Origin of the sequence: Qipengyuania algicida, assembly GCF_009828025.1 — a bacterium.
Lineage (GTDB): Bacteria > Pseudomonadota > Alphaproteobacteria > Sphingomonadales > Sphingomonadaceae > Qipengyuania > Qipengyuania algicida.
Map to the genome: position 1 here is coordinate 115344 of NZ_WTYA01000007.1, position 57671 is coordinate 173014.

Below are 57671 nucleotides of genomic sequence, written 5' to 3' on the forward strand. Positions count from 1 at the left end.
TTTCCTTTAACCAATAGTTACGCTTGATTTTTTCGAATCAAGGTAAACGCGCTCGCAATATTTTCGATCTGTAAGCAGAATAATGATCGCAAGCCGATTCGCCTTCGCGGTCGGCCGGAGAACGATCATGGCACGCAAAGGTATCGGATTTTTCGACAGCAAGGGCCATTTCTTCAAATCGCCCGAAGAAGCGACCGTCAGCGATCTGGCAGCGATCCTGGGCAAGATCGGCGAAGGTGAAAGCCTGGCGCCGGGCATCGCCTACACGCTGTTGCGGCAGCGCGAGGAAATCGAAAAGCTGTTCGCCGAACACGACACGATGATGAAGGACTATTCCGCCATGATCGACACTTCGGTCGCGGCCTCGTCCAACATCGCCAAGCTGGCGTCGAAGCGTCCAGCCGTCGCTTGACGGCAGGCAGTGCCGCGGATCGACCTACAGGTCGAGGTGCAGGCACTGATTGAATTCGGTGACGCGGTAATCGGCGAAAGCCGGACCAATTGCGAACCCGCGTTGGCGATAGAGCGCCAGCGCGGGTTCGAATTTTTCGCCTGAGCCGGTTTCGAGACTGAGGCGGGTGATGCCTTGGTCGCGCGCCAGGTCGATCAACGCGTCCAGCATAAGGCGCGCGATTCCGCGGCGCAGGAATGCCGCGTCGGTGCGCATGGACTTGAGCTCGCCATGGGCAGGCGCGAGACGTTTAAGCGCCCCGATCGCAGCCAGCGCCTTGCCATCCCAAGCGGCCAGCACGCTCACCGCGGGATCCTGCAAGCCTGACAGGTCGAGCGCAAATGAGGTGCCCGGCGGAGAAGCTTCCAGCATATCGCGCTGATGCGAGGCGATCAGGGCGATAACCTGCGCATCGCCAAGATCAGCCGCGCGGATGGCGATCGTCATGCAGCGGCGTTTTTGTCGCCCATCAAGCGGTCTGCCAGCAACAGCTTGAACAGGACGAAGGCCACCAGCCCGAATGCCGCGCTGCCGACATGGACCAGCCAGAATTCAGGCGTCGGCATGGTCGAATACCAGCCACCGATTGTGCCGACGACGTAGTTCGCTCCGACAAAGGCGAGATAGTAGATGCCGATCACCGTGGCGTTGAGCGCCTTGGGTGCAAGCTTGGAAAACAGCGCCAGGCTGATCGGCAGGATATGCGCAAAGCCGATCGAATTGAGCAGGTGGAACATCAGCGGCCAGAACATGCCCACCTTGCCGGTGCCAGCGGTAACTGCGCCGATATAAAGACACATGCCGCCAGCGATGGTGAACACGCTGCCGATAATCATCTTGCCCAGTTCGTCCGGTTCCTTGCCGGTCCGCTTGCCGAACCAGTTCCAGAAAGCGGCCACAACGACCAGCATCGAAAAGGATACGAAGCTGTCGATGGTGATCATCCATGTGCTGTACATCTGGATGCCGAACAGATTCAGCGTGAACTTCTTGTCCGCCCAGACGAGATAGGCGTTGAAGATTTCCTGATTGGTGAGCAGCGCGATGGCGAGAACCGGGACGAGGATCAGCAATCCGATAAGCTGTGGCAAATCGCTGCGCTTCAGCTTTTCGCGCGGTGCGCCGCCGCGGGTGGGGCGATTATCGGCGGGCAGCCAGGGACCGGCCTTGAGATAGATCAGCAGGCCGATGACCATCACGATCCCGGCCAGCCCGAACCCGTAATGCCAGCCGAAGTTCGGATCCTGGCCCAGGCTTCCGGCGGTGAGCGGGGCAAGGATCACGCTGACGTTGATGAAGATGTAGAAGATTTGGAACGCCATCGCGCGGCGGTTGTCGTTCTCTCCGTACAACTCGCCCACCTGGCTTGCGATATTGCCCTTGAACAGGCCGACGCCAACGATCAGCGACAGCAGGGCGAAGAAGAACGCGCCTTCAATTGCCATCAGGAAATGGCCGATCGACATGATAATTCCGCCCGCGATCAGCGTAGCGCGACGGCCCAGCCAGCGGTCGGCGATGATCCCGCCGAGGATTGGGGTGAGATAGACAAGCGATGTGTAGTCGCCGAAGATTCGCGACGCGAGCGGCTGGCCGGAAAGACCGTAAAAGTTCTCTATGGCGCTGAGCCCGACGACGCCGCCTGAATGCGATGGCAGCAGCAGGTAATTGGTCATGTAGAGGACCAGCAGCGTCTGCATCGAGTAATAGGAGAACCGCTCACACGCTTCGGTAAAACCGAGAAACGCCAAACCCTTGGGATGACCAAGGAAAGCGCGGTCATCCTTGACTGCAACCTCGTCGAGATGGTCCGGTGTGGCTTCGGCTACAGACACGCTTTACTCTCCGCTATTCTGGTATCGTTTGCGACCATCTAGCTAGGGATGAACGGTTTGTCGCGCCCAAGATTCGCGGTCAACGAAGCTGCAATTGTTCGTCCAGAAATGCGGATACATCTGCAAGCTCGACGTCGCGCGCCACGAAGGCCTCGCCAATCCCGCGAAGGAGGATGAAGGGCAGAGTGCCGGCGTCCATCTTCTTGTCGTGACGCATGTGGTCGACCAGCCTCGCGCCATCGCATTCCAGCCCGAGCGCAGACAGTTCCGCCGGCATTCCGGCGGCGCTGACGGCATGGGTTACTCTGGCCGCATCCTCGACCCCGATCAGCCCGGTGCGAGCGGAGAAACGCGCGGCCAGCACCATTCCCAACGCCACGCTCTCGCCGTGAAGCAGGCGGTCCGAAAAGCCCGTTTCGGCTTCCAAGGCATGGCCGAAAGTATGGCCAAGATTGAGCAATGCCCGCAGATCATCGGTCTCGCGCTCGTCCTCCGCGACGATCCGCGCCTTGGCCGCGACGCTGGTCGCGACTGCGTGTTGCAGCGGGTCGCTGTTGAGGGCCAAGACCGCAGCTGCGTTGGTTTGCAGCCAGTCGAAAAATGCCCGGTCTCCCAGCACGCCGTATTTCAGCACTTCGGCATAGCCCGCGCGCAACTCGCGCTGGGGCAGGGTGCCCAGCGTATCGAGATCGGCGAGAACGAGGGAGGGCTGGTGAAACGCACCGACGAGGTTTTTCCCTGCGCTGGTGTTGATCGCGGTCTTGCCCCCGACCGAACTGTCGACCTGCGCGAGAAGGGTGGTCGGAAGCTGGATGAAGCCGCAGCCGCGCTTCAGGATCGCACAGGCGAATCCGGTCAGGTCGCCAACGACACCGCCGCCGAGCGCCAGAACGTGATCGCCGCGTTCGACTCCTTCCCCCAGCAGCCAGTCGCACATTTGCGCCAGCCCGTTCCAGCTTTTCGAACCTTCGCCGGGCGCCACATCGAACCACGACACGTCATGCCTGGCTTCGCTCAACGACCGTTCCAGCCTGTCGCCGTGCAATCGCCTTGCATTCGTATCGGCAACCACGGGCACGCGCTGCTTGCGCAACAGAGGCCGCGCCAGCGTTGCGGCCTGTTCGAGCAGGCCGTGCTCGACATGGACATCATAGCTGCGCCCCCCAAGCGCAACGGGGATTACAGCCATCTGTCGATCGCCTCCAGAATGCTGAGTGCGGTGCGATGATGCGGCGCGATGCCGGTTTCGACGCGCACCTGCGCCTCACCGTAGATCGGATTACGTATTTTGCTCAAATTCGTAAGGATTTCGCGTGGATTTCCTTGTGCGAGCAATGGGCGGTCGTTGCGTTTGCCCGTCCGCTGCACGAGAATGTCGATATCGCAGTCGAGCCATACCGCGATCGCGTTCGACAGGATCAGCGCACGCGTTTCGGGATCGATGAAAGCGCCGCCACCGGTTGCGATCACGCCGTGCCCTTCTTCGATAAGTCGCGCGATTACACGGCGCTCACCATCGCGAAAATACTCCTCCCCGAAATCGTTGAATATCTCGGACACGCTCATCTGCGCGGCGTGTTCGATCTCCTCGTCGCTATCGACGAAATCGGTTTCGAGCATGGTTGCAACCCGGCGTCCGACGGTTGACTTGCCGGACCCCATTAAACCGACCAGTACCACCGGCCTGTCGATCCGGCGCGCGAGTGCGGCCATCTCTGCGGGGGTGATTTCGCTTGCCTGGGTCATTGCCGCTCGGCCTATAGATGGGCTATCGCGCGCGCAAGCGAATGAAATTGACGGGACGCGAAGGCCTGATTGGGCATATGATCGGACGAAGGATGACGTTGGCGTTGATAGCCCTTTTCTGCCTGCTGGTTTTCGCCGCCTGGTTTAGTGGCGGAGAACGGCCGATGCGCATGATCGAACAATCGGTGGCTGTGCCGGGGGGCGCACGATGAAGCGGCGCGCATGGCTGGCGACTGCTGCCGGGATTGCAATGGGCGCGGCGGTGGTGGGGGCGCAGACGAGTGTGCTGGCGCAGAATGGCCCCGAAGACCTGTTGCCGCCCGGTTTCGACAAACCTTCGCCCACGCCCACCCGTGCCCGGCCGGTCGCACCTGCACCTGCGCCTGCTCCTTCGGCGAACGCGTCACCGCGCGCACCGGCGGCAACGCCGACGCAATCGGGCGAAATTGTCCAGCCGCTTCCATCGGGTGCAACCGGCGGTACCGCGGCGCTGGGGAATCTTCCGACGTTGCAGCAGCTTCAGTCGATGTCGACCGACCAACTGGACGATCTGTTCGGTCTCAAGCCCAAGGTCGATATCCCGCCCGCTGCGCAGCGCTCCATGGCGCGCGTGGGGGTGATTGCGCCGGACGAAGGCGGTTTGCCGGTGAACTCGCTTGCCCATCAACCTGCCGCGCTGGTGAAAGCGGTGCTGGATGGAACGAAAGGTCCGCTGGTATCGCGCTGGGGCCATATCCTGTTGAGGCGCGCGCTCGCCAGCCGGCTTGCCGCACCCGAAGGCATGAACCCGGCCGATTTTGCCGGAATGCGCGCCGCGCTGCTTGATCGCATGGGTGAATTTTCCGCGGCGCGCGCGCTGGTGCAGGATGTCGATACGGCAAATTATACGCCCGCGCTCAGTTCGGCCGCTTTGCAAGCGTATATCGGCACGGCGGATATCCTGGGGACGTGTCCGGCGGTGCGCCTGTCGCGCGGTGGTGACGGTGCGCAGTGGCAGATGCTGGCGGCAATTTGCAACGCCTATGCTGGTGAACAGGATCGATCCGAGACCGACCTGCGTCGGATGATGAATTCGGGCAAGATTGATCGCATCGATGTCTTGCTCGCACGTCGCTTCGCTGGAGCGGCAGGCGGGCAGAATCAGTCTGTCACCATCGAATGGGACGGTGTCGACCAGTTGACACCGTGGCGATTCGCGCTCGCGAACGCTGTGGGCGAGACTATTCCCAAGAACCTCCTCGATGGGGCTGGCCGCTATTATCGACTGGCAGACGCCACCGCACCGATGCTGACACCCGAGGAGCGGGCCGACGACGCGGAGTATGCCGCCAAGGCAGGGGTATTGTCTTCAGCGGCGCTGGTGGACCTCTATTCGCAGATCTACAACAATCAGGTTCAACAGGGCACCACGGATACGACGGCGCAGAACCTGCGCGATGCTTATGTTGGCGGCGATCCCTCCGATCGGCTGAACGCGATCAAATCGATCTGGAGCGGTGGCGACGGCGATCGGTATGGTCGCTACGTGCTGACCGCCTACGCTGCCGCGCGAATGCCGATCGACAAGAGCTTTGATGGCGATGCTGGCAATCTGGTAGCCTCGATGCTGACTGCCGGACTTGACCGCGATGCGGTGCGTTGGGCACCGGCGGTCGCAGGTGGAAGTCAGGCATGGGCGCTGATCGCGCTCTCCGACCCATCGCGGCAGAGCGCGAGTGACAGCGACCTGTCCGATTATCTCAGCGCGGACGCCAGCAAACGCCAGCAACGCAGCCGGTTGCTGGTCGCGGGTCTTGCCGGGCTCGGCCGGGTGGATGGCAGCCTTGCCAATGAATACGCCAGCAAGCTCAAATTCAACCTCGCGCGACAGGATCGCTGGACCAATGCGATCGATGCTGCGGCGAACGATGGAAATCAGGCGATGGTCGCGTTGCTGGCCGGGCTTGGGATGCAAGGCGATTCCTGGTCGCAGATGACGCCGCTGTTCCTGTTCCACATCGTGCGCTCGCTCGACAAGGTGGGGTTATCCGCCGAGGCGCGGATGATCGCCGCCGAGGCGGTCGCGCGCGCGTGATGTGAGCCAGACAGAGGACTTCCTCTCCATGCTCGCGGTCGAACGCGGTGCGGCGAGGAACACGCTCGCGGCCTACCGTCGCGATCTCGAGCAGGCGGAATTGGCGGTGGGCGAGCTGGGTAGCGCAAGCGCCGCAGACCTCGCCAAATTGCAAAGTCTGTGGGCGGACCTCGCGCCATCCAGCGTCGCGCGCAAGGCTTCGGCACTGCGACAGTTCTACGGTTTTCTGGTCGAGGAAGGGTTGCGCGCCGACGATCCCAGCCACGCCTTGCCGCGCCCAGCGACGCGCCGCCCCTTGCCTAAAATTCTCTCGCACGATGCCGTCGAAAGCCTGTTCGCTCGCGCCGAATTGGAGGCAGGCAGCGGCGAATCGGCAAGCATTCGGATGCTGGCGCTGATCGAATTGCTGTATGGATCGGGCCTTCGGGCGAGCGAACTGGTCGGTCTTCCGCTGTCCGCGGTTCCCCGTGACGCCCCGTTCCTGACCGTTACCGGCAAGGGCGGGCTCGCGCGCATGGTCCCGGTCAGCACGCGCGCACGGCAGGCTCTGGCAAGATGGACGGCAGTACGGCCAGCGACCTCGGCCTATCTGTTCCCTTCGGGCAAGGGCCATCTTACGCGGATCCGGCTCTACCAATTGCTCAAGGGTCTCGCCGCGCGAGCCGGGATCGATCCCGCTGGCGTTAGCCCGCACGTCCTGCGCCACGCCTTCGCCACACATTTGCTGGAGGGCGGGGCCGATCTGCGGGTGCTGCAAACGCTGCTTGGCCATGCAGATATCGCGACCACGCAAATCTATACCCATGTGGACGCTGCGAGGCTGGTGGAGCTGGTAAACGAGCGCCACCCGCTTGCACACGCGCGCGAGTGCGACTAGCGCCCTGCCGATGCAAAGTTTCCTCGAATTCGAACGTCCCGTCGCCGAACTCGAACAGCGTATCGCCGAGCTGCGCCAATCCGCAGCGGGCGATTCCGTCGATATCGACAGCGAAGTCGCGCGTCTCGAAGCCAAAAGCGACGAATTGCTACAGCGCACTTATGCGACGCTGACGCCGTGGCAGAAGACGCAGGTCGCGCGCCACCCCGCGCGGCCCCATTTTCGCAACTACGTCGAACATGCTTTCGACGAGTTCCTGCCGCTCGGTGGCGATCGCGCCTATGGCGATGATCAGGCGATACTGGGCGGTCTCGCGCGGCTTGGCGACAGGCGCGTTGTGCTGATCGGACATGAGAAGGGGCATGACACTGCCAGCCGGATCAAACACAATTTCGGCATGGGCAAGCCGGAGGGGTACCGCAAGGCGATCCGCCTGATGGAACTCGCCGGACGGTTTGGCCTTCCGGTCGTGACGCTCGTGGATACCTCGGGTGCATTTCCCGGAATCGAGGCCGAGGAGCGCGGTCAGGCCGAAGCGATCGCGCGGGCGACCGAAGCGTGTCTGGCGCTGCCGGTGCCAATGGTTGCGGTGATCGTGGGCGAGGGCGGCTCGGGCGGCGCGGTCGCGCTGGCGAGCGCCGAACGGGTGCTGATGATGGAGCACGCGGTCTATTCGGTCATCAGCCCGGAAGGTTGCGCGTCGATCCTGTGGCGGACCGCCGACAAGGCGGCCGATGCGGCAGAGGCGATGCAGGTGAGCGCGCAGCAGCTCGCGCAGCTCGGCGTGATCGACCGGATCGTGCCGGAGCCGCTCGGCGGTGCGCATCGCGATCCAGGCAAGACCGCCGAGACGCTGGCTCTGGCGATTGGCGAGGAGCTGGACGGCTTGGCCAAACTTGCCAGCAAGGATTTGCTGCGGATGCGCGAAGAGCGTTTCTTGACGCTTGCTGGCTAGGCACAGTCGCAGGCTTTGCCCATCCATTTTGGCTTTGTAGCGGGCACAAAAAAGAAGCGGCGGGAATTTCCCGCCGCTTCCGTATCATGTGACCTGTTCGCCGGTATATTAGGCGGTGGTCGTCATGCTGGTCGCAACCTTGTTGAAGGTCGACGAAAGCTTGGTGCCGAGGGTGCTCATGGCGGTGATCGCGGCAACCGCGATCAGGGCGGCGATGAGGCCGTATTCGATGGCGGTGGCGCCCTGCTCGTCACGAGCAAGCTTGTTGATGAATTTCATGGTCGTCTCCTGGTTCAGTCTTCGGTACCCGGCCCACTCGAAATCGAGTAGGTTTTTTACTTGTGTCAGAGAAGAGTTGAGAATTTCCTAACTCCGCAATGCCACAATGCTTCAAGCGCTTGCGTTCGAGACGGTAGTGGACACATTGTTCCACATACTGATCGTGTTCTTTCCGAATGCCTGGACCGCTCCGAGCATGACCAGAAAGACAAGCGCAACAATCAGCCCGTATTCGACCGCCGTCGCGCCGCTTTCGTCACGAAGAATACGTGAAATCAAATTAGGCATCGACAGTCCCCCGGCCATCCATTGCTGACTGATGGACTTTCAATACGTGGCAAGGTGTAAACAAAGTCTTTAAGGAGCCGTCCGAATTGCCAAATAATCCGACATCGATCCTCGTCGTAGCTGCGGCACTGGCGCGAGCAGATGGCCAATGGCTGATGCATCGACGGCCTTTGGAAAAAATGCACGGCGGTCTGTGGGAATTTCCCGGCGGCAAGGTGGAAGCTTCTGAAAATACAAGACAAGCACTGGTCCGCGAGCTGGCGGAGGAGCTGGACATCGCCGTCGATCCGCGAGCGTTGGAGCCTGTGTGCTTTGCCGACAATTGCGCAACCGACGCCGATCCCTCGCTTGTCATACTACTTTACATCTGCCGCGAGTGGCGTGGTGATCCCGTGGAGCAGGAAGGCGGGACGATCGGCTGGTTCTGGCCTGAGCAAGCGCTTTGTCTCGATCGGCCACCTCTCGATATTGCGCTGTGCGAGAGACTTTTCGGAAAGAATCGGGCTGGCGACAAAGAAGGCCCGGAATAGGGATTGCCAAGCGCGAAAGGCCTGCCTATGTGCCCCCCTCCAGTGCGCGCCCGTAGCTCAGCTGGATAGAGTACCTGACTACGAATCAGGTGGTCGGAGGTTCGAATCCTTCCGGGCGCGCCAACTTTCCCAGATCAATGGACATGACCGATATGGTCGGACCTCGCTGTTAGGCGGGGCTAGTTGTCCGCGCGATCTTCCAGCGTGTGCATATCTGCATCGCTGAAGCCGAAATGATGACCGGCTTCATGGATAACGACGTGCCTGACGATATCCTCAAGCGAAAGCTGCCGGGCATGCATTTCCGCCAGAAGCGGTCGGCGGAACAGCCAGATTCGGGGCGGCATCCGGCCGGTTTCCCACACGCTTTCGAGCGGGACGGGTGTACCTTGGTAAAGCCCACTGAGCCGCCAGGGGTCGGACAGCCCAACCGATTGGAGCTGTTCGGCTGTGGCAAAATCTTCCACCCGGAGAACGACATCCTCGAGCTGGTGGCGGAAATCGGGTGGAAGATCGCCCAGCACGGCGCGGGCGATGTGTTCCATGGTCTCTGCGGTGGGCAATTGTTCCATACGCTGACCGATATGGTGCGCCGCATTGCCGGCGACAAGAAACCCTTGCACCAAAGCGGTGTTGGACTTGCGCTGCCTCCCGGTCTGGAACATGCAGGCTCAATTGCGGTTCAATGCCCGTGCCGGGAAGCATGATGAAAACAACACGAGGTGAAGCGGTGGGACAATGCATGTGGCGCTTGGCCGCAGGCAGGATTGACGGCGAATGACGAGCACGCCCGATAAAGCCACCGACAAGAATGTTTCGCGGCTTGGACCCGGTGTCGAAGAAGGTGTCTGGCGTTATGCCCGCGCGGAAAAGGCGAGCGTCGTCGTCGATGCCGCCGATTACTTCGCCCACATGCAAGAAGCCATGCTGCGCGCCCGGCGGCGCATTTTCCTCGTCGGTTGGGATTTCGACACCCGCATCCACCTGATCCGTGGCCGCAGATGGTGGCAGCGACCATTCACGCGCGATTTTCCCAGTCGTCTCGGAAATTTCATCGGCTGGCTGGCGCGCCATCGCAAGCAGCTCGATATCCGCATCCTCAAGTGGAGCGTCGGGGTCGTCCAGCTCATCTTCCGCAGTTCGATGTGGTTCGACGTGATTCGATGGATGTGGCACCCGAGAATCACGTTCAAATTCGACAAGGCGCATCCCATCGCCTGTTCGCATCACCAGAAGCTGGCAATTCTCGACAACCGTCTCGCGGTATGCGGCGGGATCGACATGACCGACGGACGCTGGGACACGCGTGCCCATGCCGAAGATGAGCCGGGTCGGCGTAACGCTCGCGGCAAACCTTATGAGCCCTGGCATGATGCCACCATGATGATGGAAGGCGAAATCGCTGCGGCGCTCACCGAAATCGCCGAAGATCGCTGGATCAGGGCAGGCGGCAAGCCGATCCCGAAGATCGAACCCACGACCGAATCGCTCTGGCCGGAAGCGCTGGAGCCCCAGTTCGAGAATGTCGAAATCGGCATCGCGCGGACGCGCGCGGCCTATCGCGATTGGGACGAGGTCAGGGAAATCGAGGCCCTGTTCGTGCGCCACATCCGTCGGGCCAAGCGCTTTATCTATGCAGAGTCCCAATATTTCGCGTCGCGAGCGATTGCCGAAGCGATCATCGAACGTCTGCAGGAGGATGATCCGCCTGAAATCGTGATCGTGCATCCCGAACACGCCGATGGCTGGCTGGAACAGCAGGCGATGGATCACGCACGCGCTTCTCTGGCGGCATGCATCAGCGATATCGATACCGAGAACAAATTTTCGATCTGGGTGCCGATGACGGGCGAGAAAACGATATACGTCCATGCCAAGCTGATGATCGTCGACGATGAAGTGCTGCACATTGGCTCGGCCAATTTCAACAATCGGTCGATGGGGCTCGACAGCGAGTGCGATGTATTCATCGATTGCGCTCGCGCGGGGAACGGACATTGCTGTGAAGGGATCGCTCGCTTGCGGTATTCGCTGCTCGCGGAGCATCTCGATCTGGAGGAAGAGGAAATTTCAGGCTTGCTGGAGCAACACGGTTCCATGCGCGCCTTGATCGAAAAGCGAGTCCGCAAATCGGGGCGCTACCTCAATCGTTACACGCCGCCGGAACTTACCGATGCCGAGCGAACCTTGGCCGAATCGGAGTTTCTCGACCCCGAAAGCCCGGAAGACATGTTCGAACCCTTTGCCAAGGGTGGCCTCTTCCGTAAGGGTAGCCGCCTGGCGCGCATCCGCGCGCGTATGTCGAAAATAAAAGAGAAAGTTCGCATATGAGCAGCCTTGTCGGCCCGGACGAAGACGATCCACGTGGGAAGCCCGCGGTTCCGGAGGATGTTCAGGATGCGATCAAGACGCTCATCCGCTGGTCTGGCGACGACCCGACGCGAGAAGGGCTGCTGGACACGCCGGCGCGAGTGGCGCGGGCGTGGAAGGAATATTGCGTCGGATATGAAGAAGATCCCGCCACTCATCTCTCGCGCGTGTTCGAGGAAGTCGGTGGATACGACGAGATCGTGCTGCTGAAGGATATTCCGTTCCAGTCGCACTGCGAACATCACATGGCCCCCATTATCGGGCGTGCGCATATCGCTTACCTGCCGACCGATTTCGTCGTCGGCATATCCAAGCTGGCGCGCGTGCTGCACGGCTTTGCCCGCAGGTTGCAGGTCCAGGAACGGCTGACCGCGCAGGTCGCGCAGTGTATCTGGGACAATCTCCATCCGCACGGGGTGGCGGTTGTGATCGAGGCTGAACACGCCTGCATGACCGCTCGGGGAGTGAGGACTCCTGGCGTGGGTATGGTCACCAGCCGGATGATGGGTGTGTTCCGCGAAGACCAACGCAGCCGCAAGGAAGTGCTCAGCCTGATGGGATTTGGCTGAGCGTCATTGGCATGGAATCAAAACGGGCGGCAGGCCGAAACCTGCCGCCCGCTTTTTTGCAGGGTTTGCTGTCAGCTCAGAGCTGGCCGAGCATGTGCTCTGCGCTCGAGACCGAGAAATCTCCCGGCGCCTCGACATTGAGTTCCTTCACCACGCCATCGTCGACCACCATCGAAAAGCGCTGGCCGCGCTTGCCCATGCCGAAACCGGAACCGTCCATGGTCAGGCCCAGCGCCTCGGCAAAATCGCCATTGCCGTCGGCCAGCATGGTCACATCGTCGGCGTTGCTGGAGGATTTCCAGGCACCTAGGACGAAAGCGTCATTCACGGCAGTGCAGGCGATCTCGTCGATCCCCTTGGCCTTCAATTGCTCTGCCTTGTCGACATATCCGGGAAGATGGCGTGCCGAGCAGGTCGGCGTGAACGCGCCGGGCACGGAAAACAGCGCAACCTTGCGACCCTTGAAATAATCGCTGGACTGAATTTTTTCAGGTCCATCCTCGGTCGCCTTGACCAGAGCTACGTCGGGAAGCTGGTCGCCTACGGAAATCGTCATCTTGGAAACTCCTTGTCGCAAGTCTTGCCACCCCGACTTAGTGACCAGCGGCGTTCAGACAAGGCCACACGCTGATGGTTAAGGGCGTTTTACGCTGCTGGTTTAACCTCCGGTAAAATCTCTTGAGCAATGTTGCACCCATAGCGGGGGCATAGGGAGTCTTCCGCTTTCGGGGAGACCAAGGGTCATGGGTTATTTGAAAACTGCCGTCGTCGGTGTGCTTTCCGGCGCACTCGCGCTCACATCGCTTCCGGCGAATGCCGGCGTCATCACGTCCAATGCCGAAGCCGTCCGCAAACTGGACATCATGCTGATGGTGACGTCACTGCGTTGCCGTACCACTTCGGACAATTTCCAAGCCGATTATCGGCGTTTTTCGGCTGCCCACCTTTCCGATCTGAATCTTGCCAGCCGCACGCTGCAGGCACGGCTGGTTCATTCACACGGTCAGAAAGGGGCCAAGCGGGCGCTCGACAAGATCAGCGTAGGCATGGCCAATGAATACGGGCAAGGCCATCCTTGGCTTAATTGTGGCCAGTTGAAGCAGGCGGCCAAGGCGCTGGCGCGCGACAATGATTCCAACCATCTCGCATCGGCTGCAAACGAACTGCTTGCACGCGCGCCGCGCGGTCAATGGGCGATGGCCAACTAAACACGCATCCTCTCGCTCTGGGGGATCGGGCGAGTGCGGTTGCTCTTGCCCGCGGGAGGAGCTAGGGGCGGCGCCAATCGAGGCGTCGCCCCTTTTGCATTTCCGGGCGGCCATCAATCCATTCTGCCCGAAGGACTTCTGCTTGTGACCAAAGCTTCCGATTACGTTGTCAAGGACATCGCGCTGGCCGATTACGGCAAGGCCGAAATCAAGATCGCCGAAACCGAAATGCCTGGCCTGATGGCCATTCGCGAGGAATTCGGGAATGCGAAGCCGTTGAAAGGCGCGCGCATCACCGGCTCGCTGCACATGACGATCCAGACCGCTGTGCTGATTGAAACGCTCGTGGCGCTGGGGGCCGATGTGCGCTGGGCGACCTGCAATATTTTCTCGACGCAGGACCACGCCGCCGCAGCGATCGCCGCGCAGGGCATTCCTGTGTTCGCGATCAAGGGCGAAAGCCTTGCGGACTATTGGGACTATGTCGGCAAGATCTTCGACTGGTCGAGCGAAGCGGACGAAGACCTGACCGCCAATCTCATCCTCGACGATGGCGGCGATGCCACCATGTTCGCATTGTGGGGCGCCCGCATCGAAGCGGGTGAGGAAATGCCCGAGCCGCAGAACGCCGAGGAAATCGAAATGCAGCGCGCGCTCAAGGCCTTCCTCAAGGCCAAGCCCGGCTATCTCACCAAGAGCGTCAAGGCGATCAAGGGTGTCTCTGAAGAGACCACCACCGGCGTCCACCGCCTGTATCACCTTGCCAAGGCTGGCAAGCTGCCGTTCCCGGCGATCAATGTGAACGACAGCGTGACCAAGTCGAAGTTCGACAACCTTTATGGCTGCCGCGAATCGCTGGTTGACGCGATCCGCCGAGCGACCGACGTCATGCTGAGCGGCAAGGTCGCCTGCGTCGCGGGCTATGGCGATGTCGGCAAGGGTTCGGCGCAGTCGCTGCGCAACGGCGGTGCGCGTGTTCTCGTGACCGAAATCGATCCGATCTGCGCCTTGCAGGCAGCGATGGAGGGCTATGAGGTCGTGACGATGGAGGATGCGGTGACCCGCGCTGACATTTTCGTCACCACCACTGGCAACGAGGACGTCATCACCGCCGAACACATGAAGGCGATGAAGCCGATGGCGATCGTTGCCAACATCGGCCACTTCGACAGCGAGATCCAGATTTCGGCGCTCGACAATTACGAGTGGACCGAGCTGAAGCCCGGCACCGACCTCGTCAAGTTCCCGGATGGCAAGGAAATCATCGTCTTGGCCAAGGGGCGTCTGGTGAATCTCGCCTGCGCGACCGGGCATCCCAGCTTCGTGATGAGCTGTTCGTTCACCAACCAGGTGCTGGCGCAGATCGAGCTGTGGACCAAGTCGGACGATTACAAGAACGACGTTTACGTCCTGCCCAAGCATCTCGACGAAAAGGTTGCCGCGCTGCACCTCGACAAGCTCGGCGTGAAGCTTACCAAGCTGTCTCAGGGGCAGGCGGACTACATCGGCGTTCCGGTCGAAGGTCCGTTCAAACCCGAGCACTACCGTTATTGATGCACGGATGGCGAGGCGGCAGGGGACTTAAGCGTCTGCCGCCATTGCATCGCGCGCTGCTCCGGCATAGCTGACGGACGATGACCGCTCTATCGTCCACGCTGACCATCGTGATCGGTCTGCTTCTGGCAGGCTGGACGATTGCGGCGGGCTGGATGATGATCCGCGCGAGCAGTCGTGCGGCAGGCAGCGAAGCGACTCGCAAGTCCGCCCGACGGCTGGGCCGGATGATCGAGGAATCTCCGGCGATTCCCCTGCTGGTGCGCACCGATGGACGGATCGAGGCGCCCGACCGTCTCGCACGATGGCTCGGCCTCGATCGGGTACCCGATTTTCTCAGCGAGCTTTCGGGCGATAGCGACACGGGATTGAGCGCGGAGCAGCTCTCCACGCTCACAGCGCATATCCGTCGCACGCAGAAGACGGCGGCCCCGTTCAAGATGACGGTCACCGCGCTGGGCTCCAATCGCTCGCTCGCATTGCGCGGGGGGCTCGCCGATCCATCGGTATCACCAATTGGTGCAGCATTGGTTTGGGTGTTCGACTTCACTGAAGCCGAACAGGAGTTGGGGCGCTTGCGGCACGAAGCTGTCCGTGCGCGCGAGGATTTCGGGGCGCTCGTCGGATTGATCGAAGCGGCGCCGATGCCGATGTGGTTCCGTGGGCCGGACTACAAGCTGCGCTTGGTCAATTCGGCCTATGTCGAGGCGGTGGGCGCGGCGACTCCCGATGCGGTGGTCGAAGCCCAGATCGAGCTGGTCGAAGCGATCGGTGGTATGACTGCGGCGGAGTTCGCTCGTCAGGCGGCGCAACGCCGTGCTGCGATCGAGCGCGTCGTCACCGCTACGATTAATGGTGCGCGCCGGTCGCTGCGCGTCACCGATCTCCCACTCGCTGGCGAGGGTATTGCGGGATACGCCGTCGATATCGAGGAGATGGAAGAGCAGGCGCGCGAATTCCGGGCATTCCGCGAAGCGCAGCGCTCCATGCTGGACCAGCTTTCTATCGGCGTCGCGCAGTTCGACGGCAAACGCCAACTCACCTTTGCCAACCAGCCATTCCATCGGGTGTTCTCGCTCCCACCGGGCGTGGTCAACGAGCGGACCAGTTTCGAACGCATTCTTATGGTCGCGCGAGAAAATGGCCGGATTCCCGAGGTCCGGGACTTCCCGGCGTGGCGCAGCGAAAAGGCCGAATGGTTCACCGCGGATGAACCGCTGGAGGAAGCCTGGCCGTTGCCGGATTCCAAACATTTGCGGATCGTCGCGCAGCCGCTGCCCGACGGTGGATTGGTGATGATCGCGGAGGATCGCACCGAACAGCTGGCCATATCCGCCATGCGCGACACTCTGCTGAGAACGCGTACCGCGACTTTCGACAATCTGTTCGAGGCGCTGGCGGTGGTCGCACCCGATGGCAATCTCGAGCTTTGGAACCGCAGCTTCCCGACCATCTGGGGGCTTGAGCCGGAAGAGATCGACGCTCATCCACAGGCTGAATCCCTGCTCAAGGCCATCGCAGAAAAGCTGTCCGACCGTGCGCAGATCGAACCGATCGGCCAGGTTATTCGCTCGGCGGCGCTCGACCGGCGCAAGCGTGAAGGCACTGCCGAACTCGCCGATGGCCGTACGCTCGATTATGCCGGCGTGCCACTGCCCGATGGCAATGGGCTGCTGATCGTGCTCGACGTGACCGCATCGCGTCAGGCTGAAGAAGCGCTCCGCGAACGCAACCGTGCGCTGGAAGAAGCCGATGCGGTGATGACCCGCTTCCTTGCCAATATGTCCTATGAATTCCGCACTCCGCTGACGTCGATCGGCGGCTTTGCCGAATTGTTGATGTCCGGGGTAGCAGGTGATCTTCAGCCACAGGCGCGCGATTATGTCGAGGCGATCGCGCAATCTGTGACCAAGCTGACCGAGCAGGTCGAAAACGTGCTCGACCTGTCGCAGAGCGAAGCCGGGTTGATGCCGCTGACCAAGCAGACGGTCGATCTTATGCCTTTCGTCACCGACATCGTGCGCAAGCGTGAGGAGCGCATCCTCGAGGCGGGAATCACCCTTGATCTCAGGGGCGATGCCGGCAGCAAGGCAGAGGCCGATCCCCAGCAATTGCGCCGTGCGATCGCGCAACTGCTGGACAATGCCATTGTCTTCACCCCTGCAGGTGGGCGCATCCGCGTCGAAATTCGCGCAAGACGCGAAGCGACACGGATCACCATCAGCGACAATGGACAGGGGATGACACATTCCGAGCTGGCGCGCGCGCTTGAAGGGATTCGGCCAAGCATCGACGGTACTCGCGTCGAACGGCGGCAGGGGCTCGGTATTCCACTCGCTCGCCAACTGATCGAAGCCCATGGCGGCGCGCTCGAGATCACCAGCCGCAAGGGACAGGGCACCAGCGCGGTTATCATTCTGCCGTGATCGTCGATTTGCCTGATCTCGCCGCTGTCGAGGCTTTCGGTGAGCGGATCGCCGAGCGGCTTGCAGCAGACGATGTCGTTTCGTTGAGTGGAAATCTGGGAGCGGGCAAAACCACACTCGCGCGGGCGATTATCGCCGCCATGGGGCATGTGGGCGAAGTGCCTTCGCCGACATTCACCATCGTCGAGCGATATGAAGATTTGCGCCTGCCTGTGGTCCATGCGGACTTCTACCGGCTGGACGATCCACAGGAAGCGGTGGAGATTGGGCTCGACGATTATCGCGAAGGGGCGGCGATGATTGCGGAGTGGCCAGAGAAAGCCGGTGGTTTCACCCATGAGGCAAGCTGCCTCGCGATTACGCTGGAAGCGGTGGGCGACATGCGCAGGGCCATTGTCGAACCCGGCGCAGCTTGGCAAAGCCGTTGGCCATGAACGCATTACCAGAGGGGATTCACCGCTTTCTCGAGCAGGTGGGCTGGGCCGGGTCGCATATCGAGCCGCTGCCGGGCGATGCCTCGTTCCGACGTTATTTCCGCCTGCGCGGCGAACCGGGCGAAGCGATGCTGATGTACGCACCGCCGCCTGAAGAAGACCCGGAGCCTTTTCTCGACGTTGCCCGCTGGTTGACCGACAAGGGGTTGCGCGCGCCTGCGATACTTGCCGAAGACCGCGCGCAGGGCTGGGTCCTGAGCGAGGATTTTGGCGACTGGCGAGTGCGCGAATGGCTCGATGAACATCCCGCCGAAGAGACGGCCATTTACGAAAGGGCGATCGATACTCTGGTTGCGCTCCACCACGAGCAGCCCGGACCTTTCCCGCCCTATGATATGGCGGTTTACCTGCGCGAAGCTGTCTTGCTGCCAGAATGGTATTGTCCGGCGATGGGCCTGACTGTCGATCAGCCGGGTTACCTCAAGAGCTGGGAGCTGGCACTGTCGCCGTTGCTGGCGCGCCAGCATCCCGGCGTTACCGTGCTGCGCGATTACCATGCGGAGAATATCATGCTGCCGCCAGATGGCAGCCAGGGCCTGATCGATTTCCAGGACGCGCTGATTGGCCACCCGGCCTATGATCTGGTCAGCCTGTTGCAGGATGCTCGGCGCGAGGTTGCGCCTGACCTGGAACGGCGGATGCTCGATCGCTATTTCGCTGCCCTCGACGCCGATCCGCAGTTCGAGGCCGACTATGCGGTGCTCGGTGCGCAGCGCAACGCCAAGATCGTGGGCATCTTCACCCGTCTGGCCAAGCGCGATGGCAAGCCGCGCTATCTGTCGCTGATCCCGCGTGTGTGGGAAGCGATGGAGCGTGACCTCAAGCACCCCGCGCTGGCGCCGGTAGCGGACTGGTTCGACGCCAATATCCCGCAAGCGATCCGCGACGCGCATGGAGGGGAGATCGCGTGACTGGGCTGGTGACCGACACCGCAATGGTCATGGCCGCAGGCATCGGCAAGCGGATGCGTCCGCTCACCGCGAGCCAGCCAAAGCCGCTGGTGCGGGTGGCGGGCAAGGCGCTAATCGATCATGCACTCGACCGTCTCGGCGACGCGGGAGTGACGCGTGCGGTGGTCAATGTGCACTATCTCGCCGATGCACTGGTAGCGCATGTCGAGCCGCGCAAGTGCCCTTCGATTACGATTTCCGACGAGCGCGAACTCTTGCTCGAAACCGGCGGGGGAATGGTCAAGGCGATGGCCGCGGGGCAGCTTCCCGACCCGTTCTTTTGTGTCAATGGCGACAGCATCTGGCTCGATGGCCCGCGAAACGCATTTGCCGATTTGTCGGCGCATTGGCGGCCGGACGACATGGACGCGCTGCTGCTTGTGGTTTCCCATGCTCGTGCGGGGAATTTCGATGGTCCGGGCGATTTCTATATGGATGCGCGCGGGAAATTGCGGCGCAAGCTTCCGGGTCGGATCGCGCCTTTCATCTATACCGGCATTCAGCTCGTATCGCACCGGCTGCTGCGTGACTCACCACAGGGCGCGTTCTCGACCAATATCTTGTGGAATCGCGCGATCGAGGAAGGGCGGCTCTATGGCCTCGCTTTCACCGGTCAGTGGTATGAGGTCGGGCGGCCCGAGCACGTGATCGCCACAAGGGAAGCGCTGACCGGTGGTTGACCGGCGTGGCTGACCGACCGGGACCGGAAATCTATTCCATCGCGGCGCACCGCGGCTTCGCCGATGCGTTGGTGGCAGGTCTGGTGCCGCGGTATCGCGAGGACGGCTTCGGCCTCGCGCGGCTGACGCTTTTGCTGCCGAGCGCCCGTGCGCAGCGGATCGTGACAGAGGCGTTCATCCGTCATTCCGGGGCAAACGGCGAGGCAGGGCTGCTGATGCCGCGGATGGCGGTGGTTGGCGATCTCGATCTCGACGAGCGGCTTGCCAACCTGTTCGATCCTCTGGACGGCATCGATATTCCGCCCGCCGTGGATCCGATGCGCCGCCTGTTCGCGCTGACCGGCTTGATCGCCGAGGACGAGGAAACGCAGGGCAGGGTGCCGCCAAAAGGCGCGGCACTGATCCGGCTTGCGCGCGAGATGGCGGCAACGATGGATCGGTTGCTGATCGAGGAAATCAGTCCAGCCGATCTTATGGACCCCGCTGTCGTCAGTCTGGACAAGGATCTCGCCGCCCACTGGCAGGAATCATTGCGCAGCTTTGCGCGGGTGCAGGCGCGCTGGAATGCAAGGCTGGCCGAATGGGCAGCCATCGATACTGCGACCCGACGCAATCTGTTGTTCGATGCCGCCGCAAGGCGCTGGCGCAGCAATCCGCCGAACACGCCGCTGATCGCGGCCGGGGTGACCAGTGCTGCACCGGCGCTCGCGCGGCTGCTGCGCGTGGTCAGCGAATTGCCGCAAGGCGCGGTGATCCTGCCGGACCTGGACTTGTCGATGAGCGGTGATGTCTGGGAGGAACTGGGACGTGCCGGTGCCACACCGGAACCGGGCGCGGAACCCTTCGCGCGCGGCGATGCGGTGACCCATCCGCAATATCACCTCAAATTGCTGCTCAACCGCATGGGCGTTGCGCGCGAGGAAGTGCGGCCATGGCATCGCCGTGGCGAAGCTGCCGCGCCGCCAGAGCGCAGCCATGCGATTTCGGCCCTGTTCCTGCCTCCGAAAGCCAGCCGGAGCTGGGCCGACCTGCCCGCCGACAAGCGTCGCTTGGCAGGCCTGAGGATCATGCGCAGCGCCAACCCGGAGGACGAGGCGCAGGCTGTGGCGCTGCTGGTGCGCGAAGCGCTGGAAACACCGGCAAAGCGCGTCGCGGTGGTCACGCCTGATCGCACTCTCGCGCGACGGATCGTCGCCCATTGCGCCCGCTGGGGCATCGAGGCGGACGATTCCGCCGGGCGCCCACTCTGCGATACCGCGGCGGGTCGGCTGTTGCTGCTGCTGGCGGAGATCATGGCGTCTGGGCCAGCTCCAGTCACGCTGACTGCGCTGCTGATGCATCCGCTGGTGGGTGAAGAGGACAAGCGCGGTGAATGGCTCGCCAACACCCGCGCTCTCGAGCGGAGTTTGCGCGGCCCGCGACCGCGCGAAGGGCTGGCGCCGCTGCGCGCAATCATTGCGCGACTGGAGCAATCGCAACCCGGCCTTGGCGTGTGGTGGGAGCGGGTCGAGGCCGATCTCGCTCCCCTGCTGGAAACCGACGAGAGTTTTGCCTTCGACGAGGCGTTGACCGTGCTCGCCAATGCCGCCGAAGCTTTCGCAGGCGACCGCGCATGGGCGCGCGAGGATGGTCGCGCGCTTGCCCGATTGATCGAGGATTTGCGCCTTCATGCCGGTGAGGCCGGGACGCGGCTCGCGCGGGAGGAAATCGACGTGGTGCTCCGCGATGTGATGGAGCAGGTCGCGGTGCGTCCGCCATGGGGCGGCCATTCGCGCGTCGCGGTCTACGGACTGCTCGAATCGCGCATGAGCCGGGCCGATCTGGTGATTTGCGCGGGGCTGAACGAAGGCGTCTGGCCGCCGCGCGGCTCGGTCGATGCACTGCTCGCGCCGCCTGTGCTGCGCCAGCTGGGTGTACCGGGCGGGGATTTCCGTATTGGTCTTGCCGCGCATGATCTGGCCGGTGCGCTCGGCGCGCCGGAGATCGTACTGAGCAGGGCGGAGCGCGACGCAGGCGGCCCCACCATCCCTTCGCGTTTCCTGCTGCGGGTCGAGGCTCTGCTGGGTGATATGGCCGAGCGCCATCGCGAAACGCGCGCGGTCGAGCTGGCCCGCTCGCTGACCATCGCCGAGCCCAGTCCGCCTTATCCGCAGCCCATGCCCAAGCCGAGTGCCGAGCAGCGCGATGTCGACATTTCGGCCACTGCGCTCGATCGCTTGCTTGGCGATCCTTACCAATTCTACGCCGGCAAGATCCTCGCCCTGCCGCAGCTCGACCCGGTCGATGCCGAGCCCAGCGCGGCGTGGCAGGGAACGCTGGTTCACGACATCCTCCAGCGCTGGCACGAGGCCTGCCGCTCTGATCCCGATTCCGCAATTGAGCCAATCATGGCCGCCGTGATGGAGGAGCAAAACATCAATCCGCTGCTCGCTGCGCTGTGGCAACCGCGCCTTGCCGCCGCGCTCGAATGGATCGTGGGCGAAGTGCGCCAGAGCGACCGCGCGGTGCTGGCGGTCGAGGCAAAGGGTGAAATGGATTTCGATGGGGTGCATATTCATGGCCGCGCCGATAGGATCGACCGCCTGCGGGACGGCGGTCTGGCGATCGTCGATTACAAGACCGGCGGACCGCCTTCGCCGACGCAGGTCAAGAAAGGCTATGCCCTGCAACTTGGCGTGCTCGGCCTGATTGCCGAGGCGAGCGGGTTCAAAGCGCTGGATGGGGCGGCTGAAGCATTCGAATACTGGTCTCTTGGCAGCAGCGACAAGAGCGCAACCGGCTTCGGTTATCGCGAAACCCCGCTCGACCGACGGACTGGACCGACCAGCGAGGAATTCCTGCCCGAAACGCGCATTTTCCTGAAAAAGGCGATTGAGCGATACATCAAGGGCGATGACCCGTTCACGGCGCGCGAAAACCCCGACTATCCGGCCTATGATACCTATGATCAGTTGATGCGGCTCGCCGAATGGTTGCCGCGTCTGGCCGAGGACGACACGCCATGAGCGGCGCAGTCTATCCGCTGCATGACAAGCAACGCGACGCGGTCGATCCGCGCGATAGCGTGTGGCTGTCCGCATCCGCCGGGACAGGCAAGACACAGGTCTTGTCCGCGCGCGTGCTGCGCTTGCTGCTCGAACCTTCAACACAGCCCTCGGACATCCTGTGCCTGACCTTCACCAAGGCCGGCGCGGCGGAAATGGCGGTGCGGGTCAATCAGGTGCTCGCCCGCTGGGTGCGGATGGACGACGCACAGCTTGGCCGTGAGCTGGGCTATCTCGGCGGGTCCGCCGATCCCGAAACCCGTGCAAGGGCACGCTCGCTGTTCGCCAGCGTGCTCGATTGTCCTGGCGGTGGCCTCAGGATCGATACGATCCACGCCTTCGCGCAATATCTCATCTCCGCCTTTCCCGGCGAGGCGGGTGTGCTGCCGGGCGTGCGCGCACTGGAAGACCGCGAGCGCGCGCTGCTGAGCGATGAGGTGCTAACGCAATTGGTGGTGGATGCGCGTCGGTCCGGCGACACCGCCACGCTGGACGCACTCGGCGATATGAGCCGCCGAAAAGGCCCGGACGGGGTCAAGCGTTGGCTGATGCGCTGCGCCGGAGCGGCTGACCTGTGGAACGGTCCAGGGGGCTGGCAACCGCCGATGCGTGCGCGGGTGTGCCAGCTTCTGGGGATTGCAAACGATGCGGACGAGCAAACGCTGGTCGCGCTGTGCGGGGACGACAGCTTCGATTTGGCGTCGCTCCGGCAGTGTCTTGCGCATTATGGCGAGTGGAAAGCAGCGTCGGGTGCGAAGGCGGTCGAGGCGATCGGGGCTTGGCTGGATTGCGATGCACCAGCGCGTCTGGCGACCCTCGGACAGCTCGCGGACGCGCTGTTCTTCAAGAACGGCAATCCCAAACTCCCAAAGAACGCAGATCCGGCATTCGCAGCTGCGAGCGCCAGGGTGGGCGATCACATCGCCGCGATTCGCGAACTGGCGTTGCTGATCGAGCTGGCCGATTTTCTCACCGCGCAATTGGAAGTCGGGCGTCGCTTCTCGCTGATGTGGGAGGAGGCCAAGCAGCGCGACGGGTTGGTCGATTTCGACGATCTCATCCGCCGCGCCGCGCGCCTGCTCTCGGATGCCAATCTCGGCCCATGGATACGCTTCAAGCTCGACCGGCAGTTCGACCATATACTGATCGACGAGGCGCAGGACACCAACGCCGCGCAATGGGCGATCATCGATGCACTGACCGATGATTTCTTCTCGGGTGAGGGTGTCCATGGTGATCGGCTGCGCACCATCTTCACCGTCGGGGACGTCAAGCAGGCGATCTTCGGCTTCCAGGGCACCAGTCCGAGGAATTTCACGCAGGCGCGGGAGAGGGTCGCCAACCGCATGGCGCGCAGCGCCGAAGCGGCACAGGAATTGCGCGGCGGGCCGAACCTGCGCCCCTTGCAGGATCTTGATCTCGAACGCTCCTTCCGCACGGCGGAAGCGATCCTGGCGTTTGTCGATAAAGCCATCGCCATGATCGGCCCGCCCAGCTTCGGGCTCGAGAAAGCGCCGCCGGACCATATCGGTGAGAGCCGTCCGGGTCTTGTCGCCCAGTGGAATCTGATCATCGACGGCAGCAGCGAGGCGGAGGAAGAGGCGCAGCACGATTGGCTGGCGCGCCATGACCGCACCTTGGCCGACAAGATTGCACGGCAGGTGGCACAGTGGCTCGATCCTGACGGGGCCGGCCTCCCGCTGGTCAAGGGCGAGAAGCCCGGCACTGCAAGGCGTGCCGGCCCGGGCGACATCATGGTGCTGGTGCGCAAACGCCGCGAACTGGCTTCGCTGATCGTTGCGCGGCTCTATGCGCATGGTGTGCCGGTGGCGGGTGTCGACCGCCTGCGATTGGGGGCACCGCTTGCGGTGCAGGATTTGATGGCCGCGCTGCGTTTTGCGGTGCAGCCGCTCGATGATTTGAATCTCGCCAATTTGCTGGTCTCTCCGCTGATCGGCTGGACTCAGGAAGAGCTGCTCGAAGAGGCCTATCGTCCGAACCGGAAGCGCCTCTGGCACCATTTGCGTGAGGCTGATGGCGGGGTGGCAGGCGCTGCGGTCGACAAGCTGAGGACGATCCTCGCGCGCGCCGACTTCGACAGTCCGCAGGCGCTGCTGCACTGGCTGCTGACCGGACCATTCGACGCGCGCAGGCGGTTGGTCGCGCGCCTCGGCGTCGAAGCAAACGATCCGATTGACGAATTGCTCAACGCCGCATCCGCCTACGCCAGCGCGCATACCGCCAGCCTTCAGGGTTTCATCCGCTGGTTCGACGCGGGCGAGGGAGAGTTGAAGCGCGAGGCGGGCGAAGCGGGCGATCTCGTAAGGGTGATGACGGTGCATGGCTCCAAGGGGCTTCAGGCGCCGATCGTGATCCTTGCGGACGCGGCGATCGCGCCGGACTCGCCCGGCGAGCTTGAGCTTTTCGAGACGTCCCTGGGGGAAGAGACGGGCAGGGCGGTGCCGCTGCCCGCATTGTCCAAAGAGCAGCGTGTCGGCCCGATCGCTGCAGCCCATGAACAGGCGGCGGCACGCGAGCTGGAGGAGCACTGGCGACTGCTCTATGTCGCGATGACCCGCGCGGAAGAGGCACTGTTCATTGCCGGTTCGCTCGGCCCGCGCGACGCCAGGCGCGGCGAGGCGCATGAGGATAGTTGGTACGCGCGGCTGTCGCTCCTGTTCGAGGATGAACCGCTCGAAGATCCGATCTGGGGCGCGCGGCGCGAATGGGGCGCGCTGACCACTCTCGTGCCGCAATCCGCGGCTCAGGGTGCCGATGCCGCTATCGATCAGCCGACGTGGCTGGAGCGCCCCGCACCCGAGGAACCGCGCCCGCCACGCCCACTAGCACCCTCCGGCCTTGGTGAGATCGAGGCGAGCGACCCGCCGCTGCCTCCCGAAGGTGCGCGGATCGCGGCACGGCGTGGCGTATTGATCCACGGCCTGCTCGAGCGTTTGCCCAATGTCGCTCCCGCCGATCGCGAGGAGCGCGGCACCGTCTGGCTTGCCCGGCAGGCGGCGGATGTCGATGCGTCCGAGCGCAAGGCCATGCTCGACAGCGCGCTCGCTGTGTTGGACGATCCAAGTTTTGCCGATATCTTTGCGCCGGATAGCCTCGCAGAAATTCCGCTGGCAGCGATCGTCGGCGGACGCGTGGTGGCGGGCACCGCCGACCGTCTGCTGGTCAGCCAAACCGAAGTGAAAGTAGTCGATTTCAAGACGTCTAGGCGTCCGCCGCTCCGGGTGGAGGATGTGCCGGAGGCGACATTGCGCCAGATGGCTGCTTACGTGGCCGCGCTCGAAGCGATCTATCCCGGGCGGACTGTTACCGCGGGACTGCTTTATACCCAAACCCCGCAGCTCATCGCCTTGCCGCGCACTTTGATCGAGGAATACAAGGGCCGCTTGATGGCGGGCGAGGAAAGCTTTGCCCGCTCGCGTATTGAGTAATGATGCTCGCACACTAGATCATGGGCATACGATAGAGGAGAAATTCCATGGCGACCGTTGCCGTCACCGATTCCAGTTTCCAGTCCGACGTCCTCGACGCCGGCAAGCCCGTTCTGGTCGATTTCTGGGCCGATTGGTGCGGGCCGTGCAAGATGATCGCCCCCGCGCTGGAAGAGCTGAGCGACGAGCTGGGCGAGAAGGTCACCATCGCCAAGATGGACATCATGGAGAACCCCGAAGTGCCGGGGCAGATGGGCGTGCAGGGCATTCCCTATCTGGTGCTGTTCAAGGACGGCAAACCGGCAGCGCAGATGCGTGGCGCCGCTCCCAAGAGCCAGCTCAAGAGCTGGCTGGAAGGCGAACTCTAGGACAATTGCTCATAACGCGCGGCGAGATCGTCCCACAGGGCGGGGCTCGCTGCGCCGAGCAATCCGGTGCGTTCGATCTCGTCGACGCGATAGGGTGAGCCATCGAGACGCGCGGCCTTGCCGCCTGCTTCGTTAAGCCACAACACCCCCGCCGCATGATCCCAGGCCAGCGTGCGGTTGAATATCGACACGTCGTTTTGGCCCAGCGCGAGACGCGGATATTGTTCGGCCGCACAGCGCGGCGTGTCGACCAGCCGATAATGTGGTGCGACATGGTTGCGGACCATTTCGCGTTCGGCTGGGTCCATGAAAATCGTCGAGATGGCGGCGACGGGTGGTTGCTCGCCGCTCGCTGTCGCTGAAATCCTCTCGCCATCGATGAATGCGCCCTTGCCGCGATGGGCGATGCACAGCCTGTCTGTCAGCACATCGTAGATCCACCCGGTATGCGCTTCGCCCGCCGATGCCATGGCAATCAATATGCCGAATGGCGGCTTTCCTTGCGCGAAATTATGTGTGCCGTCGATCGGGTCGACGATCCAGCAATCGTCCCTGAGCCGTTGCAGAACGGAAGGATCGGCGTGCGCGGCTTCCTCGCCGACGATGGGGAGGCCCGGGATGATGCGTTGAAGGCCTTCTGCCAGCATTTCCTCGGCGAGCCGGTCGGCCACGGTGACGAAATCGTCCTCAGCCTTCTCCATGATCTGGTCCGACGACAGCGACTGGTAATGCGGCAGGATCGCCTCGCGCGAGACTGCACGCAGCAGCTCCTGCATCGATGTGTGCAACGCGTCGGGGCTCACGAGCGATAGTCTGCGTTGATCGCGATATATCCGTGGGTCAGGTCGCAGGTCCACACCTCGGCATGGCCTTCGCCAAGCCCGATATCGACCGCGATATTGATATCCTGCCCCTTGAGGTGAGCGGCCACCGGTGTTTCGTCATAATCAGCCAATGGCTGGCCATCGCGCGCGGTCCATACACCGCCGAACCCGATAGACAGCTTATCGCGATCGGCCGGCTCGCCAGCCTTGCCCACGGCCATCACCACACGTCCCCAATTGGCGTCCTCGCCCGCAATGGCCGTCTTCACCAGCGGAGAATTGGCGATGGCGAGGCCGATGCGGCGGGCGCTGGCGTCACTCTCGGCACCTGTTACCAAAATCGAGATGAACTTGGCCGCACCTTCGCCGTCGCGCACCACAAGCTGTGCAAGATCGAGGCAGACCTGCCTCAGCGCAGCATAGAAGGCGTCTGCACCGGGACTCTCCCAGCTTTCAAGCCGCGCATTGCCCGCCTTGCCGGTGGCGAACAGCAGGACGGTGTCGCTGGTCGAGGTGTCGCTGTCGACAGTGATACAGGAAAAGCTCGTCGCATTGGCCTTTGACAGCATCTCCTGCAGGAAGTCCGGCGCGATCGCGGCATCGGTGAAGATGTAGCCGAGCATGGTCGCCATGTCGGGCGCGATCATGCCGCTGCCCTTGATAATCGCGGCAAGTTCCACGCGCGTCTCGCCGATCATCGCCGAAGCGCCCGCGCCCTTGGCGAAAGTGTCGGTGGTGCCGATGGTTTCGGCAGCTTCCTGCCAGCCGCATGGCTCGGCATTGAATGCTGCGGCAAGCCCTTCGCGCGCCTTGTCCTGCGGCAAGGGCACGCCGATCACCCCGGTGCTGGAGACGAACACATCGCTTGGATTGCAATCGAGATGGGCGGCTGCCTGCGCCATGATCGCTTCGACCGCCTCGCGTCCGCGATAGCCGGTGAAAGCGTTGGAATTGCCCGCATTGACCACAAGCGCGCGCGCTGAGCCGAGCCGAGCCTGCTCGCGCCCCAGCTCGACCTCGCTCGAACAGCAGACATTGCGGGTAAACACCCCGGCAACTGCCGTCCCCTCGGCCAGTTCGGCATAGGTCAGATCGCAGCGATCCCAGGTCTTATAGCGCGCACGGGCAATGCGCAGCGTGACCCCGGCGATCGGCGGGAGATCGGGAAACGGGCGGGCGAGGGGGGAGGGATTAAGGTCCATACGAACCCCTTATCGCCGGACAATAGGGGCAACAATGATTTACAACCGATCCGCTTCGGCTAGTCTGCTTCGATGCGATATTTTCTGTTTGCTAGCATTATGTTCGCGCTGGCTTCACCGGCAGTGGCGAAGGATGAATCGAGTGGACCGACAGCAATCGATCCGGGAAGCTGGGTGCCGTCGGACGATTATCCGCCAGCTGCATTGCATATGAACGCCGAAGGTGCGGTCGGTGTACGCATCAAGGTGGGAGAGGATGGGGTGCCAACCTATTGTGCGGTGCATCGAAGCAGCGGAAATGCAGATCTCGATAAAGCCGCCTGCGATGCGGTGATGCTAAGGGCCAAGTTTAGGCCCGCGACCGATGAGTCAGGCAATCCCGTCCAAAGTGTTTACTCCACCCGCATTGTCTGGAAGCTGGAGGGAGCGCAGACCCCACCGCCGGAAACCGCCGTAAGAGTAACTGCGATTATCGAAATGGACGGAACAGTTACCCATTGCGAAGTCGATGCAACCGGCACTTTGGAAGGCGAAAATGATGATATATGTGCAAAGAAGCCGCATTACCGACCTTTCGTCGGTAAAGATGGCGAGCCGGTGCGCAAACGGATTACCCTCACCACTTCCGTGCATTACGAGGATGTACCCGACGCAGCCGAATGACGATTGTCTCTGTTTGACTGGTTTCGTCGAAAGGTTGATTTCCCGTGCTGGACTAGTCCGACCGCTGTGACTATCTAGGGCGGCAATGTTCCGGCGTATCGTCACCCTGCTTGCCCTGCTCAGCGGCCTCACCGTTTTCGGTGCGCCTGCGCAGGCGGCGTTGACTCAGATGCTGGGCAGCCATGCCGAAGCTAGCCAGAGTTGCGAGCAGGCTCGGGCGGACGATTCGATCGTCCAGCCCAGCCTCCCGCTCGAACACAAGGCCCTGCAGGCTCCATCCGGCATCGCCGGTGCGAGCCTTTCCGACGCGGTCGCCGTTCCGACCGTGCGTTTCGGCATCGACCGCGCTTTCGAATAGCGCGCCGGATTTCATTCCAAGTTACGCACCGGCCCGGCGCGCATTGGCGCGGCAGGGTTGTTTTACCAAGACATTTTCCGCGAAAGCCCCAGTTCCATGTTCAACAATGTCATGAAGTCGTTTTTCGGCTCGTCGAACGATCGTTACGTCAAGTCGATGGGCAAGATCGTCAACCAGATCAATGCTCTCGAACCGCAGATCCAGGCGCTCAGCGACGAGGAGCTGACCGCGCAGACCGCCAAGTTCCGCGCCCAGCTGGACGAGGGCAAGACGCTCGACGACATCATGCCCGAAGCTTTCGCCACCGTGCGCGAGGCATCGATCCGCGTGCTCGGGATGCGCCACTTCGACGTGCAGATGATCGGCGGCATCGTTCTCCATCGCGGCGAAATCGCCGAAATGCGCACGGGTGAGGGCAAGACGCTGGTGGCAACGCTTGCCACCTATCTCAACGCGCTCGAAGGCAAGGGCGTGCACGTGGTGACGGTGAACGACTATCTCGCCAGCCGCGACGCGGAGTGGATGGGACGTCTGCACCAGTTCCTCGGCCTGACCATCGGCGTGGTCGTGCCGAACATGAACGAGTTCGAGAAACGCGACGCCTATAACGCCGACATTACCTACGGCACCAACAACGAGTTCGGCTTCGATTACCTGCGCGACAACATGAAGCACGATCGCGGTGAAATGGTCCAGCGCCCGTTCAATTTCGCGATCGTCGACGAAGTCGATTCGATCCTGATCGATGAAGCGCGTACTCCGCTGATCATCTCCGGCCCGACCGAAGACAAGCAGGATCTGTACATCTCCATCGATGCCATCGTGAAGGACATCGACGAGGAATGGTACGAGGCCGATGAGAAGACCAAGAACATCAGCTGGACCGAAGAGGGCACCGACGCGATCGAGGAGCGGCTGAAGGAGGCCGGGCTGCTCGAGACCGAGAACCTCTACGATGTCGAGAACACGCAGGTCGTGCATCACCTCGACCAGGCCTTGCGCGCGAACATCATGTTCAAGCGCGACACCGATTACATCGTCAAGGACGACAAGGTCATCATCATCGACGAGTTCACCGGGCGCATGATGGACGGTCGCCGCTGGTCGAACGGGTTGCACCAGGCGGTGGAGGCCAAGGAAGGCGTCAAGATCGAGCCGGAAAACCAGACCATGGCATCGATCACCTTCCAGAACTATTTCCGCATGTATCCCAAGCTGTCCGGCATGACCGGCACCGCCGCCACCGAGGCGGGCGAGTTCTGGGAAATCTACAAGCTCAACGTCGCCGAAATCCCGACCAACAAGCCGGTGTCGCGGATCGACGAGGACGATCAGTTCTACAAGAACACGCTCGACAAGTTCGAAGCGATTGCCAAGGCGATCAAGGAAAAGCACGAGATCGGCCAGCCGGTGCTGGTGGGTACGGTGTCGATCGAAAAGAGCGAATTGCTCAGTCAGTTTCTCGATCAGGAAGGCGTCAAGCACGAGGTGCTCAACGCCCGGTTCCACGAACGCGAGGCGCATATCGTGGCGCAGGCGGGCCGTCTTGGCGCGGTGACCATCGCCACCAACATGGCCGGGCGCGGGACCGACATCCAGCTGGGCGGCAATCTCGAATTCCGCATCGACGACGAGCTTGGCGCTATGGCCGAGGACGATCCTCGGCGCCCCGCCGAGTTGGAGCGGATCAAGGCCGAGCTCGCGGCTGAAAAGGCCAAGGTGATCGAGGCGGGCGGATTGTTCGTGCTCGGCACCGAAAGGCACGAATCGCGCCGCATCGACAACCAGTTGCGCGGCCGCTCGGGCCGTCAGGGCGACCCCGGCCTCTCGCGCTTCTACCTGTGCCTCGAAGACGACCTCCTGCGCATCTTCGGGCCGGATACGCTGTTCTCCAAGATGATGAACTCCAACCTCGCCGATGGCGAGGCGATCGGCTCCAAGTGGCTCTCCAAGGCGATCGAGCAGGCGCAGAAGAAGGTCGAATCGCGCAACTTCGAAATGCGCAAGCAGGTGGTCGAATACGACGACGTGATGAACGACCAGCGCAAGGTTGTGTACGACCAGCGCGCCGAGATCATGGATTCCGAAGCGGTCGACGACGTGGTCATCGATATGCGCCATGACACGATCAATGCGATGGTCGGCGAAGCTTGCCCTCCGGGATCGTACCCTGAGCAGTGGAATGTCGAAGGACTGAAGGAACGGCTTGAGGAAGCGCTCGGCCTGACCCCGCCAATCGACGAGTGGATGGAAGAGGACCGGATCGAACCCGAACTGATCGAGGAACGGCTGGTCGCGATGGCCGATGAGCTGATGGACGGCAAGATGTCGCAGGCCGATCCGCAGCAATGGCGGATGTTCGAGAAAAGCCTGCTGTTGCGCTCGCTCGACTTCCACTGGAAAGAACATCTCGCAACGCTCGACGCGCTGCGCCAGGTGGTGTGGCTGCGCGCCCATGCGCAGATGACGCCGATCAACGAATACAAGCAGGAAGCGTTCAGCCTCTTCGAACGGATGCTCGATCAACTGCGCGAGGATGTGACCGGGCAATTGCTCAAGCTGGAGATCATGCAGGCAGCACCCGAGCCGGTGCCGCAGGCGGTTCTGGCCGGCCTGCCCGATTTCCTGACTGGCCATATCGATCCGCTTACGGGGCTGGAAGATTCGGGCGACGGAGACGGCTCGGCACTTCGGCCCGAACTGTTCGGCTCGCTCGCCGGTAGCCCGCGCGCTGCCGTTGGGCCGGGCGGATCGGATACCAATAACCCCTATGCGGCGATGAACATCAGCCGCAATGCGCCATGCCCTTGCGGTTCGGGCAATAAGTACAAGCACTGCCACGGCGCAATGACCGCGGAAGCCTGAGCGCAGACAAAAGCTTCAAAGGGCGCGCGGCTGCCGGAGCATGGCTTCGAGCGGCGGCGCGCCCGCTTCCGCTTCGATCATGCCTATACGCTCGAACCCGCACGAACCGTAAAAGCCGCGATTGGCCGGGTTAGAGTTTTCGAGATAGGCGGGCAGGCCTTCGCGGTCGCAGGCGGTCAGTACCGGGGCGATCAATTTTCGCCCCAGACCCTTGCCCCTCTGCGCCCTACGCACGCCGATGGTGAACAGATAGACATGCGGCATGGTCGGATGCGCCTTCTCCATCGCCGACATGGCGCGATTGGCGCGGGCATAGGCGCCGCGGCTGCTCTTGCCCATGATCGCCCATAACAGGGCGGGTTTTGCGGCAAGCGGCGGCTCGAGGTCGCCGCCGGGCATCATCCACATCGCTGCGCCTGCATCGTAGAGAGTATAGGCAAGCCCACGCGGGCAATAGACATGCCGTGCGAGCGCCCGGAACGCGTTCGCCATCCCGTCGGCCCGTCCGAACAGCCAGCGATTGAACGGATCTTCGCGGAAGGCATCGGCAGTGATGTCGCCGACGTCGTTCGCCCGTTCCTTCGTGGCGCGGACGAGACCTGTTCCGAGGTCAATCGTTTCCGGGCTCATAGCGTGATCCTCCGTCGGGCTGGCGCTCGCAGTGATTGGCCGATAGGAGCGCGTCCATGCTCATCACCGCAGGTATTTTCTTCATCACCGCCGTCCTCTACGCAAGCGTCGGATACGGCGGCGGGTCGACCTATAACGCGGTCCTCGCGATGTCTGGCATAGATTATCGCCTGATGCCGGTGCTGGCGCTCGCCTGCAACATCATCGTGGTGACCGGCGGCTGTATCCGCTTTGCGCGCCTCAACATAATGCCGTGGCGCGGGGCCTTGCTGCTGACCGCGATTGCTGCACCTGCAGCCTTCCTCGGCGGGCTGACCCCGATCGACAAGCACCCCTTCCTGCTGATCCTCGGCGCGAGCCTCGTGGTAACCGGCGTCACCCTGCTGATCCCAGTGCGCAAGGCTTCGACGGAAGGCGCACTGCCGGAGGACGTCGAGCCGACCCGCTATGCGCGTTTCATGCCGCTGTTGGTCGCACCGATCGGTTATCTCGCCGGGCTGGTCGGGATCGGGGGCGGTATCTTCCTTGCGCCCTTCCTGCACCTCGTGCGCTGGAACAACGCGCGCGCGATTGCTGCCACGGCCAGCCTGTTCATCCTCGTGAACTCGCTGTTCGGGCTCGCCGGGCAATTGCTGAAGGGCGGGGCGGACAATCTTTCGACCGCGGTCACGCTGGGCCTGCCTCTGTTGATCGCGGTCGCCATCGGGGGCCAGATCGGCAGCCTGCTGGCCTCGCGCATCTTGCCTGCGACATGGATCCGCTGGCTGACCGCCGCGCTGACCCTGTGGGTCGGCGGGCGCTTGCTGCTGGGCATGTGAAGAAGAATGGCTCCCCGAGTTGGATTCGAACCAACGACCAAGTGATTAACAGTCACCTACTCTACCGCTGAGCTATCGGGGAGCAGCCAAATCGGCAGGGGTGCGCCTATATGGGCGGCGCGCGGCTTTGGCAAGCGGGTGGATGAGCATTTTTTACAAACTGTCGCGATCAGACCAGAAACTGCTCCGCCACAATGCGTTCGTCGAGCGAGTGGCCGGGGTCGAACAGCAAGGTCAGATGGTTGTCCTGCGTCACCCGGATCGTGACATGTTCGATATCGCGCACCTCCTTCTGATCGGCGACGACCGATACGGGCCGCTTCTCCGGTTCCTTGACCGTTAAAGCGACGGAATAGCGGTCCGGCAGTATGGCTCCGCGCCAGCGGCGAGGGCGGAACGGGCTGATCGGGGTCAGCGCCAGCAGGTTCGAATCGAGCGGCAGAATCGGTCCGTTGGCGGAAAGGTTATAAGCGGTCGAACCGGCGGGTGTAGAAACCAGCACCCCGTCGCAGACCAGTTCGTCGATCCGCACCTTGTCGTTGACCGTGATCCTGAGCTTGGCGGTCTGACGCGTTTCGCGCAGCAAAGAGACTTCGTTGATGGCGCAATATTCGTAGCGCGTCCCGTCGCGGGTGGTCGCCTCCATCGTCAAGGGCGCAATTGTGTGGGGGTTAGATTTGGCAACCCGCGTCAGCAGCTTATCGATGATACGGGGGCGGTTCATCAGGAAGCCGACCGTCCCGAGGTTGATGCCATAAACGGGCAGAATGCGGCCCGAATCGAGCATGGCATGGAGCGTCTGGAGCATGAAGCCATCGCCGCCGACTACCACCACGGCTTCCGCATCTTCCATCGGCACCCAGCAATTCAGGGCGCGATATTCGTCGGCGACGGCCTGTGCCTTTTCGCTGTCGGATATCGCCAGTGCGAGGCGTGAAAATTCAGGCATGTATTCCTCGAAACTGTCCCAATTGCGAACTGGCTACCCTTCGCTGGTGGAAAAGGCTATGGCCACCAGGTGATATTGGCAATGCGCAGTGACTCGCCCTGCCAAAAGTGCTGTGAGATCGCTCAATAAAAATCAGGTCGCACAGACAAGGCAATTAATGGCTTCGAAAACCCCCCTTCCGGGCGATCCCTTGACTGGGCTCGCCGATCTCGAACAGGGCAAATCCACCATCGCTGCGTGGCAGCATGAGTGGCCCAGTTCGGCTGGCGTTTGTCCGCTTCATGCTATGCTGATTGCCGTGGGGCGGATCGAGACGGTCAACATCGCCTATGGCGAGCACACCGGCGATGCCGCACTGATCGAAATTGCCCGTCGTATCGACCACTTCGCCGCCGACGAGCTGGAAAGCGCGGCATGGGTCGTGGCGCGCGTAGGCGGCGGAACCTTCCTGGTGGTCGCGCGCGACCGGTGCAGCCGTGAACGCTGGCAATGGTTTGCCGAGGCGCTGGCTGACGCAATTGCAATGCCGATCGCCACACCGATTGATGACAATTCCGTGCGGCTATGGCCGCGTATCGCACTGATGCGCGCGGTTTCTGGCGATACGCCGGACATGATCCTGGATCAGCTCGCGGACGCCTTGCACCGTGCGCGTGAAGAGCGCGGACGCCGGGTGGTGTGGGTGTCGGGCGAACTTGCCCATGTTGCGGTGTCCAACCAGCAGCTTGAGGCGGACATGTTGGCGGCGATCGATCGCGGCGAGATCGAAATCGTGTTCCAGCCGCAATATGCGTTGCCGGATGACGCGCTGATCGGGGCCGAGGCACTGGCGCGCTGGCAGCATCCCGAGATCGGCCGGTTGGGAGCGAATACGCTGTTCACGCTGGCGGAGCGCACTGACCATGTTGCCCAGCTTTCCCGCCACATTGCCGAACGGGCGCTGGCCGAGGCGAGCCGTTGGTCGGCCGACTTGCGCCTATCGATCAACGTGACGCCATCGGACCTCGCGGCGGGCAGCTTCGCTACGGAATTTCTGCAAATGGTCGAGCGCAGCGGCTTTCCCGCCGACCGTTTGACGATCGAGATTACCGAACAGGTCCTGCTGGCCGAACTGGAGCAGGTGACGCGCGCCCTGCGACCACTGAAAGAGGGCGGAATTTCGGTCGCGCTGGATGATTTTGGCGCCGGCTACAGCAATTTCCGCTATCTCAAGATCCTCCCGATCGACATGCTCAAGCTCGACCGTTCGATGGTCGAGGGTATTGCCGATGACGAACGCGATCTGGCGGTGCTGCGCGGGATCACCGCCATGGCGCGGGCACTCGGTCTTGGCATCGTGGCCGAAGGGGTCGAGCAGGACATGCAGAGGACCATCCTCCAGCGCGAAGGGGCGGCCTATTACCAGGGCTTTCTGCGGTCGCTGCCAGTATCCACGGAAGAGTTTCGCAAGCTTGCCGACGCAGCCTAAGCGGCTTCTTTCTTCGACGATTTGCGCAGGATGCCCGACAGTCCTCGGGTGAGCTGGTAGAGCCCGTTGAGGCGGCTTTGCGGATCGCCCCAAGCGCGGTTGATGACCAGCTTCATGTCCGGGCGCAGCTTGGCCGTGCCCTTCAGCCTGTCGACATAGGCGATCAGACCAGCCGGATCGGGGAAATCGTCGCGATGGAACGTGACCAGCGTACCCGCCGCGCCGACATCGATCTTGGCGATATTGGCGGCGATGGCCTGATGCTTGATCTCGATCAGCTTGACGAGGTTGGCCGTGGGCGAGGGCAAGGGGCCGAAGCGGTCGATCATTTCTGCGGCCAGCGCCTCGATCTCGGATTTGCCATCGGCATCGTTGAGGCGGCGATAGAGCGCCATGCGGACGGCCAGATCGGGAATGTAATCCTCTGGGATCATGATCGGCGCATCGACGGTGATTTGCGGGCTGACCGTATCGCGCTTGGGTTCGAGCCCCAGCTCGCCCGCCTTTGCCGCCAGGATCGCGTCTTCCAGCATCGCCTGATAGAGTTCGAAGCCGACTTCCCGGATATGGCCCGATTGCTCGTCGCCGAGCAGATTGCCTGCGCCGCGAATATCGAGATCGTGACTGGCGAGCTGGAATCCTGCGCCGAGGCTGTCGAGATCGCCCAGCACCTTGAGGCGCTTTTCCGCGACCTCGTTGATCTGCGTATCGGCGGGATAGGTGAGATAGGCATAGGCGCGCAGTTTCGAGCGGCCCACACGCCCGCGCAGCTGGTAAAGCTGGGCAAGGCCGAAACGGTCGGCGCGGTGGATGATAATGGTGTTGGCGGCAGGCAGGTCGAGCCCGCTTTCGACGATGGTGGTCGACAGCAGCACATCGTATTTGCCCTCGTAGAAGGCGCTCATCCGCTCCTCGATCTCACCCGGAGCCATCTGACCGTGCGCGGCGACGACCTTCACTTCGGGCACGGCTTCGCGCAGCCATGCCTCCAGCTCGGGCATATCGGAGATGCGCGGGACAACGATGAAGCTCTGGCCACCGCGATGATGCTCGCGCAGCAGCGCTTCGCGCACGACGATCTCGTCCCACTCCATGACGTAGGTCCGCACAGCCAGCCGGTCGACGGGCGGCGTCTGGATAGTGGAGAGTTCGCGCAGCCCCGTCATCGCCATTTGCAGCGTGCGCGGGATCGGCGTGGCGGTCAGCGTCAGCATATGCACGTCGGCGCGCAGCTGTTTGAGTTTTTCCTTGTGGGTGACGCCGAAACGCTGTTCCTCATCGACGATCACGAGACCGAGATCCTTGAACTTGGTCTGTTTCGACAGGATCGCGTGGGTGCCGACCACGATATCGACCTGCCCATTGGCGAGGCCATCGCGGGTTTCCTTTGCCTCTCGCGCAGAGACGAGACGGCTGAGGCGTCCGACCTTGAGCGGGAAGCCCGAAAAGCGGCTCAAGAAATTCTCGAAATGCTGGCGTGCGAGCAGGGTGGTGGGGGCCACCACGGCCACCTGCTGGCCGTTCATCGCCGCAACGAAAGCGGCGCGCAGCGCGACCTCGGTCTTTCCGAAACCAACGTCGCCGCAGACCAGCCGGTCCATCGGCTTGCCGCTTTCTAGGTCCGCCAGCACATCGGCGATGGCGCGGTCCTGATCCTCGGTCTCCTCCCAGGGGAAACGGTCGGCGAACTGGTTGTACGAGCTGTCATCGACGGGGAAGACGGGCGCCTTGCGCAAGGCGCGCGCGGCGGCGGTGCGCAGCAGTTCGCCCGCGATTTCGCGAATGCGTTCCCGCATCTTCGCGCGGCGTCGCTGCCACCCTTCGCCGCCGAGCCGGTCAAGCTGGACGGCGTGCTCGGACGAGCCATAGCGCGAGAGGACATCGATATTCTCGACCGGGATGAACAGCTTGTCCCCGCCTGCATATTCGAGGCGAACGCAGTCATGCGCGCTCTTGCCGACGGTGATCGGTTCGAGGCCGAGATATTTACCGATGCCATGCTCGGTATGCACGACCAGATCGCCGCGATTGAGCGCCGACAGCTCCGCCATGAAGGCATCGGAATCCTTGCGCTTGCGACGCCTGCGGACAAGCCGGTCCCCCAGCACGTCCTGCTCGGTGAGCAATTCCAGCTCGTCGTTGGCGAAGCTGGCGTCGAGCGGCAGGACGATGGCCACCGCCTTGCCCTTGGCCGATTTACCCAGCGCTTCCTGCCAGCTTTCGGCCAGTTGGACCGGCGTGCCCGCTTCCTCGACGATCGAGGCGATGCGCGCACGGCTGCCGACCGAATAGGCGGCGAGCAGTGGTCGCTTGCCGCTTTTCGAGACGGATCTGAGGTGCTCAGCAAGGATCGGATAGACGTTTTCGCCCCGCGCGCGCTCGGGGGCCAAGTCGCGACCCGAGCGGAAACCGAAATCGATCACCGTAGCGCTTTCGGGTTCGGCGAACGCGGTGGCCCGGTGAACGGGCTGCTGGTCCAGTCCCTGCGCAAGTTCCTCGGACGACAGATAAAGTGCCGATGGGGTGAGCGGGCGATAGCTACCCTTGGCTTGCCCGGTCGCGCTCTGGCGTTGTTCGAAATAGTCCGCGATATCGCCCAGCCGTTCCTCGCCCGCCTGCATGGCCGCGATGTCGATGACGCACACGTCTTCCCCGGCGAAATAGTCGAACAGGCTGACCATCTTGTCTTCGAACAGCGGCAGCCAGTGTTCCATCCCGGCAAGGCGACGCCCCTCGCTGACTGCCTCGTACAGCGGATCTTGTGTGGCGGCAGCGCCGAATTGTTCGCGATAACGCCCGCGGAAGCGCTTGATGCTCGCGTCATCCAGCAGGGCTTCGGACGCGGGCAGCAGCAGATGCGACTTGAGCGTACCGGTGCTCATCTGCGTATTGGGATCGAAGGTACGCAGGCTTTCCAGTTCATCGCCGAAGAAATCGAGCCGCAATCCCTGATCGAGCCCACTCGGGAAGATATCGACGATCGAACCGCGGATGGCGAATTCGCCTGCGTCGATCACCGTGTCGGTGCGCGAATAGCCTTGCCGCTTGAGCAGTGCGGCGAGGCTTTCCATGCCGATGTCCATGCCCGGTTTGAACTCGCGCACGGTCTCGCGGATGCGGAAGGGCGTCAGGACGCGCTGGGTGAGCGCGTTGATCGTGGTGACGACCAGTTGGTGTTCGGGCTTGCCCGCCTGCAGTCGGTGCAAAGCGGCAAGCCTTCGCGCGCTGACCGTCAACGCCGGACTCGCACGGTCATAGGGCAGGCAATCCCACGCCGGAAACTCGATTACGTCCAGCTCTGGTGCGAAGTATCGCGCCGCTTCGCTGATCGCGTGCATCGCCGCATCGTCGGGTGCGATGAACACCGCGCGCGAGCGCGCCGCGCGTGCCATATCGGCCATCACCAGCGCCTGCGCTCCGCGCGCAACGGAGGACAGGGTGAGGGGCTTCGTGGCTTCGAGAATGCGAGTGAAATCGGGCATCGTCATCCAAATCGATCAGGCGTGATCGCGTTTCCGCGCAAACACGAAAACCCGCCCGAGTGGTTCGGGCGGGGGCTGGAGTATCCCATTTAGTCGCGCAGGCCCGTCAGGCAAGCCGCGCGGCCAATTAGGATCAAATTGTCACGTAATCGAGCTTCTGCATCGCCTCGATCTGCGGGCCGGCGAAGCGTTCGGGCACGGCCTGCGTTTTCAGCGCCCACGCCATCACATCGACATCGTCCTCGTCCAGCAGCGCCTCGAACCAGACTAGCTCTGCCTCCCGCCAATCGGCGTGATAGCGATCGAAGAACCCGCCGATCATGTAATCCGCCTCGCGCGTGCCGCGATGCCATGCGCGAAAGCGGCTGCGGGCGATACGAGTTTCGAAGGAAAGTATGTTGGTCATGGGGTCAAGGGGCACCGGGTTCGACAATCCAGTGCCCCTCTAGCCGCATTACACCCTCGCATTCAAGCGAAGGGCGCGCGCGTCAGGGATGGGTATGGCTGTATACGACCATGGAATCGGCGGTCATCGCTTCATCCTCTGCCATGATCTTCTTGGCCGCTTCTTCCGATCCCGCGACCTTGACCAGCGCCTTGCGGAATGCCGTGCGTTCGGGCGGGTTATGGCTGTCCAGCATCGCCATCCCGCGCGGCATCTTGAACACCATCATGATGTCGTACCGACCGGACGACAGCCAATGGATCGCGGGTTGTTCCATTCCCGCTTCCTTGGTTGCCGGGCCGAAATACTTCTCCCCCATTTCGTTCCAGCGTTCGCCCATGCCGGGTTTGAGCTTGAGAAATTCGATCCGGTATGTGGTCCGTGCTTCCTCTTCCTCGGCGGCCTGTGCCTGCGCAGGTGCCCCGATATGCGTCACAGCGGGATAGCTGAAGACGGCTGTTCCAAGGACTGCTGCTATTGCTAGTTTGCGGATCATCGTATTCCCTCCTTGATGGATTGGACATACGACCCTGTCGGTTCTGGCTGTTATCGCCGCGGAGGATTGGCGTTCGCTGTCCCCCCGTCGAGCGTCGCCTGAGCGGGAGTAGACGCTCAATTTCGCATTATGACAAGCCTGTTACGGCTGGCTTCGCAGAATCGGATCGATCGGTTAGGACAGGGCCATGCGATCCGATGCGCTCAATCCGCTGTTTGCCGAAGTCGATACGCTCGATGGCGTCGGAACGAAACTGAAGAAGCCGCTGGACCGGCTGGGCCTGACGCGGGTCAAGGATGTTGCCTATCACCTGCCCGAACGCTTCGTTTCACGGCGAGCGGTGCAGAACCTTGACGAAGCTGGCGAGGGCGAACAGATCGTCATCGCGCTGACGCCGACCGAGCATCGGGCGAGCCGCAACCAGCGCGGCCCCTATCGCGTTCTGGCACAGGATGCGGTGGGCAATGTGCTGGCGCTGACATATTTCGGGCGTGCGTCCTACAACGCGAAGAAACAGTTGCCCGTGGGCGAGAAACGCTGGGTGGCGGGCAAGCTGGAACGCTATGGCGATATGCTTCAGATCGTTCACCCCGATCATGTGCTGGAAGAGGGTGGCGAGAGCCTCGGCCATCTGTGCGAACCCGTTTACCGTTTGTCCGAAGGACTGACCCAGCCGCTGATCGGCAAGCTGGTGGCTCAGGCGCTCGAGCGTTTGCCAGATCTGTCCGAATGGATCGAACCCAGCCAGCTCGATGCGCAGCAATGGCCGAACTGGCGCGATGCGCTGCATTTGGCGCATCGCGGGGAGCATGAGGCTGCGCGCGACAGGTTGGCCTATGACGAGATGCTTGCCAACGCGCTTGCGCTGATGCTGGTGCGGGCGGACAATCGCAAGCGGCAGGGCCAGCCGCTCCATGGCGATGGCCGGTTGCGTGACAAGCTCGCGCTGCCGTTCCCGCTGACGGGTGCGCAAACACGCTCGATTGCCGAGATCGAAGGCGATCTGGCGCAGCAATCGCCGATGCTGCGCCTGCTTCAGGGCGATGTCGGCGCGGGAAAGACCGTGGTGGCACTGGAAGCCATGTTGATCGCGGTCGAGGCCGGGGCGCAGGCGGCCTTGCTGGCGCCGACCGAACTGCTGGCGCGCCAGCACTACGAAACCTTGCGTCGCATGGCGGCACCCACCGGCGCAAATATCGCCATCCTCACCGGGCGGGATAAGGGCAAGGCGCGTGAGGCGACGCTGATGGGGCTGATGGATGGCAGCATCGATATCGTGGTGGGCACCCATGCGCTGTTCCAGGATCAGGTCGCCTATCGCGACCTCGCGCTGGTGGTGATCGACGAGCAGCATCGCTTCGGCGTTTCGCAGAGGCTGATGCTGGCGAGCAAGGGCAAGCGCACCCCGCACGTGCTGGCGATGACGGCAACCCCGATCCCGCGTACGCTGACGCTGGCGCAATATGGCGAGCTCGATGTCAGCAAGCTCGACGAACTGCCGCCCGGTCGCCAGCCGATCGATACCCGGGTGGTCGGCATCGAGCGGCTGGACGAAGTCGTCTCAGGCATCGCGCGCCATATCGAGGGCGGCGGACAGGCCTATTGGGTATGCCCGATGGTGCGTGACAGCGAGGAAGGCGATACCGCTGCCGCCGAAGCGCGCTTTGCTGCGCTGAGAGAGCGTTTCGGTGACGATGTCGCGATGGTCCACGGCCAGCTCGCCAGCGAGCTCAAGGACGCCGCGATGGAACGGTTCGTGTCGGGCGATGCCAAGCTGCTGGTCGCGACCACGGTAATCGAGGTGGGAGTGGACGTGCCCAACGCCACGCTGATGGTGATCGAGCAGGCCGAGCGTTTCGGACTTGCCCAGCTTCACCAGCTGCGCGGGCGCGTCGGGCGCGGGTCGGAGAAATCGGTCTGCCTGTTGTTGCGTTCGGGCGAACTCAGCGAAACCTCGCGTGCGCGGCTCGCCCTGATGCGCGAAACGCAGGATGGGTTCAGGCTTGCGGAGGAGGACTTGCGCCTGCGCGGCGGTGGCGAACTGCTGGGCACGCGCCAGTCGGGCGATGCGCCGTTCCAACTCGCCACGCTGGAACAGATCACGCGCCTGCTTCCGGTCGCGCATGACGATGCCTGCCTCCTGGTCGAGCGCGACGGCGGGCTGGACGGAGAGCGCGGAAATGCCGCGCGCGTGCTGCTTTACCTGCTCGAACGCGATTTCGGTGTGCGGACCCTGCGCGGCGGCTGATCCGTTGCACCGTGGCAGACATAACCTGCCTGCATAAGGCACGGAATGGGCGGGCAATGTGGTGGCCAAGCCATTCGGGCTATCCTAGTCAGGATGTGGCGGGCGAAGTGGAATAAAGGCGCGAGCGCGAATGCTAGAAATCAATGTCGCTTTGTCCGACCCCGGATCCGACTGCAATGAGGATCGCGTGGGCTACGCTCGCGACACCATGTGGGTGATCGATGGCGCTACCGGCACTGGCGACAAGCTGACCGACACGCCCAGCGATGCGGCTTGGTTGGCCGAAACCGCCAATGCCGCCTTCGCCGCACTGGTCAATGCCGAGCCCGATCTAGGCCTGCAAGAGCTGGTGCGCGCTGCCATCGCTCATTGTCGCGATGAATTTGAAACCGTTCAGCTTGGGCCGTTGCAGCCCGATGCGACCTTGCCTTCTGCCGCCTTCATGCTCGCCCGCGCGCGTCATGGTGAACTGGAAATCGTCTCGCTTGGCGATTGCGGCACGCTGATCGAGCGCGACGGCGAGGTGGTGGTGATCGGAACCGGACAGTCGGCGAAAGAGAACGAGACCATCGCCCACACCAACGCGATCCTCGCCGAAACGCCGGGGCTGGAGGGACGGGAACTGATCGAAAAAATCGCGCCCAAGCTCAAGACTGACCGCAAGCGCATGAATCGCGAAGGCGGTTACTGGATCTTCTCACTCGCGCCCGAGGCGGCAGACCATCTGCGCCGCACCGAGGTGCCGATCGAGGATGGGCAGGAGATCGCCATGGCCAGCGACGGCTTCCTGCGGCTGATCGATGTGTTCGACTGCGAGACGCCCGCAAGCCTGCTTTCCGCCAGTGGGCAGGGCGCGGCCAACGCCCTGCTGACCGAACTGCGCGGTCTGGAGCGCGCCGCAGACTCCCGCGAGCGTTTCCCGCGGATCAAGCTGATGGACGATGCCAGCTTCCTCCACGCCACACACAGGGCGGACTGATGAACGTTGCGCTCGAAGCCTTGACCGCCGAACTGGCGCCGCAATTCGGCGAACGCTGGATCACCAACCCCTCGCGCCTGGAAACCTTCGCCTATGCCGAAGGGCATCATGCCAAACTGATTCCCGCCCTGGTCGTCCAGCCGGAGACGACCGAGGAGGTCTGCATCCTGATGGCGGCTACCCATCGCCATGGAGTGCCCGTGGTGGCGCTCGGGGCGGGAACGTCGCTGGAGGGTAACGCCAGCCCCGTAGAGTTGGGCCTCACGGTCGATTTCTCGCGCATGGACCGCGTTCTTGAAGTGAGCGCGGAGGATATGCTCTGCGTCGTCCAGCCCGGGGTGACGCGGGTTGCTCTCAACACAGAATTGCGCACGACCGGGCTGTTTTTCCCGCTCGATCCCGGTGCCAATGCGACCATCGGCGGCATGATCGCCACCCGCGCTTCGGGGACCAATGCAGTGCGCTATGGCACGATGCGCGAGACGGTGCTGGCGCTCAAAGTGGTGCTCCCTGATGGCACGCTGATCCAGACAGGATCGCGGGCGCGCAAGTCGGCAGCCGGATACGATCTCACGCATTTGTTTACCGGCTCGGAGGGAACGCTTGGGCTGGTGGTAGAGGCGACGTTGCGGCTGCACGGCATTCCCGAGCATGTGCTCGCCGGAAGTTTCACCTTCGACACCATCGAAGGCGCGGTTTCGACGGTTATCAACACCATCCAGCTGGGGGTGGCGGTGGCGCGCATGGAGCTGCTCGATCCGGCGGCAATCCGTGCCTGCAATGTCTATTCGCACCTCGACTTGCCCGAATTGCCGACGCTGTTCATCGAACTCCACGGCAGCGAGGCGATCATCGAAGACCAACGCGCCACCATCGAGGCTATCGGCAGGGATCTGGGCGGGCGGGACTTTGCCATGTCCACTGATGCCGACGAGCGCAACCGGCTGTTCCGCGCTCGCCATGACGCCTTGCCCGCGGCGCGCGCCAGTCGCCCAGGTGCGGTGGTCTGGTCGACAGATGTGTGCGTCCCGATCTCGCGGCTGACCGACGCCATCGCCGGGGCTCACGCGGCAATCGAGGAGGCAGGATTAACCGCGCCCATCGTCGGTCATGTGGGTGATGGCAATTTCCATGTGCTGTTCGTGCTGGACCCGGCAAAGCCCGAGGAATGGGAGCGGGCAGGGCGCGTCAACGACAGCCTGGTCAACCATGCGCTGTCGGTTGACGGCACCTGCACCGGCGAGCACGGCATCGGGCTGGGCAAGCGTCAGGCGCTGGTGCGCGAACACGGCGATGCGGCAGTCGATCTGATGCGCACGATCAAGCGCGCCATCGATCCCGATGGTCGGCTCAATCCGGGCAAGGTGTTCGAACTGACCCCGGCAACCGCGAAGGACGATCATGGCTGATCGGGCGGCGGGGCGCGCCGGATGAGCAGCGCGGAGGGGGGCAAGGCGCAGGCCATCGTGCCGGACCAGCGGCGTCTGCTGCTGCTTTACCTGTTGCTCGGCTTTTCTGCCGGCCTGCCGTTCTATATGTTCAACGCGGTGCTGACGCTGCGCCTCGCGCGGCATGGCATCGATATCGTGCTGATCGGCTTCTTCGCGTGGGTGGCGCTACTGCCGACGTTCAAATTCCTCTGGGCACCGATTGTCGACCGCCTCAACGTGCCCGGCTTTTCCGCCTTCTGGGGCAAGCGGCGCGGGTGGATCATGCTCGCCCAGCTCGGCATATTCTCGTCGATGGTGGCGATGGCCTTCACCGCCAGCGACACCAACCTCCCTTTGGTTGCGCTGTTCGCAATCCTGCTGGCGTTCTGGACCACCACGCTCGAAGTCGCCGCCGATGGCTGGCGCATCGAACTTGCGCCGTCGCAGGAGGAGCAGGGGCCGATCGTCGCGGCGAACCTGTGGGGTTATCGCAGCGCGATGGTCGCTGCGGGCAGCGGTGCTGCGCTGGTGGCTGCACGGGCTGACTGGATGTGGGCCTATCTCGCCATCGCGGTGCTCGCCTTCCTGCCGTTTCCGATATTGGCGGCGATGCGGCGTGATCCCGACGCCAGCGCGAAACGCAGCGGATCGCTGGTCAAGGGGATCATTGCGAGTGTCGTGATCCTGCTGTTGTCCTCGATCGCGACGGCCATCGTCGGCTGGCTGGCGCTGGAGGTGTTCAGCGCGGCGGGGATCACCTCCGAAAGCAATGTCACCCCCTATGTGCTGGTGATCTGCATGTTGCCTTTCGTCGGGCTGGCCTTTGCCCTGCCACGCATCCGCAAGATGGGCCCTGACGCGCCGTGGCGGCGCTCGCCCGCTTTGGGGCCCTATGTCGATATCTTCTGGCGCTATGGGTTTGCGACGCTGCTCGTGCTGGGCTTCGTATCGCTTTACCGGGTCGGAGACGTGCTTGCGCTGACGCTGTCGCACCCGATGTGGAATGCGCGCGGCTATTCGCTCGACCAGATCGGGATTGCCGATGGCGCGGTGGCTTTGCCTGCGAGCATGGTCGGCGTCGCTATCGGTGGCTGGATCTCCGCGCGCTGGCGGCTCGGCTGGGCGCTGGCGCTTGGGGCGGTGGTCGCAGCGCTCGGCAATTGGGTCTACATCTGGCTGTGGGACAGTCAGGCGCATGGCTGGATCCTCTACACCTGCGTCGCCGCCGACCAGTTCGGCAATGGCCTCGCCGGGGCCGTGTTCGTGGTTTACCTCTCTATGCTGGTGAACCCCAGATTTCCCTCGGCGCAATATGCCTTCCTGTCGGGTTTTGCCTTCCTGCTGGCGCGATTGCTCGCCGGAGCATCGGGCACCTTGCAGCAGCAGATCGGCTATGACGGCTTTTTCATGCTCTCGGGAGCGCTCAGTATCATGGCGGTGGTGTTCCTGCCGCTGCTTGCCAAAGTCGTCCCTCGCGGAACTTCCGCCGGGCCGGAGAGACCAGTATGATCGAAGAAATTTGCAATGGCGGCTTCGAACCGGCCGCACGCTATGTCGATGAAGGCAAGGTCCCTTGCGCCGCACTCGGCGTGGTGGATGGCGAGGGTAACATGGCGGTGCGCCTTTCGGGCATGGCTGCGCTGGAACCGGAACGCGAGGAACTGACCCGCGATCACTGGTTCGATCTTGCCTCCGTGTCCAAGGTCATCGCGACGACCACCATGGTGCTCAAGCTCGCCGAGCAGGGGCGGTTAGACCTCGACCGACCGCTGACCGATGCGATTCCCGATCTGCGCCAGTACGATGTCGCCCACGCGCCCGAACGGCGACTGACGTTTCGCGATTGCCTGGTGCATCGCACTTTCCTGCCTGCTGTGTTCCCGATCTACACCTATGGCGACGATCCGGCACGGATGCGCGCCTTCGTGCTCCAGCGCGAATGGCCGATGGGGCCACCGGTCTATTCGGACATCAATTTCATCCTGTTGGGTATCGCCATCGAGCGGATTACAGGTGAGCCTTTGTCGGCGTGGCCTTTGGGCGAGGGGCTGGCTTACGGCCCGCCACCGGGCCTGGCGGTCGCGACCGAGCGTTGTTCATGGCGCGGGCGCGTGCTCAAGGGCGAGGTGCATGACGAGAACGCCGCCGCGCTCGGCGAGGCACCGGGCCATGCCGGACTGTTCGGCACGGTCGATGGCGTGCTCGGCTTCGCGCGCGATCTAATGCAGGGCAATATCCTTTCGCCCGCGATGATGGATGAAATCCGCCAGCCGATGGATCAGAGCCGGACTTGCGGCTGGGAACGCGCTTACGGTGGCTGGTCGGGCGGAATGGCGTGTTCAAACGAGACGATCGGCCATACCGGATTTACCGGGACCGGCCTGTGGATCGATTTCGAGCGCGGACTTGCGTGGACGCTGCTGACCAACCGTGTCCACACGACCCGCCACGGCGAAATGCATATCAAGAACCTGCGACGCGAGAGCGGTGACGCGGTGATCGCGGCGTGGAATTCTGTGAAGGGGAACAAGCGATGACTAGCAGCCGCTCCGCGAGCATCAGGACTTCCAGCTTGGCCCGGACGAAGGGCTTGACCTCACTCCTCGGTGCCGTCTGTATCGGACTTGCTGGCGTATCGCTTGCCGGCACTGTCCCGTTTGCTGTGGCTCACGCCCAACCGGCAGACGCGACCGACAGTTTCGCGCAGAAGCTGGCGGTCCCGTTTCAGGGCGGGCTGGTCGGCGCTGCCGATGCGCCGGTTTTCGCCTGGCAAATGAACCAAGCGGGTGTGCGCAATATCTGGGTGGCTGGGCCTGATGGCAAGGGGCGTCAGAGGACTGACTATACACTCGACGACGGGATCGAGCTGTCTGGACTGACGCTCAATGCCGATGGCACGCGGCTGGCGTTCGTGCGCGGAGGCGACGCCGAATTTCCCGATGGCGATCTTCCCAATACCGGGCCAGCGCTCGTCGCGCCGCGCCAGACGCTCTACGTGCTCGACACGGCGGGCAATGCCGCGCCTGAAAGCATCGGGCAGGGGCATGGCGCGGCCTTCGCGCCCGATGGTCAACGGATCGCTTTCACGCGCGAGGGCATGATCATGCTGTGGTCGCCCAGTGGGCAGGCCTATCGCATTGCCAAGGTCACCGGCGAGGTTGAGGAGCTGATCTGGTCGCCCGATGGCAAGCAGATATTGTTCCAGGAAGCGCGCTCGGGCCACAGCCTGATCGGGCTGATCGACCTGGATAGCCAGACACTCAGATATCTCGGTTCGACATTGGGCTATGCGAGCGATCCGGCGTTCTCGCCCGATGGCAGCAAGATTGCCTTCATCCAGTACCTTGAGCCTCCTGCCGAGCTGGAGAACAGCACCGCCTCGTTCTGGTCGCTGCGCGTGGTCGATGTTGCGAGCGGGGCGGTGAAGACGGTCTGGTCTGCCCCGCAGGGCGAGGGCAGCCAATATTACGGCACGCGCGGGCGCAATCTGTTCTGGCTCAAGAGCGGGCAATTGATCTTCCCGTGGGAGCGGACCGGCTGGCTGCATATCTATGCCGTTCCTGCAACTGGTGCAGGAGATGCACGTGACCTGACCCCCGACGCCAATGAGGTGGAGAATTTCCGGCCCACACCCGATGGCAAAGCGATGGTTTACAGCGCCAATCCCGGCAATCTCGATAGCCGGAGGCTGTTCCGGGTCGATCTCGATGGCAAGCGCACAAAGGCGCTGACGCCCGAAAACCAGTTTGCGTTCTATCCGGTGTTCGGCGGCGACAGGCTCGCTGCGACCGTCACCGATGCCACCCATCCCGCGCATATGATGCTGGTGGACTCGATGACCGCGCTCGGCCTGGTGCCGCAAGTGCCATCCTATCGCCAGCCGGAGGTGGTGACGTTCAAGTCGGATGACGGCGTGACTGTCCACGGGCAGTTGTTCCATGGTGTCGGTAAGGGCAAGCGCCCGGCGCTGATCTTCGTGCATGGCGGGCCGCGGCGGCAGATGGTGCCCGCTTTCAGCGCGATGTACTACTACAGCAATTCCTATATCATGAATCAGGAACTCGCCGCGCGCGGCTATACGGTCCTGTCGGTTAATTATCGCAGCGGGACCAATTATGGCCGCGCGTTCCGAGAAGCGCAGGGCAAGGCGCGGGCCGGGGCATCGGAATATCGCGACGTGCTGGCTGGCGGGAAATGGCTCGCCGCGCGTAGCGATGTCGATGCGAAGCGCGTCGGCATCTGGGGCGGAAGCTGGGGGGGGTATCTCACCGCGCTGGCGCTTGCCCGCAATAGCGACATTTTTGCAGCCGGGGTGGACTTCCATGGCGTGCACCAGATGGTTCGGCCTGTGGCAGAAAGCTTCTCTCCCGAGGAGCGTTTGCGCCAGTACCAGTTGCAATGGGATTCCTCGCCGATGGGCTCGATCGCGAAATGGCGCTCGCCCGTGCTCATCATCCACGGTGACGATGATCGCAGCGTCCCGTTCAGCCAGTCACTGCTGCTCGCGCGCGAGCTGACCGCGCGCGGCGTGCCGTTCGAGGAACTGGCTTTCCCCAACGAGCGCCACGACTTCTATCGCTTCCACGATTGGCTGGTGAGCTATCGCGCGTCGCTGGCCTTCATTGACCGCGAGCTTGGCGGCAAGAAGTGATCGTTGGGGTTGGACAATTGGCGGTTATGATGCCGGATCGTTCAACGCGTGCGAAGTTGCTCGACCAGAGCGGCGAATTCGCGTGGGGTTTCTGCCATCCGTTGCCGCGCGTCCGCCAGATCCAGCCCCAGCGCAACGAGCACGGCGGTGCGGATGTCGCGGCCCGCATCCTCAAGTGCAATGCCTGCAACCGCATCGTCGACCCCGGCAATCTCGCTCACCATCGCGATCCCGCGCTTGAGCAGCTTGGCGTTGGAAATGCGCATGTTGACCATCAGCCCGCGATAGACGAGCCCCTGGCGCAGCATGATCGCTGTCGAAAGCAGATTGAGCGCGGCCTTTTGCGCGGTGCCGGCCTTCATGCGCGTCGATCCGGCAACCGCCTCGCTGCCGGTGTCGAGCAGGATCGGATGCTCGGCGGCCTCGAGCAGCGGGGTATCGGGATTGCAGCTGAAGGAAATGGTCAGGCTACCGCGGGACCGCGCTTCTTCCAGCGCGCCGATAGTGTAGGGCGTGCGTCCGCTGGCGGCCACGCCGATCAGGACATCGCATTGCCCGAAAGCGGCGTCGCGCACGGCGGCGCGTCCTGCCTCGGCATCGTCTTCGGCGCCTTCGACCGCGCGCATCATCGCCGTCTCGCCGCCAGCGAGGAAAAACGCCAACCGCTCCTCCGGCCAGCCGAAGGTCGGTGTCAGTTCGACCCCGTCCTGCACGCCGACGCGCCCGGAAGTGCCTGCGCCCGCATAGGCCAGCCGCCCCGCATCCCCGAGTCGCTCGGCCGCCGCTTCGGCAGCCCGCGCAATCGCTTCGGTTTGCGAGCCAATCGAGGCCACCGCTTCCCGCTGCCCCTCGAACATCGCCATCACGGCGCGTTCGGTCGGCCAGCGATCGATTTCGGCAAGGTTCGGGTCGGCGGTTTCCGTGCTCATGGGGTAAAGCCTATCGCGCAGCGCGCTGCGCAAGCCAATCCATCATTGCCGCAAACAAGTATAGGTCGCCTTTATGCCTGATACTCCCAGCCTGATGTTCTCGGAGGCGAAAAGCGCTGCCGATATCGTTGCAGCGCAGATCGCGGCGAACACGTCAGCCATGGCGGATGTCGGCGCACGCCTGCGCAAGCTCGACCCGCCCTTTGCGCTGACCATCGCGCGCGGATCATCCGATCACGCGGCCAATTTCGCCAAGATACTGTTCGAAACCCGGCTCGGAATTCCCATCGTGAGCCAGTTGCCTTCGCTGGCGACGCTTTATCACAAGACCTCGCCCAAGGTCGCGGGGGCATTGGCGCTGGCAATATCGCAATCGGGCAAGAGCCCGGACCTGATCGAAGCCGCCCGTGCCGCGCGTGCGCAAGGGGCACTGCTGATCGCGATGGTCAATGACGAGGCTTCGCCATTGGCCGCGGAGGCGGATATCGTGTTCCCGCTGCACGCCGGTTCGGAAAAGAGCGTGGCTGCGACGAAAAGTTTTATCGCCTCGCTGACGGCTATCGCGCAGCTGACCGCCCATTGGGGAGAGGATGCCCAACTGACGAAAGGGCTTGAAGGTATCGGGCCTACGCTCTCCGAAGCATGGTCGATGGATTGGGAGGAGGCGCTCGACCCCATCGCCAGCGTGCGCAAGATATTGGTACTCGGACGTGGCCTCACCTGGCCGATCGCTGCGGAGGCGGCGCTCAAGTTCAAGGAAACCGCGCAGATCCACGCAGAAAGCTTTTCCAGTGCAGAGGTCGCTCATGGGCCGATGGCGCTGGTGGGGGAGGGGGACCCGATCCTTGCTTTTGCGCCATCGGACGAAGCGGTCAGCGGTTTTGCCGAGAGGCTTGCGGCATTTGCCGAGCGCGGCGCAAAAGTGATCGCTGCCGGGACCGGTGATACAGTGGCGCCTGCCACAATCAAGCTGCCCGTGGCGCAATCCTGCGATCCGGCGGTCACGGCCATCGGCATGATCGCCAGCTATTACCGCTTCGCTGAGGCTCTGGCGCGCAAGCTGGGGCTCAACCCGGACGAACCTCCGTTCCTCTCCAAGGTCACCCGTACACGATGAGCAGCTTCACCCTCGAGAACGCGACAGTCGTGACGTCGGATGGCGTTCGCAAGGCAGTTTCGGTTGCCATCGAAGGCTCTCACATCGCTGACGTGGGTACGAGCTCCGGCAAGAAAATCGATTTGGGCGGCGGGTACTTGCTGCCGGGCTTTATTGATACGCAGGTGAACGGCGGCGGTGGGGTGCTGCTGAATGACGAGCCCAGCGTCGATGGCATCGCGGCTATCGCAGTGGCGCACAGGAAATTCGGCACCACCGGGATAATGCCGACACTGATAAGCGACGATCTTGTCGCGATCGAACGCGCCATTGTGGCGACCGATGATGCGATTTCACAAGGCGTGCCAGGTGTGCTCGGCCTGCACATAGAGGGTCCGTTCATCTCCACCGAACGGCGTGGCATTCATGCCGAGCGCTTCATGCGCCCCTTGGATGAAGAAGCCTTCGCCGTCCTCACGCGATCTGGAAACGGGGCGCGGTTGATAACGCTAGCGCCCGAGTGTGTTGTCGCCGGTACGGTCAGCCGTCTGCGCGCGGCAGGGTTGATCGTCGCGGCAGGTCATAGCGCCGCCGATTACACGCAGACGCGGGCCGCGCTGGATGAAGGACTCGACGGTTTCACTCATCTGTTCAACGCGATGACGCAGTTTCAGAGCCGTGCGCCGGGCATGGTGGGGGCGGCGCTGGAGGACCGCAACAGCCGCTTTGGTCTGATCGTCGATGGCGCGCACGTGCACCCTGCGGCGCTGCGCGTGGCGCTGGCGGCGCGCGGGCTCGATGGGGCGATGCTGGTGACCGATGCCATGCCGCCGGCGGGAACCGATCTGGAGCAATTCGACCTGCAAGGTCGGACGATTACGGTCGCTGAGGGCACACTTCGCGGCGAGGATGGTACGCTCGCCGGATCGGCGCTGACGATGGATCTGGCGCTCCGCAATGCGATGGACATGCTCGGTCTGACGCTTGCCGAAGCGTCGCAGCTTGCCAGCGCCAATCCCGCGGCATTTCTCCGGATGGATCGGCAACGCGGTGCGATCGTACCTGGTCTCGCGGCCGATCTGGTGCACCTCGACGAGGAATTTCGCGTCAGGCAGGTCTGGATCGCCGGAGAGGAACAGCTCTAGGGCGCGTTGCCGCGATAGCCCGCCAGATAAAGTGCCCCGTCAAGCGGATCACCTTTGGGCGGCACCAGTCGGGCCACGGTGCGTTCGCGCAGCCATGGCCGCATCCTCTGCGAAAGACCGCCCGCCAGTGAGCAACGCTGCGCCCCGCGCTGGAAGATCGTCTCGATAAACCGTTCGATATGCAGCACCGCGTCCTCGACGATCGAGCGAGCGATCTCGTCGTCAGCTTCGGCGAAATCCATTACCAGCGGAGCGAGGGCAGCGTAGTCGGTGGGGGTTGCGTCATCCATCCACGCGATGGCGCGGGTGACTTCATGCCCGAACCGCGCGGTGACGGCGCTACTGAGTGGGGTCGGCTTGGTCCGCCCGTCGAGCGCGCGTAAGGCGTGCCGCATGGCGCTGAGGCCAAGCGCCGCGCCGCTGCCTTCGTCGGAGATGGGGAAGCCATACCCGCCGATGGAGAAGCTTTTCCCTTCGTGCAGGACATGGGCGATGCTGCCGGTGCCGATTACCAGTATCGCGCCGTCCGCCCCGCTGTGCGCGCCAAGATTGGCGATCATCCCGTCGCTGTCGAAGGCGCAGGAGGCATAGGGAAAGGACAGCTCGGCAAACGCTTTGCGCATTCCCGGACGCGATAGCCCGGCAACCCCTGCACCCATGGCAATTTCGCTCGCAGCACTTTCATCCAGTCCGGCCATGCGTAGCGCCATACCGCCGACTTCCAGCAGACGCTCATGCACCGCATCGAGGCCGAGCCAGGTGTTGGCCGGGCCGCCTTCGCCATGGCCGATCTGCTGCCCGTCGGAATCGATCAATCGCGCCCGGCATTTGCTGCCGCCAGCATCGAAACCCAGATAATAGCGCGCCATGGTCTGCCCGTTGCCTGTGTGATGAGCCACTGCGAGTATCCCCAGCGGCGCTTCGACGCAATCGCCGGTACGATGCCTGCGCGTTGCGCCATGGCTTGCGGTTATGGGGGATACGGCAATATTCCGCTGTCGCCATTAGCGCCTAAGGCGATAGCATAGCGCTCATGCGCAAACTGTCCCTGTTCGCCGCGACGGCCTTGTTCGCCCTTTCGCCCGTTTTCGCCCAGACATCACCAGTACCTTCGCCCGACGGCCCGAGCGCTCCCATTGCGCCAGCTTTGCCTGCACAGGCGCAGGACCCGGCGCTGCTGCAAAAAGTGCAGGCGATCCTGGCGGCTGCCCCGGCGGGCACGCGTTTCGGGCTGCTGGTCGAAACGCTCGATGGGAAACCGGTCATCTCGATCGCACCCGATCAGCGGTTCATGCCCGCGTCGAACACCAAGGTCTTCACCACTGCGGCAACCTATGCGCGGCTCCCCGCGCTGCAAGCGAGCGCGCAGGGCACCGGCGTCAGGCTGGAACGGGGAAGCCATGGGTTGAACAACGTCGTGATCGAGGGGCGCGGTGATCCGGATCTCTCTTCGGCTGCCGATTGCACGCAGGATTGCCTTGCGACGTTGGCCGATGCCATCGCCGCACGCACTCGGCATGTTGGCGATATCATTGGCGATGACACCTTCTATCCCGATGACCGCTGGAGTCCGGGGATGAGCTGGAACAATATGCCGTTCACATGGGGCACCGGGATTTCGGCTCTGACGCTGGACAACAATGAGTTTGCGCTGACGGTGACGCCGGGCGCCGTGGCGAAGCTACCGCGAGTTGCCGGGGATGGCTATTTCACCTTGCAGAACGATGCGCAGACGGTCGCTGGCGACAAGTCGGATATCGGCTTGTGGCGAATGCCGGGTAGCCGCGTGTTGCGAATATCAGGAACGGTTGCTGCGGGTGCCAAGCCCGATGTGGTGCACCTCGGCATCGACGATCCGGCGGAATATGCAGCGTTTCGGTTCAAGCAATTGCTCGAGGCGCGCGGGGTCAAGGTGAGGGGCCGGGTGCTCACGCGGCATCGCCCTTTATCGCCACTTGATGATCCGGAAACGCGTGGCGATGCTCCGGTTCCCGCCACACCCCAACTGCCGATGCTGGCACAATTGCCCGCACCCTCGCTGGCCGAGGATGTCCACCTGACCAACAAGGTCAGCCAGAACCTCCATGCCGAGCTGATGATGCGGCGGCTGGGCAAGATCGTCGGCAGCGGTTCGATCGCCGATGGCGAAGTTCAGTTGACGCAGACACTGACGGAAGCGGGCGTGCCGCAGGGCGGTTATTACTTCGCCGATGGCTCGGGCATGTCGTCCTATAATCGCGTGACACCCCGGACGACCGTCACCCTGCTGCGGTGGATCGTCAAACAGCCGTGGAGTGCGGCATGGCGCGCGAGCCTGCCGCTCGGGGGTGAGGACGGAACGCTCGGGCGGAGGTTCAGGGACACGCCGCTCGACGGCAAGATCAGCGCCAAGACCGGGTCGATCAACGCCTCACGTGCACTTTCGGGCTATATGCCGGGCGCGAGCGGGCAGACGCTCGTCTTGTCGATCTTCGCCAACGACATCCCGCCCAAAGGCGAGAGGGCTGCCATCGCTGCGATGGACGCATCATTGCTGGCAATTGCCGCTGCCAATTGAGGCAGGCAGCAGTCAGCTGGATGTTGGGATAAGCTGAAGTTCGCTATTGCGGCTCGCTGCTACGGCTGCGGGGCTGAAATCCATCGGCTGCATATCGCCGTCGAGCCACGGTCGATAGAAATCCCGATAATGCGGCGATGCGGGATCGATCGACTGACCGGGCAGCAGCAGGAAGCGGCTTCGATCCCAATCGCCGACATCGGCGGCGAACAGGAAGCTGGCGCCATGCCGGACGTCCCACCCATGCTGTGCTCGCAATCCGCGGGCCATCACCGTGGTGGCATCTCCGCCCGAGCGACCGCCGTCGATGGCCGGAAAGGTCTCGGCGATACCAGACACTGGCGCGAGCGGATGGGTAATTTCGACGCGATGAAGATCGCCCCAGCGCCATTTTTTCGGGTCGTCTCCTGCCAGCTCGAATGCCTTTGCCCATGCTGCGGCGAGGGCGCGATTCATCAACTCATCGCGTTTCGCCGCAGGCTGATCGCCAAGGCGCGGATCGAGATTCGTCAACACGTCCAGCATGACTGAGAGGTTGATTGTCGGGACCAGCTCTTGCGCTGCTTGCGGGATGATCGCCTGATGCAATGCCCGCCGAATTTCCGGCAGGAACATTTCATAGAGCAGCGCAGCGGCGCTGTCCGTGCCGATCTCGCAATCCCAAGCCCGCAGCATATCGGCTGCCGCTTGTGCGTCGGGTGTAGGTTGCGCTGGAAGCAATGCCTTGAACGCACGAGCAGGCAAGGACTGCACATCGTGCATCAGGGCGATACTGTCGGCAATCGAGTGCTTGTCCTGCTTGCTCAGCACTTCCGCGATCCGATCATGGCGATAGGGATCGTTCCAGGTGAAGCTGAGCGGCTTTTCCTTGATCGGGTAGCTCGCCGGAACATTGTAGGCATTGGCCGACGCGATCCAGCCCTGCTCGGGATTGACGATGCTCGGCATCTCGTCGAGCTGCACAAGTCCGTCCCAGTCATACCGCCCGTCTCCGGGAACTGGAAACAGCCCGTCGTGGCCTTTGCGACGCGGTGTGAAACCGATGGCGTGCCAGGCGATATTCCCGTCCACGTCGGCATAGTGGAGATTGGTGGGCGAGACATGGAGCTTGAACGCCTCCAGCAAATCGTCCCAGCCATGCGCAAGGTCGATCGCGACGATGGCGAAGCGCATATTCGCGCCCGGCAACATGCTGACGGTGGCGGCCGCGACCGCGCGGTTCTTGTCTGGCTCGTCAGCGATCACCGGTCGACCATCGGCATAGTGCATGGTGACGGTCTCGGCCGTGGCGCCCTTGACTGAAATGAGCTCCTCGAAGGTATCGAACGCCTCCCATTCGCCGTTGCGATAATAACGACCGGGGTCGTCGGGCTTCGTGTCGAGGATATAGAGGTCGGTTTGGTCGATATGGAAATTGGTTCGCCCGAAGGCAAAACGGTCCGTGTGACCCTGCATGATGCCGGGCAGGCCGGGATAGCCAGCGCCCATTACATCCAGACCCGGTGCGGTCAGGTGGACGACGTGGCGCGGGCTGAATCCGCCGATCGAAAGATGCGGATCGTTGGCGAGGATCGGCCGCCCGGTGGCGGTGTGCGATCCGGCGACCGTCCACGCATTGCTGCCCTGGTTGGCAAGGTCTGACAGCATGGCTGCGCGGTCGAGGCTGGCGAGTTGCGGCTGCTCGAAAGATGGTGCCTGCAAATCGCCCAGAACGCCGAGGTCATCCTTGCTGACGGCATGGACGTCCAGCCCCTCGGGCACGGTCAACGTGTGTGCCGGGCGCAGCGGTTCGAGGTAATTGTCGTATTCCAGCAGGTCGCGCGCAGCCAGCATTGCGCGGCGGATCTCGTCGTCGACATTGCTTGTCGCGAGCCCGCGGATGGTGACGAGTTCGCGCAAATCCCAAATCAGCGGCGTGATACCGAGAATGGCATATTCTGGCGTAAGCAGGCTCGGATCCGCGCGCGTCTCTGCGATGCGTGCATTGATGCCATCAACATACCCGCCAACACATTCGCGCACTTCATCCGGAATACCTGCCAGCTCGGCATTCACATCGCCGCGATAATGGAACAGCCGCGCAGCGCGATCTCCGGCAAGGAAGGCGGGACCAAACACCTCGGCCATGCGCCCAAGCTGCTGGCGGTGATCGAGGTCGATCTGGAACAGCCGGTCGCGAGCAACGAGATAGCCTTGCGCAAAGAAGGCGTCTCGTTTCGATTCGGCGCGGACGTGGGGAATTCCGCGCTCGTCTTCGATAATATGGATTTTTCCGTGCAGTCCCGCGAG

General features: G+C 62.9%; 49 protein-coding genes and 2 tRNA genes (1 of these 51 only partly in view). 32 read left to right on the forward strand and 19 right to left on the reverse strand.

Annotated elements, in window-relative coordinates:
• The first annotated feature begins 127 nt into the window (after nt 1-127).
• Nucleotides 128-412 (forward strand): hypothetical protein, encoded by a 285-nt coding sequence (locus GRI58_RS10290; RefSeq protein ID WP_160753507.1) that lies wholly within the window; start codon nt 128-130, stop codon nt 410-412.
• 24 nt (nt 413-436) lie between these two features.
• On the opposite strand, the gene GRI58_RS10295 is transcribed toward GRI58_RS10290, so the two are convergent.
• The 4 genes from GRI58_RS10295 to GRI58_RS10310 all read right to left on the reverse strand — a co-directional run bounded on the left by GRI58_RS10295 (nt 437) and on the right by GRI58_RS10310 (nt 4032).
• The gene (locus GRI58_RS10295; RefSeq protein ID WP_160753508.1) at nt 437-898 is read right to left on the reverse strand and encodes a GNAT family N-acetyltransferase; all 462 of its coding nucleotides are present in this window, start codon (nt 896-898) and stop codon (nt 437-439) included.
• The gene (locus GRI58_RS10300) at nt 895-2286 is read right to left on the reverse strand and encodes an oligopeptide:H+ symporter (RefSeq protein ID WP_160753509.1); all 1392 of its coding nucleotides are present in this window, start codon (nt 2284-2286) and stop codon (nt 895-897) included. The genes GRI58_RS10295 and GRI58_RS10300 overlap by 4 nt, the downstream gene beginning before the upstream one ends.
• A 79-nt stretch (nt 2287-2365) precedes the next feature.
• Complete coding sequence (aroB, locus tag GRI58_RS10305; protein ID WP_160753510.1) at nt 2366-3475, reverse strand: 3-dehydroquinate synthase; 1110 nt, start codon at nt 3473-3475, stop codon at nt 2366-2368.
• The gene (locus tag GRI58_RS10310) at nt 3466-4032 is read right to left on the reverse strand and encodes a shikimate kinase (RefSeq protein ID WP_160753511.1); all 567 of its coding nucleotides are present in this window, start codon (nt 4030-4032) and stop codon (nt 3466-3468) included. Before GRI58_RS10310 ends, aroB begins: the two co-directional genes overlap by 10 nt.
• A 17-nt stretch (nt 4033-4049) precedes the next feature.
• Here GRI58_RS10310 and GRI58_RS10315 point away from each other — a divergent pair, with 17 nt between their 5' ends.
• From GRI58_RS10315 to GRI58_RS10330, 4 genes are read left to right on the forward strand one after another with little or no spacing between them, the layout of a single operon-like run.
• Nucleotides 4050-4244, forward strand: coding sequence for a hypothetical protein (locus tag GRI58_RS10315; RefSeq protein WP_160753512.1), 195 nt, complete (start codon nt 4050-4052; stop codon nt 4242-4244).
• Nucleotides 4241-6106, forward strand: a complete 1866-nt coding sequence (locus tag GRI58_RS10320; protein WP_160753513.1) for a hypothetical protein — start codon at nt 4241-4243, stop codon at nt 6104-6106. Before GRI58_RS10315 ends, GRI58_RS10320 begins: the two co-directional genes overlap by 4 nt.
• 1 nt (nt 6107) lies before the next feature.
• Nucleotides 6108-6983 (forward strand): tyrosine recombinase, encoded by an 876-nt coding sequence (locus tag GRI58_RS10325; protein ID WP_160753514.1) that lies wholly within the window; start codon nt 6108-6110, stop codon nt 6981-6983.
• Between the two features lie 10 nt (nt 6984-6993).
• Nucleotides 6994-7938: an acetyl-CoA carboxylase carboxyltransferase subunit alpha gene (locus tag GRI58_RS10330; RefSeq protein ID WP_160753515.1), complete on the forward strand. Its 945-nt coding sequence runs from the start codon at nt 6994-6996 to the stop codon at nt 7936-7938.
• Nucleotides 7939-8046: 108 nt separating this feature from the next.
• On the opposite strand, the gene GRI58_RS10335 is transcribed toward GRI58_RS10330, so the two are convergent.
• The gene (locus GRI58_RS10335; RefSeq protein WP_160753516.1) at nt 8047-8217 is read right to left on the reverse strand and encodes a Flp family type IVb pilin; all 171 of its coding nucleotides are present in this window, start codon (nt 8215-8217) and stop codon (nt 8047-8049) included.
• A gap of 111 nt (nt 8218-8328) precedes the next feature.
• A complete protein-coding gene (locus GRI58_RS10340) occupies nt 8329-8523 on the reverse strand; it encodes a Flp family type IVb pilin (RefSeq protein WP_237452232.1) in 195 nt (64 codons plus the stop codon).
• Between the two features lie 68 nt (nt 8524-8591).
• Between GRI58_RS10340 and GRI58_RS10345 the strand changes: the two genes are divergently transcribed.
• Nucleotides 8592-9035: an NUDIX domain-containing protein gene (locus GRI58_RS10345; RefSeq protein WP_202386926.1), complete on the forward strand. Its 444-nt coding sequence runs from the start codon at nt 8592-8594 to the stop codon at nt 9033-9035.
• A 46-nt stretch (nt 9036-9081) separates the two neighbouring features.
• A tRNA-Arg gene (locus tag GRI58_RS10350) sits at nt 9082-9158 on the forward strand.
• Nucleotides 9159-9214: 56 nt separating this feature from the next.
• Here GRI58_RS10350 and GRI58_RS10355 read toward each other — a convergent pair.
• Nucleotides 9215-9700, reverse strand: coding sequence for a metallopeptidase family protein (locus GRI58_RS10355; RefSeq protein WP_237452233.1), 486 nt, complete (start codon nt 9698-9700; stop codon nt 9215-9217).
• Nucleotides 9701-9812: 112 nt separating this feature from the next.
• Between GRI58_RS10355 and GRI58_RS10360 the strand changes: the two genes are divergently transcribed.
• Nucleotides 9813-11366: a phospholipase D-like domain-containing protein gene (locus GRI58_RS10360; protein ID WP_160753517.1), complete on the forward strand. Its 1554-nt coding sequence runs from the start codon at nt 9813-9815 to the stop codon at nt 11364-11366.
• A complete protein-coding gene (gene folE, locus GRI58_RS10365; RefSeq protein WP_160753518.1) occupies nt 11363-11974 on the forward strand; it encodes a GTP cyclohydrolase I FolE in 612 nt (203 codons plus the stop codon). The genes GRI58_RS10360 and folE overlap by 4 nt, the downstream gene beginning before the upstream one ends.
• Before the next feature lie 76 nt (nt 11975-12050).
• Here folE and GRI58_RS10370 read toward each other — a convergent pair whose 3' ends face one another.
• A complete protein-coding gene (locus GRI58_RS10370; RefSeq protein ID WP_160753519.1) occupies nt 12051-12530 on the reverse strand; it encodes a peroxiredoxin in 480 nt (159 codons plus the stop codon).
• Nucleotides 12531-12717: 187 nt separating this feature from the next.
• On the opposite strand from GRI58_RS10370, the gene GRI58_RS10375 reads away from it, so the two are divergent.
• The 9 genes from GRI58_RS10375 (at nt 12718) to trxA (ending at nt 26147) form a co-directional block, all read left to right on the forward strand.
• Nucleotides 12718-13182, forward strand: a complete 465-nt coding sequence (locus tag GRI58_RS10375) for an S-adenosyl-L-homocysteine hydrolase (RefSeq protein WP_160753520.1) — start codon at nt 12718-12720, stop codon at nt 13180-13182.
• A 144-nt stretch (nt 13183-13326) separates the two neighbouring features.
• Nucleotides 13327-14736, forward strand: a complete 1410-nt coding sequence (ahcY, locus tag GRI58_RS10380; RefSeq protein ID WP_160753521.1) for an adenosylhomocysteinase — start codon at nt 13327-13329, stop codon at nt 14734-14736.
• Nucleotides 14737-14816: 80 nt separating this feature from the next.
• Entirely contained in the window at nt 14817-17162 is a 2346-nt protein-coding gene (locus tag GRI58_RS10385; RefSeq protein WP_160753522.1) for a PAS domain-containing sensor histidine kinase, read from the forward strand.
• Complete coding sequence (tsaE, locus tag GRI58_RS10390; RefSeq protein WP_160753523.1) at nt 17159-17596, forward strand: tRNA (adenosine(37)-N6)-threonylcarbamoyltransferase complex ATPase subunit type 1 TsaE; 438 nt, start codon at nt 17159-17161, stop codon at nt 17594-17596. Before GRI58_RS10385 ends, tsaE begins: the two co-directional genes overlap by 4 nt.
• Nucleotides 17593-18567, forward strand: a complete 975-nt coding sequence (locus tag GRI58_RS10395) for an aminoglycoside phosphotransferase family protein (protein ID WP_160753524.1) — start codon at nt 17593-17595, stop codon at nt 18565-18567. The genes tsaE and GRI58_RS10395 overlap by 4 nt, the downstream gene beginning before the upstream one ends.
• A complete protein-coding gene (locus GRI58_RS10400) occupies nt 18564-19286 on the forward strand; it encodes a sugar phosphate nucleotidyltransferase (protein WP_160753525.1) in 723 nt (240 codons plus the stop codon). Before GRI58_RS10395 ends, GRI58_RS10400 begins: the two co-directional genes overlap by 4 nt.
• 5 nt (nt 19287-19291) lie before the next feature.
• A complete protein-coding gene (gene addB / locus GRI58_RS10405) occupies nt 19292-22291 on the forward strand; it encodes a double-strand break repair protein AddB (protein WP_160753526.1) in 3000 nt (999 codons plus the stop codon).
• Nucleotides 22288-25779: a double-strand break repair helicase AddA gene (gene addA, locus GRI58_RS10410; protein WP_160753527.1), complete on the forward strand. Its 3492-nt coding sequence runs from the start codon at nt 22288-22290 to the stop codon at nt 25777-25779. Before addB ends, addA begins: the two co-directional genes overlap by 4 nt.
• Before the next feature lie 47 nt (nt 25780-25826).
• A complete protein-coding gene (gene trxA / locus GRI58_RS10415; protein ID WP_160753528.1) occupies nt 25827-26147 on the forward strand; it encodes a thioredoxin in 321 nt (106 codons plus the stop codon).
• Here the strand turns inward: trxA and GRI58_RS10420 are convergent.
• Nucleotides 26144-26923: an inositol monophosphatase family protein gene (locus GRI58_RS10420; protein WP_160753529.1), complete on the reverse strand. Its 780-nt coding sequence runs from the start codon at nt 26921-26923 to the stop codon at nt 26144-26146. The two genes, trxA and GRI58_RS10420, sit on opposite strands and share 4 nt — an antisense overlap.
• A gap of 23 nt (nt 26924-26946) precedes the next feature.
• Nucleotides 26947-28173 (reverse strand): bifunctional glutamate N-acetyltransferase/amino-acid acetyltransferase ArgJ, encoded by a 1227-nt coding sequence (gene argJ / locus GRI58_RS10425; RefSeq protein ID WP_160753530.1) that lies wholly within the window; start codon nt 28171-28173, stop codon nt 26947-26949.
• A 123-nt stretch (nt 28174-28296) separates the two neighbouring features.
• Here argJ and GRI58_RS10430 point away from each other — a divergent pair, with 123 nt between their 5' ends.
• The 3 genes from GRI58_RS10430 (at nt 28297) to secA (ending at nt 32059) form a co-directional block, all read left to right on the forward strand.
• Complete coding sequence (locus GRI58_RS10430) at nt 28297-28836, forward strand: TonB family protein (RefSeq protein ID WP_160753531.1); 540 nt, start codon at nt 28297-28299, stop codon at nt 28834-28836.
• 85 nt (nt 28837-28921) lie between these two features.
• Nucleotides 28922-29194, forward strand: coding sequence for a hypothetical protein (locus GRI58_RS10435; protein WP_160753532.1), 273 nt, complete (start codon nt 28922-28924; stop codon nt 29192-29194).
• A 96-nt stretch (nt 29195-29290) separates the two neighbouring features.
• Nucleotides 29291-32059, forward strand: coding sequence for a preprotein translocase subunit SecA (gene secA, locus GRI58_RS10440; protein ID WP_160753533.1), 2769 nt, complete (start codon nt 29291-29293; stop codon nt 32057-32059).
• A 15-nt stretch (nt 32060-32074) separates the two neighbouring features.
• On the opposite strand, the gene GRI58_RS10445 is transcribed toward secA, so the two are convergent.
• Entirely contained in the window at nt 32075-32689 is a 615-nt protein-coding gene (locus GRI58_RS10445) for a GNAT family N-acetyltransferase (RefSeq protein WP_160753534.1), read from the reverse strand.
• A gap of 56 nt (nt 32690-32745) precedes the next feature.
• Between GRI58_RS10445 and GRI58_RS10450 the strand changes: the two genes are divergently transcribed.
• Nucleotides 32746-33507 (forward strand): sulfite exporter TauE/SafE family protein, encoded by a 762-nt coding sequence (locus tag GRI58_RS10450; RefSeq protein WP_160753535.1) that lies wholly within the window; start codon nt 32746-32748, stop codon nt 33505-33507.
• A 7-nt stretch (nt 33508-33514) separates the two neighbouring features.
• Here GRI58_RS10450 and GRI58_RS10455 read toward each other — a convergent pair.
• A tRNA-Asn gene (locus tag GRI58_RS10455) sits at nt 33515-33589 on the reverse strand.
• 87 nt (nt 33590-33676) lie between these two features.
• A complete protein-coding gene (locus GRI58_RS10460) occupies nt 33677-34456 on the reverse strand; it encodes an NAD kinase (protein ID WP_160753536.1) in 780 nt (259 codons plus the stop codon).
• Between the two features lie 157 nt (nt 34457-34613).
• On the opposite strand from GRI58_RS10460, the gene GRI58_RS10465 reads away from it, so the two are divergent.
• Nucleotides 34614-35924 (forward strand): GGDEF domain-containing phosphodiesterase, encoded by a 1311-nt coding sequence (locus GRI58_RS10465; RefSeq protein ID WP_160753537.1) that lies wholly within the window; start codon nt 34614-34616, stop codon nt 35922-35924.
• Here GRI58_RS10465 and mfd read toward each other — a convergent pair.
• The 3 genes from mfd to GRI58_RS10480 all read right to left on the reverse strand — a co-directional run bounded on the left by mfd (nt 35921) and on the right by GRI58_RS10480 (nt 40347).
• On the reverse strand, nt 35921-39406 hold the full coding sequence (gene mfd, locus GRI58_RS10470) for a transcription-repair coupling factor (protein ID WP_160753594.1): 3486 nt from the start codon (nt 39404-39406) through the stop codon (nt 35921-35923). The two genes, GRI58_RS10465 and mfd, sit on opposite strands and share 4 nt — an antisense overlap.
• 133 nt (nt 39407-39539) lie before the next feature.
• Nucleotides 39540-39812 carry an FAD assembly factor SdhE gene (locus GRI58_RS10475; RefSeq protein ID WP_160753538.1) on the reverse strand — a complete coding sequence of 91 codons (273 nt, stop codon included), beginning with the start codon at nt 39810-39812 and terminating at the stop codon, nt 39540-39542.
• An 82-nt stretch (nt 39813-39894) separates the two neighbouring features.
• Nucleotides 39895-40347: a hypothetical protein gene (locus GRI58_RS10480; RefSeq protein ID WP_160753539.1), complete on the reverse strand. Its 453-nt coding sequence runs from the start codon at nt 40345-40347 to the stop codon at nt 39895-39897.
• Between the two features lie 187 nt (nt 40348-40534).
• Between GRI58_RS10480 and recG the strand changes: the two genes are divergently transcribed.
• The 6 genes from recG (at nt 40535) to GRI58_RS10510 (ending at nt 49655) form a co-directional block, all read left to right on the forward strand.
• Nucleotides 40535-42595, forward strand: a complete 2061-nt coding sequence (recG, locus tag GRI58_RS10485; protein ID WP_160753540.1) for an ATP-dependent DNA helicase RecG — start codon at nt 40535-40537, stop codon at nt 42593-42595.
• A gap of 130 nt (nt 42596-42725) precedes the next feature.
• Nucleotides 42726-43574 (forward strand): protein phosphatase 2C domain-containing protein, encoded by an 849-nt coding sequence (locus GRI58_RS10490; protein WP_160753541.1) that lies wholly within the window; start codon nt 42726-42728, stop codon nt 43572-43574.
• Complete coding sequence (locus GRI58_RS10495) at nt 43574-44983, forward strand: FAD-binding oxidoreductase (protein WP_160753542.1); 1410 nt, start codon at nt 43574-43576, stop codon at nt 44981-44983. Before GRI58_RS10490 ends, GRI58_RS10495 begins: the two co-directional genes overlap by 1 nt.
• A 21-nt stretch (nt 44984-45004) precedes the next feature.
• Nucleotides 45005-46513, forward strand: coding sequence for an MFS transporter (locus GRI58_RS10500; protein WP_237452234.1), 1509 nt, complete (start codon nt 45005-45007; stop codon nt 46511-46513).
• Nucleotides 46510-47541 carry a serine hydrolase domain-containing protein gene (locus GRI58_RS10505; RefSeq protein ID WP_160753543.1) on the forward strand — a complete coding sequence of 344 codons (1032 nt, stop codon included), beginning with the start codon at nt 46510-46512 and terminating at the stop codon, nt 47539-47541. Before GRI58_RS10500 ends, GRI58_RS10505 begins: the two co-directional genes overlap by 4 nt.
• A 53-nt stretch (nt 47542-47594) precedes the next feature.
• Nucleotides 47595-49655, forward strand: a complete 2061-nt coding sequence (locus GRI58_RS10510) for a S9 family peptidase (RefSeq protein ID WP_237452235.1) — start codon at nt 47595-47597, stop codon at nt 49653-49655.
• Between the two features lie 41 nt (nt 49656-49696).
• On the opposite strand, the gene GRI58_RS10515 is transcribed toward GRI58_RS10510, so the two are convergent.
• Entirely contained in the window at nt 49697-50605 is a 909-nt protein-coding gene (locus tag GRI58_RS10515; RefSeq protein WP_272916342.1) for an N-acetylmuramic acid 6-phosphate etherase, read from the reverse strand.
• Between the two features lie 52 nt (nt 50606-50657).
• Between GRI58_RS10515 and GRI58_RS10520 the strand changes: the two genes are divergently transcribed.
• Complete coding sequence (locus GRI58_RS10520; protein WP_237452236.1) at nt 50658-51701, forward strand: SIS domain-containing protein; 1044 nt, start codon at nt 50658-50660, stop codon at nt 51699-51701.
• On the forward strand, nt 51698-52825 hold the full coding sequence (gene nagA / locus GRI58_RS10525; RefSeq protein ID WP_160753546.1) for an N-acetylglucosamine-6-phosphate deacetylase: 1128 nt from the start codon (nt 51698-51700) through the stop codon (nt 52823-52825). The genes GRI58_RS10520 and nagA overlap by 4 nt, the downstream gene beginning before the upstream one ends.
• On the opposite strand, the gene GRI58_RS10530 is transcribed toward nagA, so the two are convergent.
• A complete protein-coding gene (locus GRI58_RS10530) occupies nt 52822-53694 on the reverse strand; it encodes a glucosamine kinase nucleotide-binding domain-containing protein (RefSeq protein WP_160753597.1) in 873 nt (290 codons plus the stop codon). The two genes, nagA and GRI58_RS10530, sit on opposite strands and share 4 nt — an antisense overlap.
• Nucleotides 53695-53858: 164 nt before the next feature.
• On the opposite strand from GRI58_RS10530, the gene dacB reads away from it, so the two are divergent.
• The gene (dacB, locus tag GRI58_RS10535) at nt 53859-55382 is read left to right on the forward strand and encodes a D-alanyl-D-alanine carboxypeptidase/D-alanyl-D-alanine endopeptidase (protein ID WP_160753547.1); all 1524 of its coding nucleotides are present in this window, start codon (nt 53859-53861) and stop codon (nt 55380-55382) included.
• Nucleotides 55383-55394: 12 nt separating this feature from the next.
• Here dacB and GRI58_RS10540 read toward each other — a convergent pair whose 3' ends face one another.
• On the reverse strand, nt 55395-57671 hold the 3' portion of the coding sequence (locus GRI58_RS10540) for a penicillin acylase family protein (protein WP_237452237.1). It continues 69 nt past the right edge of the window; 2277 of the gene's 2346 nt are visible here — the last part of the coding sequence; its start codon lies beyond the right edge, outside the window; its stop codon occupies nt 55395-55397.

Excerpts from the sequence above, each read along its gene's own strand:
- GRI58_RS10290 (WP_160753507.1), top strand. The coding sequence starts at position 128 with ATGGCACGCAAAGGTATCGGATTTTTCGACAGCAAGGGCCATTTCTTC.
- GRI58_RS10460 (WP_160753536.1), bottom strand. The coding sequence starts at position 34,456 with ATGCCTGAATTTTCACGCCTCGCACTGGCGATATCCGACAGCGAAAAG.
- trxA (WP_160753528.1), top strand. The coding sequence starts at position 25,827 with ATGGCGACCGTTGCCGTCACCGATTCCAGTTTCCAGTCCGACGTCCTC.
- GRI58_RS10495 (WP_160753542.1), top strand. The coding sequence starts at position 43,574 with ATGAACGTTGCGCTCGAAGCCTTGACCGCCGAACTGGCGCCGCAATTC.
- aroB (WP_160753510.1), bottom strand. The coding sequence starts at position 3,475 with ATGGCTGTAATCCCCGTTGCGCTTGGGGGGCGCAGCTATGATGTCCAT.
- GRI58_RS10385 (WP_160753522.1), top strand. The coding sequence starts at position 14,817 with ATGACCGCTCTATCGTCCACGCTGACCATCGTGATCGGTCTGCTTCTG.
- GRI58_RS10320 (WP_160753513.1), top strand. The coding sequence starts at position 4,241 with ATGAAGCGGCGCGCATGGCTGGCGACTGCTGCCGGGATTGCAATGGGC.
- secA (WP_160753533.1), top strand. The coding sequence starts at position 29,291 with ATGTTCAACAATGTCATGAAGTCGTTTTTCGGCTCGTCGAACGATCGT.
- GRI58_RS10465 (WP_160753537.1), top strand. The coding sequence starts at position 34,614 with ATGGCTTCGAAAACCCCCCTTCCGGGCGATCCCTTGACTGGGCTCGCC.
- recG (WP_160753540.1), top strand. The coding sequence starts at position 40,535 with ATGCGATCCGATGCGCTCAATCCGCTGTTTGCCGAAGTCGATACGCTC.
- GRI58_RS10315 (WP_160753512.1), top strand. The coding sequence starts at position 4,050 with ATGGGCTATCGCGCGCGCAAGCGAATGAAATTGACGGGACGCGAAGGC.
- GRI58_RS10330 (WP_160753515.1), top strand. The coding sequence starts at position 6,994 with ATGCAAAGTTTCCTCGAATTCGAACGTCCCGTCGCCGAACTCGAACAG.
- GRI58_RS10450 (WP_160753535.1), top strand. The coding sequence starts at position 32,746 with ATGCTCATCACCGCAGGTATTTTCTTCATCACCGCCGTCCTCTACGCA.
- GRI58_RS10480 (WP_160753539.1), bottom strand. The coding sequence starts at position 40,347 with ATGATCCGCAAACTAGCAATAGCAGCAGTCCTTGGAACAGCCGTCTTC.
- GRI58_RS10375 (WP_160753520.1), top strand. The coding sequence starts at position 12,718 with ATGGGTTATTTGAAAACTGCCGTCGTCGGTGTGCTTTCCGGCGCACTC.
- GRI58_RS10310 (WP_160753511.1), bottom strand. The coding sequence starts at position 4,032 with ATGACCCAGGCAAGCGAAATCACCCCCGCAGAGATGGCCGCACTCGCG.
- mfd (WP_160753594.1), bottom strand. The coding sequence starts at position 39,406 with ATGCCCGATTTCACTCGCATTCTCGAAGCCACGAAGCCCCTCACCCTG.
- GRI58_RS10420 (WP_160753529.1), bottom strand. The coding sequence starts at position 26,923 with ATGCAGGAGCTGCTGCGTGCAGTCTCGCGCGAGGCGATCCTGCCGCAT.
- nagA (WP_160753546.1), top strand. The coding sequence starts at position 51,698 with ATGAGCAGCTTCACCCTCGAGAACGCGACAGTCGTGACGTCGGATGGC.
- GRI58_RS10395 (WP_160753524.1), top strand. The coding sequence starts at position 17,593 with ATGAACGCATTACCAGAGGGGATTCACCGCTTTCTCGAGCAGGTGGGC.
- GRI58_RS10490 (WP_160753541.1), top strand. The coding sequence starts at position 42,726 with ATGCTAGAAATCAATGTCGCTTTGTCCGACCCCGGATCCGACTGCAAT.
- GRI58_RS10475 (WP_160753538.1), bottom strand. The coding sequence starts at position 39,812 with ATGACCAACATACTTTCCTTCGAAACTCGTATCGCCCGCAGCCGCTTT.
- dacB (WP_160753547.1), top strand. The coding sequence starts at position 53,859 with ATGCGCAAACTGTCCCTGTTCGCCGCGACGGCCTTGTTCGCCCTTTCG.
- GRI58_RS10340 (WP_237452232.1), bottom strand. The coding sequence starts at position 8,523 with ATGGCCGGGGGACTGTCGATGCCTAATTTGATTTCACGTATTCTTCGT.
- GRI58_RS10335 (WP_160753516.1), bottom strand. The coding sequence starts at position 8,217 with ATGAAATTCATCAACAAGCTTGCTCGTGACGAGCAGGGCGCCACCGCC.
- GRI58_RS10445 (WP_160753534.1), bottom strand. The coding sequence starts at position 32,689 with ATGAGCCCGGAAACGATTGACCTCGGAACAGGTCTCGTCCGCGCCACG.
- GRI58_RS10500 (WP_237452234.1), top strand. The coding sequence starts at position 45,005 with ATGAGCAGCGCGGAGGGGGGCAAGGCGCAGGCCATCGTGCCGGACCAG.
- GRI58_RS10295 (WP_160753508.1), bottom strand. The coding sequence starts at position 898 with ATGACGATCGCCATCCGCGCGGCTGATCTTGGCGATGCGCAGGTTATC.
- GRI58_RS10435 (WP_160753532.1), top strand. The coding sequence starts at position 28,922 with ATGTTCCGGCGTATCGTCACCCTGCTTGCCCTGCTCAGCGGCCTCACC.
- GRI58_RS10355 (WP_237452233.1), bottom strand. The coding sequence starts at position 9,700 with ATGTTCCAGACCGGGAGGCAGCGCAAGTCCAACACCGCTTTGGTGCAA.
- GRI58_RS10370 (WP_160753519.1), bottom strand. The coding sequence starts at position 12,530 with ATGACGATTTCCGTAGGCGACCAGCTTCCCGACGTAGCTCTGGTCAAG.
- addA (WP_160753527.1), top strand. The coding sequence starts at position 22,288 with ATGAGCGGCGCAGTCTATCCGCTGCATGACAAGCAACGCGACGCGGTC.
- GRI58_RS10530 (WP_160753597.1), bottom strand. The coding sequence starts at position 53,694 with ATGGCGCGCTATTATCTGGGTTTCGATGCTGGCGGCAGCAAATGCCGG.
- GRI58_RS10360 (WP_160753517.1), top strand. The coding sequence starts at position 9,813 with ATGACGAGCACGCCCGATAAAGCCACCGACAAGAATGTTTCGCGGCTT.
- folE (WP_160753518.1), top strand. The coding sequence starts at position 11,363 with ATGAGCAGCCTTGTCGGCCCGGACGAAGACGATCCACGTGGGAAGCCC.
- GRI58_RS10505 (WP_160753543.1), top strand. The coding sequence starts at position 46,510 with ATGATCGAAGAAATTTGCAATGGCGGCTTCGAACCGGCCGCACGCTAT.
- argJ (WP_160753530.1), bottom strand. The coding sequence starts at position 28,173 with ATGGACCTTAATCCCTCCCCCCTCGCCCGCCCGTTTCCCGATCTCCCG.
- GRI58_RS10520 (WP_237452236.1), top strand. The coding sequence starts at position 50,658 with ATGCCTGATACTCCCAGCCTGATGTTCTCGGAGGCGAAAAGCGCTGCC.